The sequence below is a fragment of the Ancylobacter sp. GW821-FHT10E12 genome, assembly GCF_058809335.1.
Genome location: NZ_JBXASN010000023.1, coordinates 25,001 through 78,630, shown reverse-complemented (window position 1 = coordinate 78,630; position 53,630 = coordinate 25,001). Strand labels below are relative to the sequence as shown.

General features: G+C 69.5%; 60 protein-coding genes (2 of these 60 running past the window's edge). 38 read left to right on the top strand and 22 right to left on the bottom strand.

Translation table 11 applies throughout. The annotated features are described in order from the left end of the window. Both argJ and AC1RU4_RS24075 read left to right on the top strand, forming a co-directional pair. Positions 1-15, top strand: partial view of a bifunctional glutamate N-acetyltransferase/amino-acid acetyltransferase ArgJ gene (argJ, locus tag AC1RU4_RS24080; protein ID WP_492894004.1) — the 3' portion only. 1,233 nt of this gene lie to the left of the window's left edge; the window shows 15 of its 1,248 coding nt (coding positions 1,234-1,248); the start codon falls outside the window, past its left edge; its stop codon occupies positions 13-15. Positions 16-24: 9 nt separating this feature from the next. Further along, complete coding sequence (locus AC1RU4_RS24075; protein ID WP_492894002.1) at positions 25-438, top strand: (deoxy)nucleoside triphosphate pyrophosphohydrolase; 414 nt, start codon at positions 25-27, stop codon at positions 436-438. A 13-nt stretch (positions 439-451) separates the two neighbouring features. Here AC1RU4_RS24075 and AC1RU4_RS24070 read toward each other — a convergent pair whose 3' ends face one another. Beyond that, the gene (locus AC1RU4_RS24070) at positions 452-1,354 is read right to left on the bottom strand and encodes a methyltransferase domain-containing protein (RefSeq protein WP_492894000.1); all 903 of its coding nucleotides are present in this window, start codon (positions 1,352-1,354) and stop codon (positions 452-454) included. 222 nt (positions 1,355-1,576) lie between these two features. Between AC1RU4_RS24070 and AC1RU4_RS24065 the strand changes: the two genes are divergently transcribed. The 5 genes from AC1RU4_RS24065 to AC1RU4_RS24045 all read left to right on the top strand — a co-directional run bounded on the left by AC1RU4_RS24065 (position 1,577) and on the right by AC1RU4_RS24045 (position 4,645). After that, positions 1,577-2,398 (top strand): ComF family protein, encoded by an 822-nt coding sequence (locus tag AC1RU4_RS24065; protein ID WP_492893998.1) that lies wholly within the window; start codon positions 1,577-1,579, stop codon positions 2,396-2,398. Positions 2,399-2,478: 80 nt separating this feature from the next. After that, the gene (gene grxC, locus AC1RU4_RS24060) at positions 2,479-2,736 is read left to right on the top strand and encodes a glutaredoxin 3 (protein WP_492893996.1); all 258 of its coding nucleotides are present in this window, start codon (positions 2,479-2,481) and stop codon (positions 2,734-2,736) included. Positions 2,737-2,787: 51 nt separating this feature from the next. After that, the gene (locus AC1RU4_RS24055; protein ID WP_492893994.1) at positions 2,788-3,735 is read left to right on the top strand and encodes a carbon-nitrogen hydrolase family protein; all 948 of its coding nucleotides are present in this window, start codon (positions 2,788-2,790) and stop codon (positions 3,733-3,735) included. Beyond that, positions 3,732-4,193, top strand: a complete 462-nt coding sequence (locus AC1RU4_RS24050; protein WP_492893992.1) for a DUF1178 family protein — start codon at positions 3,732-3,734, stop codon at positions 4,191-4,193. Before AC1RU4_RS24055 ends, AC1RU4_RS24050 begins: the two co-directional genes overlap by 4 nt. Positions 4,194-4,222: 29 nt before the next feature. Next, entirely contained in the window at positions 4,223-4,645 is a 423-nt protein-coding gene (locus tag AC1RU4_RS24045; protein ID WP_492893990.1) for a hypothetical protein, read from the top strand. 19 nt (positions 4,646-4,664) lie between these two features. Here the strand turns inward: AC1RU4_RS24045 and AC1RU4_RS24040 are convergent, their stop codons facing one another. The 4 genes from AC1RU4_RS24040 to AC1RU4_RS24025 form a co-directional block, all read right to left on the bottom strand. Then, entirely contained in the window at positions 4,665-5,297 is a 633-nt protein-coding gene (locus AC1RU4_RS24040; protein WP_492893988.1) for a DsbE family thiol:disulfide interchange protein, read from the bottom strand. Continuing rightward, the gene (gene ccmD / locus AC1RU4_RS24035) at positions 5,294-5,467 is read right to left on the bottom strand and encodes a heme exporter protein CcmD (protein ID WP_492893986.1); all 174 of its coding nucleotides are present in this window, start codon (positions 5,465-5,467) and stop codon (positions 5,294-5,296) included. Before ccmD ends, AC1RU4_RS24040 begins: the two co-directional genes overlap by 4 nt. A 57-nt stretch (positions 5,468-5,524) precedes the next feature. Then, positions 5,525-6,259, bottom strand: coding sequence for a heme ABC transporter permease (locus tag AC1RU4_RS24030; protein WP_492893984.1), 735 nt, complete (start codon positions 6,257-6,259; stop codon positions 5,525-5,527). Positions 6,260-6,633: 374 nt separating this feature from the next. Beyond that, the gene (locus AC1RU4_RS24025) at positions 6,634-8,142 is read right to left on the bottom strand and encodes a pyruvate kinase (protein ID WP_492893982.1); all 1,509 of its coding nucleotides are present in this window, start codon (positions 8,140-8,142) and stop codon (positions 6,634-6,636) included. Between the two features lie 156 nt (positions 8,143-8,298). On the opposite strand from AC1RU4_RS24025, the gene AC1RU4_RS24020 reads away from it, so the two are divergent. The 6 genes from AC1RU4_RS24020 to rplS all read left to right on the top strand — a co-directional run bounded on the left by AC1RU4_RS24020 (position 8,299) and on the right by rplS (position 13,050). Further along, positions 8,299-8,700, top strand: a complete 402-nt coding sequence (locus AC1RU4_RS24020) for a DUF930 domain-containing protein (RefSeq protein WP_492893980.1) — start codon at positions 8,299-8,301, stop codon at positions 8,698-8,700. Between the two features lie 255 nt (positions 8,701-8,955). Then, positions 8,956-10,512, top strand: coding sequence for a signal recognition particle protein (gene ffh, locus AC1RU4_RS24015; protein ID WP_492893978.1), 1,557 nt, complete (start codon positions 8,956-8,958; stop codon positions 10,510-10,512). Positions 10,513-10,703: 191 nt separating this feature from the next. After that, positions 10,704-11,063 carry a 30S ribosomal protein S16 gene (gene rpsP / locus AC1RU4_RS24010; RefSeq protein ID WP_492893976.1) on the top strand — a complete coding sequence of 120 codons (360 nt, stop codon included), beginning with the start codon at positions 10,704-10,706 and terminating at the stop codon, positions 11,061-11,063. Between the two features lie 166 nt (positions 11,064-11,229). After that, positions 11,230-11,769 carry a ribosome maturation factor RimM gene (gene rimM, locus AC1RU4_RS24005; protein ID WP_492893974.1) on the top strand — a complete coding sequence of 180 codons (540 nt, stop codon included), beginning with the start codon at positions 11,230-11,232 and terminating at the stop codon, positions 11,767-11,769. A 77-nt stretch (positions 11,770-11,846) separates the two neighbouring features. Then, positions 11,847-12,539 carry a tRNA (guanosine(37)-N1)-methyltransferase TrmD gene (trmD, locus tag AC1RU4_RS24000; protein WP_492894024.1) on the top strand — a complete coding sequence of 231 codons (693 nt, stop codon included), beginning with the start codon at positions 11,847-11,849 and terminating at the stop codon, positions 12,537-12,539. A gap of 103 nt (positions 12,540-12,642) precedes the next feature. Beyond that, positions 12,643-13,050 (top strand): 50S ribosomal protein L19, encoded by a 408-nt coding sequence (gene rplS, locus AC1RU4_RS23995; protein ID WP_492893972.1) that lies wholly within the window; start codon positions 12,643-12,645, stop codon positions 13,048-13,050. Positions 13,051-13,192: 142 nt separating this feature from the next. Here the strand turns inward: rplS and AC1RU4_RS23990 are convergent, their stop codons facing one another. Together AC1RU4_RS23990 and AC1RU4_RS23985 are read right to left on the bottom strand one after the other, a co-directional pair. Continuing rightward, on the bottom strand, positions 13,193-13,441 hold the full coding sequence (locus AC1RU4_RS23990; protein WP_492893970.1) for a hypothetical protein: 249 nt from the start codon (positions 13,439-13,441) through the stop codon (positions 13,193-13,195). Between the two features lie 142 nt (positions 13,442-13,583). Then, positions 13,584-14,177 (bottom strand): hypothetical protein, encoded by a 594-nt coding sequence (locus AC1RU4_RS23985; RefSeq protein ID WP_492893968.1) that lies wholly within the window; start codon positions 14,175-14,177, stop codon positions 13,584-13,586. Between the two features lie 109 nt (positions 14,178-14,286). Between AC1RU4_RS23985 and AC1RU4_RS23980 the strand changes: the two genes are divergently transcribed. The 11 genes from AC1RU4_RS23980 (at position 14,287) to leuB (ending at position 22,208) form a co-directional block, all read left to right on the top strand. Beyond that, complete coding sequence (locus tag AC1RU4_RS23980; RefSeq protein WP_492893966.1) at positions 14,287-14,484, top strand: hypothetical protein; 198 nt, start codon at positions 14,287-14,289, stop codon at positions 14,482-14,484. A 98-nt stretch (positions 14,485-14,582) separates the two neighbouring features. Beyond that, complete coding sequence (gene leuC / locus AC1RU4_RS23975) at positions 14,583-15,998, top strand: 3-isopropylmalate dehydratase large subunit (protein ID WP_492893964.1); 1,416 nt, start codon at positions 14,583-14,585, stop codon at positions 15,996-15,998. Positions 15,999-16,009: 11 nt separating this feature from the next. Further along, positions 16,010-16,141 (top strand): hypothetical protein, encoded by a 132-nt coding sequence (locus tag AC1RU4_RS23970; RefSeq protein ID WP_492893962.1) that lies wholly within the window; start codon positions 16,010-16,012, stop codon positions 16,139-16,141. 30 nt (positions 16,142-16,171) lie between these two features. After that, positions 16,172-16,588 (top strand): metallopeptidase family protein, encoded by a 417-nt coding sequence (locus tag AC1RU4_RS23965; protein WP_492893960.1) that lies wholly within the window; start codon positions 16,172-16,174, stop codon positions 16,586-16,588. Between the two features lie 103 nt (positions 16,589-16,691). After that, positions 16,692-17,297, top strand: coding sequence for a 3-isopropylmalate dehydratase small subunit (gene leuD, locus AC1RU4_RS23960; RefSeq protein ID WP_492893958.1), 606 nt, complete (start codon positions 16,692-16,694; stop codon positions 17,295-17,297). Positions 17,298-17,307: 10 nt separating this feature from the next. Continuing rightward, positions 17,308-17,709, top strand: a complete 402-nt coding sequence (locus AC1RU4_RS23955; protein ID WP_492893956.1) for a RidA family protein — start codon at positions 17,308-17,310, stop codon at positions 17,707-17,709. 137 nt (positions 17,710-17,846) lie between these two features. Continuing rightward, the gene (locus AC1RU4_RS23950) at positions 17,847-18,176 is read left to right on the top strand and encodes a ribbon-helix-helix domain-containing protein (RefSeq protein ID WP_492893954.1); all 330 of its coding nucleotides are present in this window, start codon (positions 17,847-17,849) and stop codon (positions 18,174-18,176) included. 155 nt (positions 18,177-18,331) lie between these two features. Further along, a complete protein-coding gene (locus AC1RU4_RS23945) occupies positions 18,332-18,727 on the top strand; it encodes a VOC family protein (RefSeq protein WP_492893952.1) in 396 nt (131 codons plus the stop codon). A 57-nt stretch (positions 18,728-18,784) separates the two neighbouring features. Further along, positions 18,785-19,318, top strand: coding sequence for a Twin-arginine translocation pathway signal (locus AC1RU4_RS23940; RefSeq protein ID WP_492893950.1), 534 nt, complete (start codon positions 18,785-18,787; stop codon positions 19,316-19,318). Positions 19,319-19,333: 15 nt separating this feature from the next. Next, positions 19,334-20,905, top strand: coding sequence for a GMC family oxidoreductase (locus tag AC1RU4_RS23935; RefSeq protein WP_492893948.1), 1,572 nt, complete (start codon positions 19,334-19,336; stop codon positions 20,903-20,905). A gap of 193 nt (positions 20,906-21,098) precedes the next feature. After that, positions 21,099-22,208 carry a 3-isopropylmalate dehydrogenase gene (gene leuB / locus AC1RU4_RS23930; RefSeq protein ID WP_492893946.1) on the top strand — a complete coding sequence of 370 codons (1,110 nt, stop codon included), beginning with the start codon at positions 21,099-21,101 and terminating at the stop codon, positions 22,206-22,208. A gap of 129 nt (positions 22,209-22,337) precedes the next feature. Here the strand turns inward: leuB and AC1RU4_RS23925 are convergent, their stop codons facing one another. Together AC1RU4_RS23925 and AC1RU4_RS23920 are read right to left on the bottom strand one after the other, a co-directional pair. Beyond that, on the bottom strand, positions 22,338-22,622 hold the full coding sequence (locus AC1RU4_RS23925; protein ID WP_492893944.1) for a hypothetical protein: 285 nt from the start codon (positions 22,620-22,622) through the stop codon (positions 22,338-22,340). Positions 22,623-22,718: 96 nt separating this feature from the next. Then, complete coding sequence (locus AC1RU4_RS23920; protein ID WP_492894022.1) at positions 22,719-23,642, bottom strand: polyprenyl synthetase family protein; 924 nt, start codon at positions 23,640-23,642, stop codon at positions 22,719-22,721. Positions 23,643-23,870: 228 nt separating this feature from the next. On the opposite strand from AC1RU4_RS23920, the gene mtgA reads away from it, so the two are divergent. From mtgA to AC1RU4_RS23905, 3 genes are all read left to right on the top strand, one after another. Next, positions 23,871-24,545 (top strand): monofunctional biosynthetic peptidoglycan transglycosylase, encoded by a 675-nt coding sequence (gene mtgA, locus AC1RU4_RS23915; protein WP_492893942.1) that lies wholly within the window; start codon positions 23,871-23,873, stop codon positions 24,543-24,545. 143 nt (positions 24,546-24,688) lie between these two features. Next, positions 24,689-24,874, top strand: a complete 186-nt coding sequence (gene rpmF, locus AC1RU4_RS23910; protein WP_029353616.1) for a 50S ribosomal protein L32 — start codon at positions 24,689-24,691, stop codon at positions 24,872-24,874. A gap of 224 nt (positions 24,875-25,098) precedes the next feature. Further along, complete coding sequence (locus AC1RU4_RS23905; RefSeq protein ID WP_492893940.1) at positions 25,099-26,817, top strand: EAL domain-containing protein; 1,719 nt, start codon at positions 25,099-25,101, stop codon at positions 26,815-26,817. Positions 26,818-26,907: 90 nt separating this feature from the next. Here AC1RU4_RS23905 and phaR read toward each other — a convergent pair whose 3' ends face one another. Then, positions 26,908-27,528 (bottom strand): polyhydroxyalkanoate synthesis repressor PhaR, encoded by a 621-nt coding sequence (gene phaR, locus AC1RU4_RS23900; RefSeq protein WP_492893938.1) that lies wholly within the window; start codon positions 27,526-27,528, stop codon positions 26,908-26,910. 237 nt (positions 27,529-27,765) lie between these two features. Here phaR and AC1RU4_RS23895 point away from each other — a divergent pair, with 237 nt between their 5' ends. From AC1RU4_RS23895 to yddG, 3 genes are all read left to right on the top strand, one after another. Beyond that, the gene (locus AC1RU4_RS23895) at positions 27,766-28,944 is read left to right on the top strand and encodes an acetyl-CoA C-acetyltransferase (RefSeq protein ID WP_492893936.1); all 1,179 of its coding nucleotides are present in this window, start codon (positions 27,766-27,768) and stop codon (positions 28,942-28,944) included. A 183-nt stretch (positions 28,945-29,127) separates the two neighbouring features. Then, entirely contained in the window at positions 29,128-29,853 is a 726-nt protein-coding gene (gene phbB / locus AC1RU4_RS23890) for an acetoacetyl-CoA reductase (RefSeq protein ID WP_492893934.1), read from the top strand. Positions 29,854-30,102: 249 nt separating this feature from the next. Beyond that, positions 30,103-30,981 carry an aromatic amino acid exporter YddG gene (yddG, locus tag AC1RU4_RS23885; protein WP_492893932.1) on the top strand — a complete coding sequence of 293 codons (879 nt, stop codon included), beginning with the start codon at positions 30,103-30,105 and terminating at the stop codon, positions 30,979-30,981. Position 30,982: 1 nt separating this feature from the next. Here the strand turns inward: yddG and AC1RU4_RS23880 are convergent, their stop codons facing one another. From AC1RU4_RS23880 to thpR, 5 genes are all read right to left on the bottom strand, one after another. Continuing rightward, the gene (locus AC1RU4_RS23880) at positions 30,983-31,432 is read right to left on the bottom strand and encodes a cupin domain-containing protein (protein WP_492893930.1); all 450 of its coding nucleotides are present in this window, start codon (positions 31,430-31,432) and stop codon (positions 30,983-30,985) included. A 6-nt stretch (positions 31,433-31,438) separates the two neighbouring features. Continuing rightward, the gene (gene gloB, locus AC1RU4_RS23875; protein ID WP_492893928.1) at positions 31,439-32,212 is read right to left on the bottom strand and encodes a hydroxyacylglutathione hydrolase; all 774 of its coding nucleotides are present in this window, start codon (positions 32,210-32,212) and stop codon (positions 31,439-31,441) included. 93 nt (positions 32,213-32,305) lie between these two features. Beyond that, the gene (locus AC1RU4_RS23870) at positions 32,306-32,815 is read right to left on the bottom strand and encodes an invasion associated locus B family protein (protein ID WP_492893926.1); all 510 of its coding nucleotides are present in this window, start codon (positions 32,813-32,815) and stop codon (positions 32,306-32,308) included. A 213-nt stretch (positions 32,816-33,028) separates the two neighbouring features. Further along, complete coding sequence (locus AC1RU4_RS23865; RefSeq protein ID WP_492894020.1) at positions 33,029-33,415, bottom strand: YkvA family protein; 387 nt, start codon at positions 33,413-33,415, stop codon at positions 33,029-33,031. Positions 33,416-33,524: 109 nt separating this feature from the next. After that, positions 33,525-34,058: an RNA 2',3'-cyclic phosphodiesterase gene (gene thpR, locus AC1RU4_RS23860; protein ID WP_492893924.1), complete on the bottom strand. Its 534-nt coding sequence runs from the start codon at positions 34,056-34,058 to the stop codon at positions 33,525-33,527. 174 nt (positions 34,059-34,232) lie between these two features. Between thpR and AC1RU4_RS23855 the strand changes: the two genes are divergently transcribed. Next, positions 34,233-35,063 (top strand): MOSC domain-containing protein, encoded by an 831-nt coding sequence (locus AC1RU4_RS23855; protein ID WP_492893922.1) that lies wholly within the window; start codon positions 34,233-34,235, stop codon positions 35,061-35,063. A 453-nt stretch (positions 35,064-35,516) separates the two neighbouring features. On the opposite strand, the gene AC1RU4_RS23850 is transcribed toward AC1RU4_RS23855, so the two are convergent. From AC1RU4_RS23850 to AC1RU4_RS23830, 5 genes are all read right to left on the bottom strand, one after another. Continuing rightward, entirely contained in the window at positions 35,517-36,602 is a 1,086-nt protein-coding gene (locus tag AC1RU4_RS23850) for a DUF4167 domain-containing protein (RefSeq protein ID WP_492893920.1), read from the bottom strand. A 646-nt stretch (positions 36,603-37,248) separates the two neighbouring features. Further along, the gene (prmC, locus tag AC1RU4_RS23845) at positions 37,249-38,121 is read right to left on the bottom strand and encodes a peptide chain release factor N(5)-glutamine methyltransferase (protein ID WP_492893918.1); all 873 of its coding nucleotides are present in this window, start codon (positions 38,119-38,121) and stop codon (positions 37,249-37,251) included. Between the two features lie 4 nt (positions 38,122-38,125). Next, positions 38,126-39,226 carry a peptide chain release factor 1 gene (gene prfA, locus AC1RU4_RS23840; RefSeq protein WP_492893916.1) on the bottom strand — a complete coding sequence of 367 codons (1,101 nt, stop codon included), beginning with the start codon at positions 39,224-39,226 and terminating at the stop codon, positions 38,126-38,128. Then, a complete protein-coding gene (gene ptsP / locus AC1RU4_RS23835; protein WP_492893914.1) occupies positions 39,223-41,490 on the bottom strand; it encodes a phosphoenolpyruvate--protein phosphotransferase in 2,268 nt (755 codons plus the stop codon). Before ptsP ends, prfA begins: the two co-directional genes overlap by 4 nt. A 98-nt stretch (positions 41,491-41,588) precedes the next feature. Beyond that, positions 41,589-42,842: an aspartate kinase gene (locus AC1RU4_RS23830; protein ID WP_492893912.1), complete on the bottom strand. Its 1,254-nt coding sequence runs from the start codon at positions 42,840-42,842 to the stop codon at positions 41,589-41,591. 171 nt (positions 42,843-43,013) lie between these two features. Between AC1RU4_RS23830 and ubiG the strand changes: the two genes are divergently transcribed. From ubiG to AC1RU4_RS23805, 5 genes are all read left to right on the top strand, one after another. Continuing rightward, positions 43,014-43,757 carry a bifunctional 2-polyprenyl-6-hydroxyphenol methylase/3-demethylubiquinol 3-O-methyltransferase UbiG gene (ubiG, locus tag AC1RU4_RS23825; protein WP_492893910.1) on the top strand — a complete coding sequence of 248 codons (744 nt, stop codon included), beginning with the start codon at positions 43,014-43,016 and terminating at the stop codon, positions 43,755-43,757. Positions 43,758-43,960: 203 nt separating this feature from the next. Further along, positions 43,961-46,579: an ATP-dependent chaperone ClpB gene (gene clpB / locus AC1RU4_RS23820; protein WP_492893908.1), complete on the top strand. Its 2,619-nt coding sequence runs from the start codon at positions 43,961-43,963 to the stop codon at positions 46,577-46,579. Positions 46,580-46,787: 208 nt separating this feature from the next. Next, the gene (locus AC1RU4_RS23815; RefSeq protein ID WP_492893906.1) at positions 46,788-47,075 is read left to right on the top strand and encodes a hypothetical protein; all 288 of its coding nucleotides are present in this window, start codon (positions 46,788-46,790) and stop codon (positions 47,073-47,075) included. Positions 47,076-47,336: 261 nt separating this feature from the next. Next, positions 47,337-48,368 carry an SPFH domain-containing protein gene (locus AC1RU4_RS23810; protein WP_492894018.1) on the top strand — a complete coding sequence of 344 codons (1,032 nt, stop codon included), beginning with the start codon at positions 47,337-47,339 and terminating at the stop codon, positions 48,366-48,368. Between the two features lie 4 nt (positions 48,369-48,372). Further along, positions 48,373-48,819 carry an NfeD family protein gene (locus tag AC1RU4_RS23805; RefSeq protein WP_492893904.1) on the top strand — a complete coding sequence of 149 codons (447 nt, stop codon included), beginning with the start codon at positions 48,373-48,375 and terminating at the stop codon, positions 48,817-48,819. Between the two features lie 61 nt (positions 48,820-48,880). Here AC1RU4_RS23805 and galU read toward each other — a convergent pair whose 3' ends face one another. Next, the gene (gene galU, locus AC1RU4_RS23800) at positions 48,881-49,774 is read right to left on the bottom strand and encodes a UTP--glucose-1-phosphate uridylyltransferase GalU (protein ID WP_492893902.1); all 894 of its coding nucleotides are present in this window, start codon (positions 49,772-49,774) and stop codon (positions 48,881-48,883) included. A 271-nt stretch (positions 49,775-50,045) separates the two neighbouring features. Here galU and AC1RU4_RS23795 point away from each other — a divergent pair, with 271 nt between their 5' ends. Then, on the top strand, positions 50,046-51,401 hold the full coding sequence (locus AC1RU4_RS23795; RefSeq protein ID WP_492893900.1) for a lytic murein transglycosylase: 1,356 nt from the start codon (positions 50,046-50,048) through the stop codon (positions 51,399-51,401). 79 nt (positions 51,402-51,480) lie between these two features. Continuing rightward, entirely contained in the window at positions 51,481-52,899 is a 1,419-nt protein-coding gene (locus AC1RU4_RS23790) for an SGNH/GDSL hydrolase family protein (protein ID WP_492893898.1), read from the top strand. A gap of 66 nt (positions 52,900-52,965) precedes the next feature. On the opposite strand, the gene AC1RU4_RS23785 is transcribed toward AC1RU4_RS23790, so the two are convergent. After that, a protein-coding gene (locus AC1RU4_RS23785; protein ID WP_492893896.1) for a glutamate synthase subunit beta crosses the window boundary here: on the bottom strand, positions 52,966-53,630 show its end. Its footprint extends 760 nt past the window's final position; only the last 665 of its 1,425 coding nucleotides appear in the window; its start codon lies beyond the right edge, outside the window; it ends in the stop codon at positions 52,966-52,968.

Here is a 53,630-nt window from a genome sequence, read left to right as displayed (position 1 = left end):
GACTACCGCTCATAGGAGAGCCGCGTGAAGCTGGTCCTCGTCGCCGCCTGCGCGCTCGTCGACACCGACGGGCGGGTGCTGATCGCCGAGCGGCCGCAGGGCAAGCAGCTCGCCGGCCTGTGGGAATTTCCCGGCGGCAAGGTCGAGCCCGGCGAGCGGCCGGAGGAGACGCTGATCCGCGAATTGTCCGAGGAGCTCGGCATTGCGGTGAAGGAGCCGTGCCTGGCGCCGCTCTCCTTCGCCAGCCACACCTACGAGACCTTCCAGCTGCTGATGCCGCTGTGGATCTGCCGTCGCTGGGAAGGGCAGGTGCAGGGCCGCGAGGGCCAGCGCCTCGCCTGGGTGAAGCCGGGCCGGCTGCGCGACTACCCGATGCCGCCGGCCGACGAACCGCTGATCCCGCCGCTGATCGACCTGCTGGGAGCCGGGCGGGACTGACCGCCCAGGCGCGCTACCGCTCTTCCTCCGGCGGCACGTGGATCTCGCGGGCGCCGAGCGCATCCGCCAGCCGCAGCTTCGCCGAGCCGGGGCGCAGCGGCTTCTGCTGGCTCTCATGCGGCGCCCAGCCGGAAATCCAGGCGATCTCGAAGGTCGCGCGCAGCCGCCCGTCCGGGTCTGCGAAGCGTTCGGCATAGACATCGAACAGTCGCGCCAGCGTCGCGCGGCGCAGCGGCTCGCGGCGGCGGGCGCTGAGCGGATTGGCGGCGCCCATGCGGCGCAGGTCGGTCATCAGCGCGAGGGGATGGTCGTAGCGCACCACCACGCGGTCGATATCGGTGACCGGCAGGGCGAGGCCGGCACGCTGCATCAGGCTGCCGAGGTCGCGCAGGTCGGCGAAGGGGGCGACGCGCGGGGAAATGCCCCCCAGCGTGTCGCTCTCGGCCACCGCGAAGGATTCGCGCAGCTCCGCCAGCGTGCCGGCGCCGAACAGCGCGGCGAGCAGCAGCCCGTCCGGCCGCAGCGCGCGGCGGATCTGGGCCAGCGTGCCGGGCAGGTCGTTCACCGTCTGCAGCGCGAGGGCCGAGACCACGAGATCGAGCGAGGAAGCAGCGAAGGGCGGCAATTCGACATCGGCGGCGGCGTCGTTGTCGGCGCGCTCGGGCGGGCCGAAGGCGAACAGCCGGCCGATCGCCGGCGCGCCCGCCAGCGCCTGCCGCAGCGCCGGCGTCGGCGTGCCGAGATCGGCGGCGACCTCGAACCGGCGTTTCACCGCGCCGAGCCGGTCGGCGAGGTCCTCGGCGACGCGGTCGAGGAGGAAGGTTTCCGGGCCGAGATGCAGCGCCCGCCGCCGCCGGGCGGCCAGCGCCCGCGAATCGAAGATCTCGGCAGGACCGGAATCGGTGGGACCAGGCATCGCGGGTGCTCCTCGCCTTTGCCATAGGCCGATGCGTGCGGATGGTCAAAGCCCCTTCCGCGCGGCCGATGGCGGGGAATGCGTTCGGGAAAGAACGGGCGGCGGGCGAACGTACGGTCGAGCCGGCGGCCAGTCTCGCTCATGCGATGAGAACTCCCGCACGCGAAGAGAACTCCCGCACGCAATGAGTTGATCCGGCCGCGAAGGGTCCTAGGATGCGGCATGGACGATGCCGCGCCCCGTGAAACCGCGCCGGACACCCCGCCTGCCGCGCCCTTTCCGCGGGCGGGACGGCGCGCGCTGGCGGGGCTGGCGGCGTTCGGCCGCAGCGCCCTCGATTTCATGCTGCCGCCGACCTGCATGGCCTGCAAGCGGGCGGTGAGCGAGCCGGGCGCGCTGTGCGCTGCCTGCTGGACCCGGCTGGACTTCATCACCGAACCGCTCTGCGAGCGGCTCGGCGTGCCGCTGCGCGAGGGCGCGACCCGGCTGTCGGAGGCGGCGTTCGACCATCCGCCGGCCTATGGGCGGGCACGGGCGGCGGTCGCCTTCGGCGAGGTGGCGCGGGAGCTGGTGCACGGGCTGAAATATGCCGACCGGCTCGACCTCGCCGATCCGCTCGCCGGGCTGATGGCGCGGGCGGGAGCGGGCCTCCTGCAGGATGCCGACGCGCTGGTGCCGGTGCCGCTGCATCCGCGACGGCTGTTCAAGCGGCGCTTCAACCAGTCGGCGCTGCTGGCGCTGGGGATCGAGAAGCGGACCGGGGTGACCATGCGCGCGGACTGGCTGGAGCGCACGCGGGCGACGACGCCGCAGGTCGGGCTCGACCGGGCGGCACGGGCCGGCAATGTCGCCGGCGCCTTCGCGGTGCCGGAGCCGATGAAGCCGGAGCTGAGGGGCCGGCGCATCGTGCTCGTCGACGACGTGCTGACCACCGGCGCCACCATCGACGCCTGCGCCAAGGCGCTGACGCGGGCCGGCGCGGCGCGGGTCGACGTCGTGGTGTTCGCGCGGGTTGTTGACGGGGCGCCGGGGCCCATATCATAGAGCGACGGCGCGCGGGCAGGGACCGCACGGGCAGGGACCGCGCGAACAAGGATTTGGCCGGAGGGCGAGGAGAGGAACGCATGGCGCAGATCGAGATCTACACCACCTATACCTGCCCCTATTGCCACGCCGCCAAGGACCTGTTGAAGCGCAAGGGCGCGACCTATTCCGAGATCAACGTCGCCGGCGACCCCGTGACCCGCTCGGCCATGTCCGGCCGGGCCGGCGGGCGCACCAGCGTGCCGCAGATCTTCATCGACGGAAAGCATGTCGGCGGCTGCGACGACCTCTACGCGCTCGACGAGGCCGGCGAACTCGATACGCTGCTCGCCGGCTGAGGGCTGCCCGCCGCAGCTGCCGCATTCCACGGCGAAAAGAGAGTGACGATAATGACCGCTTCCTCCCCCGACGCGACCTCCCGTCCGCTCCGCCTCGGCGCGCCGTTCAAGGCGGCATTGGTGCAGATGCGCACCGCCCGGAGCGTCGCGGCCAATGTCGAGGCGGCGTCGGCGATGATCCGCGAGGCGGCGGCCGGCGGCGCCACCTACGTGCAGACGCCGGAAATGACCGGCACCATGGAGGAGAACCGCCAGGCGCTGTTCGCCGTGCTGCACGCGGAGGAGGGCGATCCGGCGCTGAGGGCGTTCCAGGCGCTGGCGCGCGAGCTCGCCATCCACCTGCATATCGGCTCGCTGGCGGTGAGGGCGAGCGAGCATCGCGCCGCCAACCGCTCGTTCCTGATCGGGCCGGACGGGGCGATCCTCGCCCGCTACGACAAGATCCACATGTTCGACGTCGACCTGCCCAATGGCGACGTCTACCGCGAATCCACCGCCTATCGTCCGGGCGACTTCGCCGTGCACGCCGACCTGCCGAACATCCGGCTCGGCTTCACCATCTGCTACGACCTGCGGTTCCCGGCGCTGTTCCGCGCGCTGGCCGAGGCCGGGGCGGGGATGATCGCCGCGCCGGCGGCCTTCACCCAGACCACCGGCGAGGCGCATTGGCACATCCTGCTGCGCGCCCGCGCCATCGAGACCGGCTCCTTCGTGCTCGCCGCCGCGCAGGGCGGCCGGCACGAGAACGGGCGCGAGACCTTCGGCCATTCGCTGATCATCGACCCGTGGGGCCGCATCCTCGCCGAGGGCGGGTCCGAGCCCGGCGTGGTCTCGGCGACGATCGATCCGGCCGAGGTGGAGGCGGTGCGCCGGCGCATTCCGGCGCTCGACCATGGGCGGCGCTTCGAGATGCTGCCCGAGCCGGGCAACGGCCGGCTGCATCTTGCCGCCTCCACGCCGGCGCCGGCGGGGAACGCACCAGCGGGGGACGCGGCATGATCCTCTATTCCCTGAGCTGTGCGCGGGAACATCGCTTCGACAGCTGGTTCCGCGATTCCGCCGCCTATGACGCGCAGAGGGCGGGCGGGCTGGTCGCCTGCCCGGTCTGCGGCTCGGTGAAGGTGGAGAAGGCGCTGATGGCCCCGGCGCTCGGCGCCGGCGCGCGCAAGCGCGAGCAGGAGCCGGCGGCGCCGGAGAAGGTTGCGCCGGAGACGGTCGCCATCCTCTCCGAGAAGGAACAGGCGCTGCGCGCCATGCTGCGGGCGGTGCGCGAGCAGGTGACGAAGAACGCCGATTATGTCGGCGAGGATTTCGCCGCGCTCGCCCGGCAGATGCACGAGGGTGAGGTCGAGCAGCGCTCGATCTATGGCGAGGCGAGCACGGAGGATGTGCGCGCGCTGCTCGATGACGAGATCGAGGTCCTGCCGCTGCCGGGCGTGCCGGACGACCGCAACTGAGGCGGCATCTCCGCCGCCCGGAGGGTTCCATGCCGATGTCCCGCGCGGGCGCCCTTGCGCTCGGATTGCTCCTCGCGGCGCCGGTCCTCCTGTCGCCGATCCTGGCGTCGCCGGCGCTGGCGCAGAGCCCGGCGCATCTGTTCGAGATCATCAGCCGGGAGCCGTATCGCGGCAGCTGGAACCGGCTCATCGCGCCGGTGCTGAAGAACGACCGCTGGCTGAAGGGCGCGCGCGGCGTGTGGTCGCCGGTGCAGCCGGCCACGGTCGACGGCGTCCACGTCAATGTCTATGTGCTGTGCCGGCCGAGTTCGTGCGCCGCCGGCAGGATCGCCGTGATCTTCATGAATGACGGGCACCGCGCCTATGGCGCGTTCCGCAATCATCTCGGCACGCAGATGCTGGGTTCGCCCAGCGAGGCGGGGCGGAAAGCGCTGCTCGCCGCGCTCCACTAGCGCCTTACGGGCGCAGGTTCTAGCCGCCGGTCGCCGATGCGGGTGGGGCGGTCGCGGGTGCCGCCATGGCCTTGCCGATCTCCGGCAGCAGGCGGGTGCGCAGGCCCTCCTCGTCGATCGGGCCGACATGTTTGTAGGCGATGCGCCCGTCGCGGCCGATGACGAAGGTTTCCGGCACGCCGTAGACGCCCCAGTCGATGGCGGCGCGGCCATTGGCGTCCACTCCCACCGCCGCGAAGGGATTGCCGAACGTGCCGAGGAAGCGACGGGCGTTCTGCGCGTCGTCCTTGTAGTTGAGACCGACGAGGCGGAAGCCGCTCATCTTCGAGAGCTCGACCAGCCGGGGATGCTCGTCGCGGCACGGCACGCACCAGGAGGCGAACACGTTCAGCACCGTGACGTCGCCGTGGCCGAACGTGCCCGCCGGCAGGCCGGGCAGCGGCGCGCCGTCGCGGGACAGGCCGTCGAGCGGCGGCAGGTCGAGCGCCGGGGCGGGGCGGCCGATCAGCGCCGAGGGCAGGCGCGAGGGATCGCCGGAGAACAGCCTTCCGTAGAACAGGCCGGCCAGCGCCAGGAACAGGACAAGCGGCAGCAATACCAGCGCCCGCCGGCGGAGCGGCGAGGCGGGGCCGGGAGAGGGGGCATCGCTCACGGCCGGTCCTCGCGCGAAGCCGAACGGCGGCGGATGCCGCGCGCTTCCATCGCCGCCAGCCGCCGGCGCACCGCCCGTCCGTCGAGCACGATCCACAGGGCGAGCACGGCGAGGGCGAGGGCGCTCGCGCCATAGGCGGCAAGGATGAAGGCGGCGTGGGTGTCGGCCATGTCGGTCACGCCTTGCGGATCGGGACGTTGAGCATCGGGACGTCACGCATCGGGATGTCATGCATGGGCGGCATCGGCGGCGGCGCGCGCTTCCAGCGCCTGGAGGCGGCGGCGCAGGATCTCGTTGCGCATGGCCGCGAGCTGCAGCGCCAGCATCAGCAGGGTGAAGCCGAGCGCGGTCACCATGAGCGGCCAGAGCAGGCTCGGATGGATGCTCGGCCCGCCCATGCGGAACACCGAGGCCGGCTGGTGCAGCGTGTTCCACCAGTCGACGGAGAACTTGACGATCGGCACGTTGACGAAGCCGACCAGCGTCAGCACGGCGGCGGCGCGGCCGGCCTGGTTCGGCTCGTCGATGGCCGAGCGCAGGGCGAGCAGGCCGAGATAGAGCAGCAGCAGCACCAGCATGGAGGTGAGCCGCGCGTCCCACACCCAGTAGGTGCCCCACATCGGCCGGCCCCACAGCGAGCCGGTGAGCAGGCACAGAAAGGCGAACAGCGCGCCGATCGGCGCCAGCGCCTTGTGCGCGACATCGGCCAGCGGATGGCGCCAGACCAGGATGCCGAGCGAGGAGAGCGCGAGCAGCGTGTAGCCCAGCATGGCGAGCCAGGCGAAGGGCACATGGATATACATGATGCGCACCGTCTCGCCCTGCTGGTAGTCGGCCGGCGCGCGGAAGGCGAGCACCAGCCCCACCGCGAGCGCCAGCGCGGCCGCCCCGGCGAGCCACGGCAGCACCCGCCCGGACAGGGCGAGGAAACGGGTGGGGTTCGCGAGATCCATCAGCGCCATGGCGCGGTTCTAATCCGCCCCGCGCGGGCGGGCAACAGAGCGCACCTGCGGCGGAACGCGTATGTGATGGAAGAGAAGGGGGCGGGCGGTGCGGGGGCTTCCAGCTCGCGGGTTATCGTCCCTCGTCATCCAGAGGTGCGAGCAGCAGGCGAGCCTCGGAGGACGCCGGACGTCGACGCGGGATACTCTTTGCCGAAGGGCCTCCGCCCTCGGTGCGCGCTTGCGTGCTTCGAGGCCGGCCGTGTCGGCCGGCACCTCAGCATGACGGGAGCGGAGGGTGGGGAGCGACCGGGTCGGGTGCTCCCGGTCGGGGGCGTGGATCCCGAGGATGACGTCGTCGCATAGGGCAACCGGCGCGCCGACCTCCCGCCTCCCTATTCCTGCCACGCCTTCAGGGCGCGCAGGCGCGGGGTCTTCTTGGCCACATGCGCCTCCATGCGGCCGAGCAGCCCGTCGAGCAGCGTCACCGCCTCGGCGAGCGCCGGGCCCTTGTTCAGCATGACGCATTCGGCGCGGGCCGACATGGCGGCGTCGGTCATCTCGCCGCGCGAGGGGATGCCATCGCGGATGAGGTCCTCCAGCACCTGCGTCGCCCAGATCGCCGGCACCGCCGCCGCCTCGCAGATCCACAGCAGTTCCTCCTGCATCTCGGCGAGGCGCTCGAAGCCGATCTCGGCGGCGAGGTCGCCGCGGGCGATCATCACCCCGAACGGACCGCGGCGCACCGCGCGGGCGATCAACTCCGGCAGGTTGCTCACCGCGTCGGGTCGCTCGATCTTGGCGATGAGGCCGAGCGGGCGGCCTTCGCGCCCGACGCGGGCAATGGCGGCGTCGAGCAGGTCGATGTCCTCCGCCCGGCTGACGAAGGAATAGCCGATCATGTCGGCGCATTCGATCACGGTGGCGAGGTCGTTATTGTCCTTGGCGGTGAGCGGGGAAAGGCCGAGCGCGGTGTCGGGCAGGTTGAGGCCCTTCTCGGGCTTCAGCTTCACGCCGTCGGCGCGGGTGTGGAGGATGCGCAGCAGCGCCTCGCCCTCGCCGACGCTCTCCACCACCGCTTCCACCTTGCCGTCATTGTAGCGCACGCGCTCGCCGACGCAGAGGCGGGTGACGATCTCGGGCAGCGAGACGGCGGCGGAGAAATCGGCACCGTCGCCGGGGCGGGGATCGCCCTGCGCCACCAGGCGCAGCGCGTCGCCGGTATGCAGCCGGCCCTTGGCCGGGGCGATGGCGCCGGTGCGGATCTTCGGGCCGGCAATGTCCATCAGCACCGCGATGTTGCGGCCGGTCTCGCGGCCGGCGGCGCGCACGTGCTCCGCCATGGAGCGCCACGCGGCCGGGTCGTCATGGGCGCAATTGATGCGGGCGACGTCCATGCCGCGCCGGGCGAGGTCGTGCACGAGGGCGGCGTCGCGCGCCGCCTCGGTCGGCAGCGTCACCATGATGCGGGCGCGGCGGCCGGTGGGGAGCGGGCCGAACAGCGTGTCGGTCGCGGCCTCCAGCCGGGCCTCGCCCCTGAAGAACGCCGCCTCGTCCGGCGCCTCGAACGGAGCGGGCCGGCCGGCGAGCGCCGCGAGGGCGGCCAGCACGGCGTCCAGCGTCGGCAGCACCCGGCTCTCCAGCCGCCCGAGCGAGGACAGGCCGAGGCTCATCAGCCGGCGCTGGACCGGGCGCAGGTCGCGCCGGCGCAGGGCGATATAGTCGGCGAGATTGGCGAGGGCGGCCGCGTCGAAGGCGATGTCTCCCGCCGGGCCCGGATCGCCGGCGGCGGCGCGCAAGCGTTCCGCAACGAGAACCGAATCTTGCGTAACGTCATGCCGAAGCTGGAGAATTTCGTCGAACAGCGCCGCGGGGGCGGTCTGCGCGGTCGGCAATGCGTCCATGGCTTGAGCTCCACGCCCCGCGGTGGCATCAGGGGGCGGCAGCGACGCTAGCGCTCGCCTGTAACGTCGCCGTGAACCCGTCGCGCGCGCCATGCCGGGGCCACATCCACCCGCTTCAACGACGCCCTGAATTCGAGGCCGGAGATACGAAAACCCGTGACACGCGCTCTCCTCATTCCGCTTGCCCTGGCCGCGCTGGCCTCCGCCGCGCCGCCCGGCCCCGCCCATGCCCGCTCGAAGACCGACGAGATGCTGATGCTTGATCCCGTCGCGCGGGTCGAGCAGCGCTGCAACGCGCGCGGCATGGGCGCGATCGGCCGGGAGAACAAGGGCATGCACCCGGACGAACTGGTCGCCTATGCCTATGCCAATACCAAGCTGGAGCAGCAGCACCTCGTCGCCCCCGGCGCGGCGGTGCGCAGCGGCAGCACCTGGTACCACCTCTCCTATGCCTGCGAGACCGCCAATGACGGGCTCGACATCAAGTCCTTCTCCTACAAGCTCGGCGCGGCGATCCCCCGCTCGGAATGGGATACGCATTATCTGGTGGCGCCGTAGCGGCGTGCGTCGTTCGCCGAACCCGGCCGGACGGCGTGTCGGGTGGAGCCGGATCGCCACCGATCGCGTTCGCTGCCGCGCTTTCCTTGACTTTGCCACGCTTGGCGGCTAACACCCCGCCATTCTCGCACGATCCGCGAGCCGTCCCGCCGCCCGGCCCCTGAGGCCGGAGGTTCACGCCCGACAGCGCGATGCGCCCTCGGGCGTTTTCGGCTTTGCGCGGATTTCCGGCGGGAGGGATGGAGCGGCGAACATATGTTCGATTCACTGAGCGACCGCCTTGGCGGCATACTCGACCGGCTGAAGAAGCGCGGCGCCCTCACCGAGGCCGACGTCGGCGAGGCCATGCGCGAGGTGCGCCGGGCGCTGATCGAGGCCGACGTGGCGCTCGACGTGGTGCGCTCCTTCACCGACCGGGTGCGCGCGCGCGCCGTCGGCGCCGAGGTGGTGAAGTCGGTCACCCCCGGCCAGATGGTGGTCAAGATCGTCCATGACGAGCTGATCGCCACGCTCGGCTCCGATGCCAAGCCGATCGATCTCGAAGCCGCCCCGCCGGTGCCGATCCTGATGGTCGGCCTGCAGGGCTCGGGCAAGACCACCTCCACCGCCAAGATCGCCAAGCGGCTTACCGAGCGGGGCAGCCGCAAGGTGCTGATGGCCTCGCTCGACACCCGCCGTCCGGCGGCGATGGAGCAACTCGCCACCCTCGGCAAGCAGGTGAATGTCGACACGCTGCCGATCGTCGCCGGCCAGAGCGCCGTGCAGATCGCCCGCCGCGCCATGGAGGCCGCCCGTCTCGGCGGCTTCGACGTGGTGATGCTCGACACCGCCGGCCGCGTCACCCTCGACGAGGCGCTGATGGCGGAAGTGGCCGAGGTGAAGGCCGCGACGAAGCCGCACGAGGTGCTGCTGGTCGCCGACAGCCTCACCGGCCAGGACGCGGTGAATACCGCCAAGGCCTTCGACGAGCGCGTCGGGCTGACCGGCATCGTGCTGACCCGCGCCGATGGCGACGGGCGCGGCGGTGCCGCCTTGTCCATGCGCGCGGTCACCGGCAAGCCGATCAAGCTGATCGGCACCGGCGAAAAGATGGATGCGCTGGAGGATTTCGATCCCCGCCGCGTCGCCGGGCGCATTCTCGGCATGGGCGACGTGGTGTCGCTGGTCGAGAAGGCGGTCGAGAACATCGACGCCCAGCAGGCGATGGCCGCCGCCGAGCGGATGCGCAAGGGCAATTTCGACCTCGAAGACCTGCGCATGCAGCTCGAGCAGATGGAAAAGCTCGGCGGCCTCGGCGGTCTGATGGGCATGCTGCCGGGCATCGGCAAGCTGAAGAACCAGATGGCCAGCGCCAATCTCGACGACAAGGTGATCCGCCGGCAGAAGGCGGTCATCGATTCGATGACCCGCAAGGAGCGGCGCAACCCGAAGCTGCTCGACGCCTCTCGGAGAAAGCGGATCGCCGCGGGCTCCGGCACCAAGGTCGAGGACGTCAACAAGCTGATGAAGATGCACCGCCAGATGGCGGACATGATGAAGGCGATGGGCGCCTCCGGCGGCAAGCGCGGCGGCCCGATGGCCGGGCTCGCCAACATGTTCGGCCTTGGCGGCGGCGGGATGGGCGGATTCGGCGGCGGCATGCCCAAGCCCGAGGACATCGCCAAGCTCGCCGAGAAGATGCCCGGCGGGATGGGCGGCCTGGGTGGTGGCCTCCCCGCGAAATTCCCCGGCAACCTTCCGGGATTGCCGGGGGTCGGCAGCAAGCCGGGCGGGCTTCCGGGCCTGCCGGGCTTCCCGCCGAAGAAGAAGTGACGAGAGAAATACGTGACGACCTGACCGAATATCCCTCGTCCCGGACGGCGCCGCAGGCGGCGATCCGGGATCGTTCCCCGCCTCGCGCGGCAAGCGATCCCGGATCTGCGTTCGCTGCGCTCTCTTCGCCCGGGATGACGGCCGCTACCAACCGATACGACGTAAAAGCCTGTACCTGAAAGGAAACCAACATGTCCCTCAAGATCCGTCTCGCCCGTGGCGGCGCCAAGAAGCGTCCCTATTACCGCATCGTCGTCGCTGACTCGCGCTCCCCGCGCGATGGCCGTTTCATCGAGAAGATCGGCACCTTCGATCCGCTGAAGCCCAAGGACGCCGCCGACCGCTTCGTCCTCGACGTCGAGAAGGCCAAGGCCTGGCTCGCCAAGGGCGCCCAGCCGACCGACCGCGTCGCCCGCTTCCTCGACAGCCTCGACGTTGCCAAGCGCGCCGCGCGCAGCAACCCCGAGAAGGCCGTCCCCGGCAAGAAGGCCCAGGAGCGCGCCGCCGCTGCCGCCAAGGCCGCCGAAGCCGCGGCTGCCGCTGCCGAGTGAGATGACGGGCGGCCCCGGCCGCCCTATCCCGTCCTGTGAATGGTCCGGGCGCTGCCCGGTGCCTCAGCATGCCGGCGCCGCGCACCGCCGTTCCCTCTGGGGGAGCGGCGGTGCGCGCTCGTCTCCCCCAGGGGAGGCGCCCTCCATCTGGCTTCGGGTTTCACGCATGCCGACCGACCGCGTCCTTCTCGCCCGCATCGGCGCCCCGCACGGGGTGCGCGGCGACGTGCGGCTGTTCATCTTCGCGCAGGACCCGTCCTCGCTGGTCGAGTACGGCCCGCTGACCGACGCGACCGGCACGCGCGTCTTCGAGCTGACCGCGCTGCGGCCGGCCAAGGATCATTTCGTTGCCCGCCTCAAGGGCGTCGACAGCCGCGAGGCCGCGGAAGCCCTCACCAATGAGGGGCTGCATGTCGACCGCGCGCTGCTGCCGCCGCCGGAGGACGAGGACGATTTCTACCATGCCGACCTGATCGGCCTGACCGCCATGACCGCCGAGGGCGAGATCTTCGGCAAGGTGGTGGCGGTGCATGATTTCGGCGCCGGCGACATTCTGGAGATCGCCCGCGAGGGCGCGGGCACGCTGATGCTGCCCTTCACCAAGGCGGCGGTGCCGGCGGTCGACATTGCCGGCGGCCGGCTCACCGTCGAGCCCGGCGAATGGGCCGAGCCGGCGACGAAGCCGGACGACGCCGACGGGGGATGATCGCGGTGACAATCCCGATCACGCCGCCGCCGACGGCGCCCGCCTGGCGCGCCTCAATCGTCACCATCTTCCCCGACATGTTTCCCGGCCCGCTCGGCCTGTCGCTGGCCGGCCGGGCGCTGGCGCAGGGCGGCTGGGCGCTCGACACGCTCGATCCGCGCGAGCAGGCGAGCGACCGTCATCGCTCGGTCGACGACACCCCGGCCGGCGGCGGGCCGGGCATGGTGATGCGCGTCGACGTGCTGGCGAAGGCGGTGGACGCCGCCTCGCCGCCGGGCGACACCCGCCCGCGCCTGCTGATGACCCCGCGCGGCCGTCCGCTCACCCAGGCCCGCGTGCGGGAACTGGCGGCGGGGGAGGGGGTGGTCATCGTCTGCGGGCGTTTCGAGGGAGTCGACGACAGGCTCGTCGCCGCGCGGAACCTCGAGGAGGTCAGCGTCGGCGACGTGGTGCTCTCCGGCGGCGAGATCGGCGCGCTGGTGCTCGTCGACGCCTGCGTGCGGCTGCTGCCGGGCGTCATGGGGCATCCCGAATCCGGCACCGAGGAGAGTTTCTCGGCCGGGCTGCTGGAATATCCGCAATATACCCGCCCGCAGAGCTTCGAGGGGCTGGAGATCCCGGCCATCCTCTCCAGCGGCGATCATGCCAGGGTGGCGCGCTGGCGCCGCGAGCAGGCGGAGGCCGCCACGCGCGAGCGCCGGCCGGATCTCTGGGCGGCCCATGCCGCCACGCGTGACGTGCGGATGACGAAGAAGACGAATAGGGAATGACAAGCAAGCCGACATGGCGTATAGGGCGCGCCATCACTGTTCCAACTGAAAACAGCAAGATGCGGACGGCCGGTAGCCGGACCAGTCCGTAAGAGGTGATATTATGGTCGACATTATCGGGCAGCTCGATGCCGAGCAGGTGGAGAAGCTCTCCGCCACCAAGACGATCCCGGACTTCCAGCCCGGCGATACCGTGATCGTGAACGTGAAGGTGAAGGAAGGCGAGCGCACCCGCGTTCAGGCCTATGAAGGCGTGGTGATCGCCCGCTCCGGCGGCGGCATCAACGAGAACTTCACCGTCCGAAAGATTTCCTACGGCGAAGGCGTGGAGCGCGTTTTCCCGCTCTATTCGCCGAACATCGACAGCCTGAAGGTTGTCCGCCGCGGCAAGGTGCGCCGCGCGAAGCTGTATTACCTGCGCGACCGTCGCGGCAAGTCGGCCCGTATCGCCGAGCGCCAGGACAAGAACGCCGGCAAGGGCAAGAAGGGTGCGCCGGTCGCCGCCGAGTGATCGGTCTCGCGTGATCCGCGCCTTTTTGAACGGAACAGACGGAAAGCCGGGGCTCGCCCCGGCTTTTTGTTTTGGCGTGGGGTGCCGGCGGCTCCTCGGGACGGAGCGGCGCTTGTGCGCCTGCCGCCGGTCGAGGGCGCCTTCAGCAATCCTTGATGTGGCGAACCTTGGTGCGGGTCTGCTGCTCGACCAGCAGGGTGCCGTCGCCGAGGAAGGCGGCCTGCATCACGGTGGCGAAGTCCGGCTTGCGCAGCGGGCAGGTGATGAGCGAGTTGTCCGCCGGCACGGCGATCGGCTGCGGCTGGGCGAGGTCGATACGGTTGCGCGACTCGAGCGCCATGATCAAGGCTCCGGCGGCGGCGGCGATCAGTACGATATCGCTCGGGCGCATGGCGGGGCTCTCCGGGACCTGTCCCGGTAAATCTAGCGCATGGACATCTGTTCGGCTATCTATTCATGACGTTGGGGCATGCCTTTTTCAACGAAGAGCATGCGCGTGAAATACTGTATAATACATTATTCTATGCCGCATTTCACGGTGCCACCTTCGTCTCGCCGACCTCAAAGAACGATTCCGTAATGCTCTTCAGGAAAGCGTCGGCATCCGCCACGGTGACGCCGGGATCGAACAGCACCGACTGCGCATAGAAATTCATCGGAATCCGCTGGCCCGGCACGATGTTCGGATGATCCTTCTTGGTGGGCTCATAGATGATGTTGCTGCTCATCCCCGCGCTTATCCGGCCCTTGGTCTGCTGGTCCTCCGCGAAGGTCCACAGCACGCGGACCGCCTTGTCGCGGTCGAGCCCGTCGATGCTGGCGAGCTTCTCCCGCGCGAAGTCCGCGGTGACCGGCATCTCGGCGAAGGGGAGCCTCGCCGCTGCGGCGCGCTGCCTGAAATCGGCGGCAAGCGTCCGGCAGGCCTGCCCGGTCCATTGCAGGCCGGGCGCCGGGCTGCAGGCCCAGACGATGCCGGAGACATAGTCGAAGCGGCGGGTTTTGGGCGCATCCGCTGCGCCGGTCTGGCAATAGGCCGCCTCGCCGCCCAGCATGAACCCGAGGGCCAGGAGAGCCGGCCGCGCCGCGCGCCGCAGGGCGGCGGTCGATGCTCGTTTCCGCGTGATCATCGACCGGCCCTCAAGGAATGACGTAGCGGAACGGTAGCATGGAAGACGAGCGGGGTCGTCTTGCGCGACATTCCTTGTTTGGCGGCCGCAGACTTGCTAGAAGTGTTCCATGATCGAGCGTATTCGGCACGGCGGGAGCACTGTTCCGGCGGCGGCAATGGCCGCGGGCCCGGACGATGTCGCGCGCCCGGAAGCGCGCCGCCGCCTGCCGACCACGATCGGCTTTGCCGCCGTGCCGGACCATGTGCGCCTGCCGGCGCGGTTCTTCGGCCGCTTCACCGCCTGCGCGGTCGCGGGCCTTAGCTGAGCGCCGCCCGGAACGCGCCCTGATGCGTTCCCGGCCGCGCAAAGGCCGCCATCCGGCCCGCCCTTTCCCGATCTCCTTTCAAGAAGCCGAGGATGAGCATGTCCGCTCCCCGCACCCTGTACGACAAGATTTTCGACGACCATATCGTGGACCGCCAGGAAGACGGCACCTGCCTCATCTATATCGACCGCCACCTCGTGCATGAGGTGACCAGCCCGCAGGCCTTCGAGGGGCTGCGCGTCGCCGGTCGCAAGGTGCATGCGCCGGCCAAGACGCTCGCCGTGGTCGACCACAACGTGCAGACCACCGACCGGCGCTTCGGCATCGAGGATCCCGAGAGCCGGATGCAGGTCGAGACGCTGGCCGAGAACGCGCGCGATTTCGGCATCGAGTATTTCAACGAACTCGACAAGCGCCAGGGCATCGTCCACGTCATCGGCCCGGAGCAGGGCTTCACCCTGCCGGGCACCACCATCGTGTGCGGCGACAGCCACACCTCGACGCATGGCGCCTTCGGCGCGCTCGCCCATGGCATCGGCACCTCGGAGGTGGAGCATGTGCTCGCCACCCAGACGCTGATCCAGAAGAAGAGCCGGAACATGCGCGTCAGCGTCGACGGCAAGCTGCCCGACGGCGTGACCGCCAAGGACGTGACCCTCGCCATCATCGGCGCCACCGGCACCGCCGGCGGCACCGGCTATGTCATCGAATATGCCGGCGAGGTGTTCCGCAACCTGTCGATGGAAGGCCGGATGACGGTCTGCAACATGTCGATCGAGGGCGGTGCCCGCGCCGGCATGGTGGCGCCCGACGAGACCACCTTCGCCTATGTGAAGGATCGCCCGCGCGCGCCGAAGGGTGCCGCGTGGGACGCCGCCTTGCGCTACTGGGACACGCTGCGCACCGACGAGGGCGCCTTCTTCGACAAGGAAGTGCGGCTCGACGGCGCGGCGCTGCCCCCCATCGTCTCCTGGGGCACCAGCCCGGAGGACGTGATCTCGGTGGAAGGCATGGTGCCGGATCCCGACTCGTTCGACGACGAGGGCAAGCGCGAGGCCAAGCGCCGGGCGCTCGCCTATATGGGCCTCAAGGCCGGGACCAAGATCACCGACATCGCCATCGACAAGGTGTTCATCGGCTCCTGCACCAATGCCCGCATCGAGGATCTTCGGGCGGCGGCGCAGATCGTCGCCGGCCACACGATCCGCGAGGGCGTGTCCGGCATGATCGTGCCGGGCTCGGGCCTCGTGAAGCTGCAGGCCGAGGCCGAGGGGCTGGACGCCATCTTCAAGGCGGCCGGCTTCGACTGGCGCGAGCCGGGCTGCTCGATGTGCCTCGCGATGAATGCCGACAAGCTCGGCCCGGAGGAGCGCTGCGCCTCCACCTCGAATCGCAATTTCGAGGGACGGCAGGGCCACAAGGGACGCACCCACCTGGTCTCGCCGGCGATGGCGGCGGCGGCGGCGATTGCCGGCCGCTTCGTCGACATCCGCCAGTGGCCGCGCATCGGCTGAGGGGTAGCGCCGTGTCCCACCCCTATGCCGATCCCCCGGAGAACGACCCGGTTGAGCTCTGGGGGCGGCGGATCGGGCGTGGGCTGGCGATCGTCTGCGGGCTCGGGCTCGGCGCCTGGCTCATCTTCACCTATCTGCGCTGAGGTTCCATGAGCGGGTTGGCCGAAGATCCCATGGCAGGCGATCCCATGGCCTGGGGGCCGGTCAAGGCGCCGACGCTGGCGCAGATGGAGGTGATCGCCGAGGCGGCTTTCGAGCGGCTGCCTCGGCGCTTCCGGGCGATGTGCGGCAATGTCGTGGTGCAGGTGACCGACTTCCCGACCGACGAGGTCATGGAGGAGATGGAGGCGGAAACGCCCTTCGATCTCCTCGGCTTGTTCCACGGCGTCGGGCTCGCGCAAGGCTATCAGAGCGCGCCCTTCGCCATGCCCAACATGATCTGGCTCTATCGCCGCCCGATCCTCGACTATTGGGCCGAGCACGACGAGACGCTGGGAAAGATCGTGACCCATGTGCTGATCCACGAGATCGGCCACCATTTCGGCCTCTCCGACGACGATATGGAGCGGCTGGAGGATGAAGCGGGGTGAGGGCGTGCGCCCTGCCTCTTCGAACCAAGGCTGGCGCCGCCCGGCGGGCGCGGCGACTTTTTGAATCGATCGCGTTGCGGGCGACGCGATCCGGGAGACGACGATGGACAAGTTCACCACGCTGACCGGGGTGGCGGCGCCGCTGCCACTGGTCAATGTCGACACCGACATGATCATCCCCAAGCAATACCTGAAGACGATCAAGCGCACCGGCCTCGGTCGCGGCCTGTTCTCGGACCTGCGCTACAACGACGACGGGTCGGACAACCCGGATTTCGTGCTCAACAAGCCGGCCTACCGGAATGCCAGCATCATCGTCGCCGGCGACAATTTCGGCTGCGGCTCCTCGCGCGAGCACGCGCCCTGGGCGCTGCTGGACCACGGCATTCGCTGCGTGATCTCCACGTCCTTCGCCGACATCTTCTACAATAACTGCTTCAAGAACGGCATCCTGCCGATCGTGGTGACGCCGGAGCAGCTGGAAGCGCTGTTCGACGACGCCTCGCGCGGCTCCAACGCGGTGATCACCGTCGACCTCGCCAGCCAGACCATTGCCGGCCCGGACGGCGGCCGGATCTCCTTCGAGATCGACCCGTTCCGCAAGCATTGCCTGCTGAACGGCCTCGACGATATCGGCCTCACCCAGGTGAAGGCGGACAAGATCCACGACTACGAATCGAAGCTCGCCGAAGCGCGGCCCTGGGCGTGAGGTACCGGCAATGAGCGAGACAGGCATGGCCGGGCGTCGCCTCATCTCCACCGGCTCGCCCTTCGAGATCGAGGCCGGCTATTCCAGGGCGGTGGTGGACGGGAACGACATCTTCGTCTCCGGTACTACCGGCTACGACTATGCCACCATGGTCCTGCCGGACAGCGTCGAGGCGCAGGCGCACGGCTGCTTCCGCAACATCGAGGCAACGCTCAAGCAGGCCGGCTCCTGCCTCGGCGACGTGGTGCGGGTGCGCTACATCGTGACCGAGGCCCGCTACGCCGCGCGGGTGCTGCCGATCTTCGGCCAGTATTTCGGCACCGTGCGCCCGGCCGCGACGCTGATCGTCGCCGGCCTGCTCAAGCCGGAGATGAAGATCGAGATCGAGGTCACGGCGCGCCGTCCGGGCTGAGCCGGGAGGAGCGGGCGCCGTCTTGCCCCGGGGCGGCGGTTGTCCGAGGGGAGGGGCTGCGCATTTTCGCCTTTACAGGCGGGCTCTGCGGGAGTGGAATCGTTCAAAATCAAAACGACGCCTCCGGGAGACGCCCCATGTGCCACATCTTCGCCGGCCAAGCGCCCGACACCTATGAGTTCCAGACGCGCTCGGTGCGGATAGGCGGCCATTCCACCTCGATTCGGCTCGAGGCGGCGTTCTGGGCGATTCTCGAACAGGTGGCCGCCCATCAGGGGATGAGCCTCGGCAAGTTCGTGACCCGGCTGCATGACGAGGTGCTGGAACTGCATGGCGAGGTGCGCAACTTCGCCTCGCTGCTGCGCTGTTCCTGCCTGATCTATCTCGACGAGGTGCGCACGGCCAAGCCGGCGTCGCGGCCGCGCTATGCCCGCGCGAGCGAGCTGCATCTGGAAGCCGCCGAGTAGCCGGCCCCGGCGCGGCATCGGCCGGCGTTCCCGCGCAAAAGCATGTCCACGCAAAAGCACATCCGCGCGATGTGCTAGCAGCCTACCACCACGCGGCCGGGCCGCGGCCTAGCATCCTCCCATCGGGCGCTATCGCTCAACCGGAGGTGCTGCAGGTGGCCAAGGCCATACATTCCATGATCCGCGTGCTCGACGAGGCGCGCTCCGTCGATTTTTACGCCAGGGCGTTCGGGCTCGGCATCGCCGACCGCTTCGCCTTCGACGGCTTCACCCTCGTCTATCTCCGCAACTCCGACGCCGATTTCGAAGTCGAGCTCACCATCAATCACGACCGGACCGAGCCCTACGCGCTCGGCGACGGCTATGGGCACATCGCCTTCGCGGTCGACGATCTCGATGCCGAGCACGCGCGTTTCGCCGACCTCGGGCTCAATCCCAATCCGGTGAAGGAATTCTTCCGCGAGGGCACGCTGCTGGCGAAGTTCTTCTTCGTCACCGATCCAGATGGCTACAAGATCGAGGTTCTGCAGAAGTACGGCCGCTACAAGTAGGACGCGCCAACGTCTCATCAACCTACAAAAACAAGACGAAATACTTAGGAGGAAGCCATGACGACATTGATCGACCGGCGCGGACCCTCGCGCCGGACCCTGCTGGGGATGATGGGCGCCACCGGCGCGCTCATGGTCTCCGGCCTCGCGGTCATCAATCCGCGCGAGGCCTGGGGTCTCGAGGTCACGAACCTGAAGCCCGAGACGATGCGCACGCTGATCGTGATGGCGCGCGACGTCTATCCCCATGACAGGCTCGCCGACCGCTTCTACGCCATCGCCATGAAGCCCTACGAGACCGCCGCCAAGGACCCGGCGGCCAAGGCCATGGTCGAGGAGGGGGTGATCACCCTCGATACGCTGGCCAGGGCCAGGCACGGCGTCGCCTATGCCGATATCGGCTGGGAGGAGCAGCGCACCGCGATCCTGCGCGAGATCGAGGACGGCGCCTTCTTCCAGAAGGTGCGCGGCGGCCTCGTCGTCAGCCTCTACAACCAGGAGGAAGTGTGGCCGATCTTCGGCTACGAGGGGTCCTCGGCCGACAAGGGCGGTTACATCGACCGCGGCTTCAACGATCTCGCCTGGCTCTGAGCGGAGGACAGTCCGATGGCAGCACCCTTCGATCTCAACGATGATTCCGTCGTCGTCATTGTCGGCTCCGGCGCCGGCGGCGGCACGCTCGGCACCGAGCTCGCCCTCAAGGGCGCCAAGGTGGTGATCCTGGAGGCCGGCAAGCGGCACAACATGGAGGATTTCGTCAATAACGAGTGGGACAGCTTCTCCCAGCTCGCCTGGACCGACATGCGCACCACCTCCGGCTCGTGGCGCGTGCACAAGAACTTCCCCAACCTGCCGGCCTGGATCGTGAAGTCGGTCGGCGGCTCGACGGTGCACTGGGCTGGCGCCTCGCTGCGGTTCCAGGAGCACGAGTTCAGAACCCGCACCACCTATGGCGATGTCGAGGGCGCCAACCTGCTCGACTGGCCGATCACCCTCAGCGAACTCGAGCCTTATTACGCCAAGGCCGAGGACAAGATGGGGGTGACGCGCACCAACGGCATTCCCGGCCTGCCCGGCAACAACAACTTCAAGGTGTTCGAGGCCGGCGCCAAGAAGGTCGGCTACAAGGAGGTCTCGACCGGCCGCATGGCGATCAACAGCCAGCCGCGCGCCGATCGCGGCTCCTGCCAGCAGATCGGCTTCTGCTTCCAGGGCTGCAAGTCGGGCGCCAAATGGTCGACGCTGATCGCCGAGATTCCGCGCGGCGAGGAAACCGGCAATCTCGAAGTGCGCCCGGAATCGATGGTGCTGAAGATCGAGCACGACAATGCCGGCAAGGCGACCGGCGTCGTCTATGTCGACAAGGACGGCAAGACGCAGCGCCAGAAGGCCCGCATCGTCGCGGTGGCCGGCAACTCGATCGAGAGCCCGCGCCTGCTGCTCAACTCGGCGAGCAGCATGTTCCCGGACGGGCTCGCCAACTCCTCCGGCCAGGTGGGACGCAACTACATGCGCCACATGACGGGGTCGGTCTACGGCATCTTCGAGAAGCCGGTGCACATGTATCGCGGCACCACCATGGCCGGCATCGTGCGCGACGAGGCGGCCTTCGACGACAAGCGCGGCTTCGTCGGCGGCTACGAGATGGAGACGCTGTCGCTCGGCCTGCCCTTCATGGCCGCCTTCCTCGATCCCGGCGGTTGGGGGCGCTCCTTCACCTCCGCCATGGATGGATATGTGAACATGGCCGGCCTGTGGATCGTCGGCGAGGACATGCCGCAGGAGACCAATCGCGTCACCCTCAATACCGAGGTGAAGGACAAGAACGGCCTGCCGGTCGCCGACGTGCATTTCGACGACCACCCGAACGACATCGCCATGCGCACCCACGCCTACAGGCAGGGCTCGGCGATGTACGAATCGGTGGGCGCGGTGCGCACCCTGCCGACGCCGCCCTATCCCTCGACGCATAATCTCGGCACCAACCGGATGAGCGAAAAGCCGCGCGACGGCGTCGTCAACAAGCACGGCCAGACCCATGACGTGCCGAACCTGTTCATCTCGGACGGCAGCCAGTTCACCACCGGCGGCGCGGAGAACCCGACGCTGACCATCGTGGCGCTGGCGATCCGGCAGGCGGATTTCATCGCCGGCGAGATGTCGAAGAACTCGATCTGACCGGCAGGTCGGCCATCTTGCTCCCTCTCCCCGCCGGGGAGAGGGAGGAATGCGCATGCCGCTTCTTCTCGCGTCTCTCCCCATCCGCTGCGTTTGCGCCGGGACCCGGTCCGTCCCGCTTGCCAGCGGCGGCGCCAGCCATTAGCACTCCGCTCGCCCAACAAGTCAGACCCAGCACAGGCGAGGGACCCCCATGGCCACCCACAAGCTCCTCCTCCTTCCCGGCGACGGCATCGGCACCGAAGTCATGGCGCAGGTGAAGCGGGTGATCTCCTGGCTGGAGGCGAGCGGCCTCGCGTCCTTCGCGGTCGAGGAGGACCTCGTCGGCGGCGCCGCCTACGACCAGTGCGGCGCGCCGATCTCCGAGGACGCGATGAAGCGCGCCTTCGCCGCCGACGCCATCCTGCTCGGCGCGGTCGGTGGTCCGAAATGGGACCATGTCGCCTATGAGGCGCGCCCGGAAGCCGGCCTGCTGCGCCTGCGCAAGGACCTGCAGCTCTTCGCCAATCTGCGCCCGGCGCTGTGCTATCCGGCGCTCGCCGACGCCTCCAGCCTCAAGCGCGAGCTGGTCGAGGGCCTCGACATCCTCATCGTGCGCGAATTGACCGGCGGCGTCTATTTCGGCGAGCCCAAGACCATCACCGACCTCAGCGACGGCCAGAAGCGCGCCATCGATACCCAGGTCTACGAATCCTACGAGATCGAGCGCATCGCCCGCGTCGCCTTCGAGCTCGCCCGCACCCGCCGCAACAAGGTGGTCTCGGCGGAGAAGCACAACGTGATGAAGTCCGGCGTGCTGTGGAAGCAGGTGGTGAGCGAGGTGCACGGCGCCGAGTACGGCGACGTGGCGCTGGAGCACCAGCTTGCCGATTCCTGCGCCATGCAGCTGGTGCGGGCGCCGAAGCAGTTCGACGTGCTGGTGACCGACAACCTGTTCGGCGACATCCTCTCCGACGTGGCGGCGATGCTGACCGGCTCGCTCGGCATGCTGCCCTCCGCCTCGCTCGGCGTGGTGGAGGAACTGACCGGCAAGCGCCGCGCGCTCTACGAGCCGGTGCACGGCGCCGCGCCGGACATTGCCGGCAAGGGCCTCGCCAACCCGATCGCCATGATCGGCTCGCTGGCCATGGCGCTGCGCTATTCCTTCGGCCAGGGCGAGGCGGCCGACCGCATCGAGAAGGCGATCGCCGGGGTGCTGGACAAGGGCTACCGCACCAACGACATCAAGGCGGAAGGCGCGACCGTGGTCGGCACCGAGGGCATGGGCGACGCGCTGCTGGTCGAGCTCGCCGCCGCGGCCTGAGCGAATCGGCCGCGCCGCGAGAGCCCACCAGACGACCCCTGCCAAGCAAAAGCCCGGCGCGCCAGAAATGGCGGCCGGGCTTTTCGATGTCAGTCAGCGGAGGTTCGGTGCCGCAGGGCGCCGATCGGATCAGCGCGGCAGGTCGTACGGGCCGGGAAGCGGCCAGCGGGTGCCGGTGATGGTGCTGTCGGTGCCGTATTCCGGGAAATAGAAGCTCTTCAGCCCGACATAATTGAGGTCGCGGCTGGTGCCCGGCCGCACATTGGGGCCGGGATCCAGAAAGGACCGCGGCGGCGGCTTGCGGATGATGATGCGGGTGGGCTGATCCTGCGCGGCGGCGGGCAAGGCGGCGAGGGCGGAGCCGGCCACGAGGAGAGCAACGGCGGCAAGCTGGGCGGGCGGGGCGAAACGCATGTGAACCTCCGGGCGACGCAACCAGCATCGCGAAGCGACGCTTACGTCACCTTAAACATGGAGACAAGCAGGCGTTCCGTCGAGATGGGAGGATGACTAATTCCGCCGATCGGCGATGAAACGCGCCGCTTCCTTGAGAAGTGTGGCGCGCGGGCCGAAGCCGGCGAGCGCGCAATGGGCCTCGTCCACCAGCCGCGCCAGCTCGGCCCGCGCGCCGTCGATGCCGAGCAGCTCGACGAACGTGGCCTTGCCGGCCTGCATGTCCTTGCCGACCGCCTTGCCGACGGTGGCAGCGTCGCCCTCGACGTCGAGCAGGTCGTCGGCGATCTGGAAGGCGCGGCCGACAGCGCGGGCATAGGTTTCGAGATTCGCCGCCTCAGTGGGCGAGGCGCGGCCGAGCAGTGCGCCGGCCTCGCAGGCCTGGCGCAGCAGCGCGCCGGTCTTCAGCTGCTGCAGGCGGGCGACGCCGGCAAGGTCCGGGGCCGGGCGGCCGGCATCGGCGAACCGGCCCTCGGCGGCGAGGTCGAGCATCTGGCCGCCGACCATGCCTTCGCCGCCGGCGGCGCGGGCGAGCGCGGCGACGAGGGCGATGCGCACCGCCGGGTCGGCATCGGCTTCGGGACTCGCCAACAGCTCGAAGGCGAGGGTGAGAAGCGCGTCGCCGGCGAGGATGGCGGTGGCCTCGTCATAGGCGCGGTGGACGGTGGGCTGGCCGCGGCGCAGGTCGTCGTCGTCCATGGCCGGCAGGTCGTCATGCACCAGCGAATAGCAATGCACGCATTCGAGCGCGGTCGCCGCCGGCAGCGCGGAAGCCATCGGCACGCCGAACAGCGCGGCGCTCTCGATGACGAGGAACGGGCGCAACCGCTTGCCGCCGGCCAGCGCGGCATGGCGCATCGCCGCGGCCAGCCGCTCGCTCACCGGGCTCATGCGCGCGATCTCCCGTTCGAGCGCGGCGGCGACGGCATCGGCGCAGCGGGCGAGGGCGGCGGCGAGCAGATCGGGGTCGGTCGGGGTCATGGGGTGCAATTCGGTGGGGTGCATGTCGGTGGGGCGCATCCGGTCATCCGGGCTGCGTGCCCGAGCCGGCGGCGGCGGTCAAGCGGCGCGTCGCCCGCAGGGCCGGTGCGACCTGGCGGAGCCGTCCCGAGCGGCCGCAGGCTTTTACCCTATCGCGCTTTCTTTACGCGAACCGGAATCCACTTCCCCCGAAAACACTCTAGGTTTGTCGGTTCAAGGGGAGGCGGGATGCGCAGGCTGCTACCATGGATCTGGAAGACGGCGTTCGTGATGGTGATGGCGCCGCTGGTGCTGGCGCTGTTCTACAGCTTCATCAATCCGGTCTCGACGCTGATGCTCGCCCGCTGGGCGACCCTGCAGCGGGTGGAGCGGATCTGGGTGCCGCTCGACCGGATCTCGCCGGTGCTGGTGCGCTCCGTGCTCGCCTCCGAGGACGCGCGATTCTGCCTGCATAACGGCATCGACCTCGTCGAGCTGCAGAATGTCATCGACGATGCGGATGACGGGGAACCGTCCCGCGGGGCGTCCACCATCACCATGCAGCTCGCCAAGAACCTGTTCCTGTGGAACGGCCGCAGCGTCATCCGCAAGGGGCTGGAAATGCCGCTGGCGCTGTATCTCAACCTCGTGCTCAGCAAGCGGCGGCAGATCGAGATCTATCTCAACATCGCCGAATGGGGGCCGGATGGCGAATTCGGCGCCGAGGCGGCGGCGCAGCGGGCCTTCAAGGTGCCGGCGGCGCAGCTCGGCCCGCGGCAGGCGGCGCTGCTCGCCGTGATGCTGCCGAACCCGCACCGGCGCGACGCGGCCCGGCCCGGCCCCGGCCTGTCGCGCCTCGCCGCCCGCCTGCAGGCGCGGTTGCCGCGCGAGGGAGCGGAGCTGACGGCGTGCCTGTCATCATGACGGCACAGTTTGCCTCGGCCCCCCTTTCGTTCGCGCGCATGAGTCTGTATAAGCCGCCACTCGAAATACGAGCTACCCGGCGCCGGCCCACTCGGTGATCCGAGATAAGCCACCACAGGACCGCCGGCACAGGAGTTGAGACCATGGCCGTTCCGAAGAAGAAGACCAGCCCGTCGCGTCGCGGCATGCGCCGCTCGGCCGATGCGCTGAAGCAGCCCACCTATATCGAGGACAAGGATTCCGGCGAGCTTCGCCGTCCGCACCACCTCGACCTGAAGACCGGAATGTATCGCGGTCGGCAGGTGCTGAAGGTCAAGGCCGAGGCCTGATCGCGGCGGCGGCGGGCGCAGCCCGTCGCAACCGGCGGCATCGTCAGGATGATGAAGGCGCGGTCGTCCCACGGCCGCGCTTTTTGTCGTCGGCAGGCCGGTTTGGCCCCCGGCGGACACACCGTCATCCGCGCCGGGACCGGGAGATCGGCAGGACACGAAAAGTCTTCGCGAAAAGTGTTATGGTAGCCGATGGGGCGGAATGCCGGATTCGGCGGATTTTCATGGCTGAGGCGACGAGCGCAACGGTGCCGGATCTCGGCAGAATGGCGACGCTGGGCGATCTCGCTCGCGCGCAGGACGCGGCCGGTGCGGTCGCCTATGAGTGGCGCCTGTCCGACGACAGCCTCCAGTGGAGCGCCTCGGCGTCCTCCTTCCTCGGCAGCGATGCCGGCCGCGCCTTCGCCACCGGGCGGGCCTATGCGTCGATCATCGTGCCGGGCAGCGGGCGCGGGCGCCCCGAGGCGGTGGAGGCCTGCGTGTCGGCGGGGCTCGTCGGCGAACCGCAGCAATTCGACATTCGCTACAGCGTGCGGCTCGCGGGGGCCGACGGCTTGCGGGAACTGCACCTCGTCGACCGCGGGGTCTGCCATTTCGACGCACGCGGCCGGGTGGAGCGGGTGCTCGGCCTGATTCGGCCAGACGAGACCGGCGGCGAGCACGCCCCGGCCGGCGAGGCCCGTCCTCTCGCCCGCGGCGTCGCCCGCATCCTGCCCAATGCCGGCTCGGGCCGCCGGCCGCTCGCCATGCTGGTGGAGGACTGGCTGGCGCGGGCCGAGCAGACCGGCACGGATTTCGGCTTCGCGATGGTCGGCATCGACGATATCGCCCGGCTCAATGACGCCTATGGCTTCGCGATCGTCGACCAAGCCATCGAGATATTCCGCCGCCGGCTGCGCGCCGAGCTCGACGAGGGCGAGGCGATGGGACGATTCGCGGTCGGCACCTTCGGTTTGCTGCTGCGGTTGCAGGAAGGCGGGGACCTCGCCGGCCGGGTCCGCGACATCGTGCGCGCGATCAACGCGACGCCGCCGCACACGGAGGAGGGGGCGATCGCCGCCTCCGTCACCGCCGGCGCGTTGACGGCGCCGCAGCAGGCGGGAACGCTGACGGAGGTCTTCAACCGCGCCCAGGACACGCTGCACCGTGCCCGCCAGGCCAGTCGCGGCGCCTTTGCGCTGTTCACGCCGGCGCTCGACCGCGGCGAGGAGCGCCGCGCCAATCTGCGCTTTGCCGACGATATCGTGCGTGCGCTGGACGAGCGCCGCGTCGGCCTCGCCTATCAGCCCGTCGCCGAGACGGTCGGCCGGTCGATCGCCTTCCACGAGGCGCTGGTGCGGGTGCATGGCCATGATGGCTGCGTGTTCGACGGCGCCGCCGTCATTCCGGCCGCCGAACGTTTCGGCCTGATCGGGCTGATCGACCGGCGCACGCTGGAGCTCGCCTTCGCCGCGCTCGCCGCCGATCCGCTCCTGCATCTCTCGGTCAACGTCTCGCCGGCCAGCCTGGACGATGGCGGCTGGATCGGACTGATGGCCTCGCACGCCTATGACGGGCTGTGCCGGCGGCTGATCGTCGAGATCACCGAGAGCGCCCGGCTGGTGGATATCGAGCGCGTCCGCCGGAGCATAGACTGGCTGCACGGGCTCGGCTGCCGGGTGGCGATCGACGATTTCGGGGTGGGCTACACCTCGTTCCGCAGCCTGCGCCAACTCGGCGTCGACATGCTGAAGATCGATGGCAGCTTCGTCGCCGGGCTGATGCAATCCGAGCCCGACCGGCAGTTCGTGCGGGCGCTGATCGAGCTTGCCGCCAATCTCGGCATGAGCACGGTGGCCGAATGGGTGCTCGACGAGCCGACCGCCGGCCAGCTCGCCGCCTGGGGCTGCACCTATCTCCAGGGCCAGCTGATCGGCCTCGGCCGTCCAGAGCCGCTGCGCTGAGGCGGCGGCCCGGCCGCCCGGCGGGCGCTTCCGCTTCGCCGGGTCATGTCCTGGCGGCACTATTTCCCGGCCGCGCTACGTCTCGGCCGGTTATTTCTTGGCCTCGTCGTCGCCCAGCTTGTCGAGACGCTTCTGCATCTCGGCGACCTGCCGCTTGAGCTCGTCGAGATCGTCCGGCTTGACCGCCGGTACGGCGGCCGGGGCGGCCTCGTCTCGGGTGGCGTTGGGCAGGAACATCTTGAAGGTGCGGTCGAAGATGTCGATGTTCCGGCGCACCTGCTCTTCCATCGCGCCGAAGCCGGCAGTGGGAAAGCCACCGGTGGGAAAGCCGCCGGTGGGAAATCCGCCGACACCGAAGGTCTTGGTGAACTGGTCGCGGAACTTCTCCTGGTCGCGGGTGAAGTTCTCGATAGACATGTCGAGATAACGCGGAACCAGCATCTGCATGCTGTCGCCGTAAAAGCGGATGATCTGGCGCAGGAAGTTGATAGGCAGGAGATTCTGACCCTTGCCTTCCTGCTCGAAAATGATCTGGGTCAGGACGGAGTGGGTGATGTCCTCGCCGGACTTGGCGTCGTAGACGACGAAATCTTCGCCGTTCTTCACCATCAAGGCGAGGTCCTCGAGCGTGACATAGGTACTGGTGCCGGTGTTGTAGAGCCGGCGGTTCGCATATTTCTTGATGGTCACGGGTTCGTTGGATTTGGCCATAGGATCCGCATGCCTTGCTTGTTTCCCCTTGAAAACTCTAGGGCGTTTCCGATCTGAGGGCTACAGGATTATCGGATGGCGGCGCCATGGGGCCGCACTGGTATAATATCGGCGCCCGCCGGCCGGCCATTGACATGCGTCACACGACATCACCACGATAACGGTACAATTGTTCCATCCCCGTGCGGGACGTTCAGGTCCTGCGCCAATGCTTATCCCATCGGAGGACGTTCAAACATGAAAGACGGCATCGTCATCGTCGGCGCCGCGCGCACGCCCGTGGGAGCGTTCAACGGCGCGCTCTCCTCCCTGCCGGCCCATGAGCTCGGCAAGATCGCCATCACCGCGGCGCTGGAGCGGGCCGGTGTCGCCCCCGGCGAGGTGAGCGAAACCATCATGGGCCAGATCCTCACCGCCGGTGCCGGCCAGAATCCGGCGCGCCAGGCCTCGGTCGCTGCCGGCATTCCGGTGGAAAGCCCGGCCTGGGGCGTGAACCAGCTCTGCGGTTCCGGCCTGCGCGCGGTGGCGCTCGGCTTCCAGGCGATCGCCAATGGCGACAGCGACATCGTGGTCGCCGGCGGCCAGGAATCGATGAGCCAGGCGACCCACTGCGCGAACCTGCGCAACGGCACCAAGATGGGCAATCTCGAACTGGTCGACACCATGATCAAGGACGGCCTGTGGGACGCCTTCAACGGCTACCACATGGGCACGACCGCCGAGAACGTGGCGCGCCAGTGGCAGATCACCCGCGAGCAGCAGGACCAGCACGCGGTCGGCTCGCAGAACAAGGCGGAAGCGGCACAGAAGGCCGGCCGCTTCAAGGATGAGATCGCCCCCGTCACCATCTCTACCCGCAAGGGCGACGTGGTGGTGGCCGATGACGAATATCCGCGCCACGGCGCCACCATCGACAGCATGGCCAAGCTGCGCCCGGCCTTCTCCAAGGACGGCACCGTGACCGCCGGCAACGCGTCCGGCATCAATGACGGCGCCGCCGCCATCGTGCTGATGAGCGCCGAAACCGCCGCCGCGCGCGGCGCCAAGCCGCTGGCGCGCATCGTGTCCTGGGCGCAGGCCGGCGTCGATCCGGCGATCATGGGCTCCGGCCCGATCCCGGCCTCGCGCAAGGCGCTGGAAAAGGCCGGCTGGACCGCTGCCGACCTCGATCTTGTCGAGGCCAACGAGGCCTTCTCCGCCCAGGCCTGCGCGGTGAACAAGGATCTCGGCTGGGACACCTCGAAGGTCAACGTCAATGGCGGCGCCATCGCCATCGGCCACCCGATCGGGGCCTCCGGCGCGCGCATCCTGACCACGCTGCTCTACGAGATGCAGAAGCGCGACGCCAAGAAGGGCCTCGCCACGCTGTGCATCGGCGGCGGCATGGGCATCGCCATGTGCATCGAGCGCGACTGACGCACCCGGCGGCGCGCACGCCGCGCCGCCGGCCGTCATTTGCCGGGCATCATCTGCCGGGCACTACCTGCCGGGCATGCGGGAATGAAGCGAGGCGAGGCGCTTTGTCCGCCTTGCCGCCAAATAAAAACGACGTACAAGCCGTCGTAGGTTCCGGGACGGAAGCCAGAAGGGGATTTTCAGATGAGTCGCGTCGCGTTGGTAACGGGTGGCACCCGCGGGATCGGGGCTGCCGTGAGCAAGGCTCTTAAATCGGCCGGCTACAAGGTCGCCGCCAACTACGCCGGCAACGACGAGGCCGCCGCGGCGTTCACCGCCGAGACCGGCATCCCGACCTTCAAATGGGACGTGTCGGATTTCGAGGCCTGCAAGGCGGGGGTCGCCAAGGTCGTGGCCGAGCTCGGTCCGGTGGACGTGCTGGTCAACAATGCCGGCATCACCCGCGACGTCATGCTGCACAGGATGAGCCTCGATCACTGGCAGGCGGTGATCAACGTCAACCTCAATTCGCTGTTCAACATGTGCCGGCAGGTGATCGAGGGCATGCGCGAGCGCAGTTTCGGGCGCATCGTCTGCATTTCCTCCATCAACGGCCAGAAGGGCCAGATGGGGCAGTGCAACTACTCGGCGTCGAAGGCCGGCGAGATCGGCTTCGTCAAGTCGCTGGCGCAGGAGGGGGCCGCCAAGGGCGTCACCGTCAACGCCATCTGCCCGGGCTATATCGGCACCGAGATGGTGAAGGCGGTGCCGCAGGAGGTGCTGGAGAAGAAGGTGCTGCCGCAGATTCCGGTCGGCCGGCTCGGCGAGCCGGAGGAGATCGCCCGCTGCGTGGTGTTCCTGGCGGCGGACGACGCGGCCTTCATCACCGGCTCGACGCTGAGCGCCAATGGCGGGCAGTTCATGGCCTGACAGGCCTTGCCGGCACCGTGCCGACCTCGGTATTGAACGATCCGCACCGGTCGCCTCGGCGGCCGGTGTTGCTTTGGGAGGCCTGCCGCCCCTGGCGGCCGGAATTGTTCTGGAGGATCCGCCGCCCCCGGCAGATGCCATTCTTGGCAAGTTCCGTCCTGGCGAGCCTCGCCTTGGCGAGTCCGTGTCGTTTTGAAATGCCGGCCGCCTTGGGCGACCGTCCTTGCCCCTGAGAGACGTGCCCGCCCGATGTCCCGCCCGATCTCCCGCAATGCCGCCACGCTCACCGGCTTCTCCGCCATCCTGCTCTGGGCGACGCTGGCGCTCGCCACCTCGGCGACCGGGGCGGTGCCGCCCTTCCTGCTCACCGCGCTCACCTTCGCCATCGGCGGCGCGGTGGGGCTCGGCGCGGCGCTGGCGCGCGGCGTCGGCCTCTCGGTGCTGCGCCAGCCCTGGCGGGTGTGGCTGCATGGCGTCGGTGGGCTGTTCGGCTATCACTTCTTCTATTTCTCGGCGCTGAAGCTGGCGCCGCCGGCGGAGGCGGGCCTCATCGCCTATCTGTGGCCGCTGCTCATCGTGCTGATGTCGGCGGCGCTGCCGGGGGAAAAGCTGCGGCCGGCGCATATCGTCGGCGCGCTGATGGGGCTCGCCGGCACGGTGCTGCTGCTGGGCGCGCGGGCCGGCGGCTTCGGCTTCTCACCGGATTATCTGCCCGGCTATGCGGCGGCGGCGATGTGCGCGGTGATCTGGTCGAGCTATTCGGTGCTGGCCCGCCGTTTCGCCCGCGTGCCGACCGAGGCGGTGGCCGGCTTCTGCCTCGCCACCGCGGCGCTGTCGGTGCCGTGCCATCTCGTCTTCGAGCCGGCGATCTGGCCGTCGGGGGCCGGGGAATGGCTGGCGGTGGCGGCGCTCGGCATCGGGCCGGTCGGCATCGCCTTCTATACCTGGGACATCGGCATGAAGCGCGGCGACATCCGCCTGCTCGGCGTCGCCTCCTATGCGGCGCCGGTGCTGTCGACGCTGCTGCTGGTCGCCGCCGGCTTCGCCAGCGCCAGCTGGGCGCTCGCCGGGGCCTGCGCGCTCATCGTCGGTGGCGCCTGCGTGGCGACATTGCTGGCCAGAAGGTAGTTCAGCCCGGCTCCCAGCCGGGCGGGGCGAGCTCGAAGCCGGCGAATTCGAAGCCCGGCGCCACGGTGCAGCCGACCAGCGTCCAGTCGCCGAGGCTGCGCGCCGCCTGCCAGGCGCCGCGCGGCACCACGCGCTGCGGCTCCTCGCCGGCGAGGATGTCGGGGCCGAGGGCCAGGTGCTGCACCGGCCCGGCATCGCTCGATGCCAGCGAGAGCCGCAGCGGCGCGCCGGCGTGCCAGTGCCAGATCTCCACCGCGTCGACGCGGTGCCAGTGCGACGTTTCGCCGGCCGCCAGCAGGAAATAGATCGCGGTCGAGGCGGAACGTCCGTCCTCGAGCCGGTGCGGATCGCGGAAGGTCTCGCGGAAATGCCCGCCTTCCGGGTGCGGCGCCAGACCGAGCCGGGCGATGACGCCGGCGGCGGAGAGGGACGAAAGCGTGGGAGCGGCCATGGCGCCTCAGCCCCTGAAGCGGCTCTTCAGCTCGCGCAGCTCGGTGAACACCGCCGCCGGCTCGGCGCCCGGCAGGCCGAGCTTCGCGGCCAGTTCGGGATCGTCGGCGCGCAGGAAGGGATTGCTCGCCTTCTCCGCGCCGATGGTGGTCGGGATGGTCGGCTTGCCGTCGGCACGCAGGGCCTCGGCCTCGGCGAGCCGGGCGCGCGAGGCCTGGTTTTCCGGGTCGACATGCACGGCGAAGCGGCCGTTCGACACGGTATATTCATGCCCGCAATAGACCGAAATGTCGTCCGGCAGCACCCGGAGGCGCAGCAGCGATTCCCACAGCACCGGCGGGTCGCACTCGAAGGGGCGCCCGCATCCCATGGCGAACAGCGTGTCGCCGCTGAACAGCAGGTGCTCGCCCTCGAACAGGAAGACGATATGTCCCTTGGTATGGCCGGGCGTTTCCAGCACCCGCCCGACCAGGCTGCCGACCGCCACCGGGTCGCCGTCCACCACCGCGAAGTCGAGGCCGGGAATGGTGTCCCGCTCGGCCTTCGGGCCGATCACCGTCGCCCCGTAGCGCGCCTTCAGCGCCTCCACCCCGGCAATATGGTCGGTGTGGTGATGGGTGACGAGGATATGGGTGAGCGTCCAGTCCTCGCGCTCCAGCGCGGCCAGGATCGGCGCCACCTCCGGCGCGTCGACGACCGCGGTCGCCTCGGTTACCGGATCGCGCAGCAGCACGGCATAATTGTCGGCGAGGCAGGGGATCAGGCGAAGCTCGACCGGCATTGGCGTCCTCGGAATCGGCGTCCTCGGATGAGGGGGGCGAAGGCTAGGCCGACGGCACCGCGGGGCGATGCGCGCCGGCCCGGCGGCATTGGCTCAACGGCATTCCTGCGCGGCGCGATCCACCGCCGCCGAGATGCCGCTCAGCGAATAGGTGTCGGTGGTGACGTTGCCGCGCAGCGACGAGCTCTTCACGACGACGTCCTTGCCGCGGCGCATCGCGTCGAGCAGGCGGGTCTCCTCGGCGACGTTGCGCACCCAGGCGCCGGAACCGCGCGTGTAGAGATCGAAGGAGGTCGGGCCGATGGTGAGGGTGGCGTCCGAGCCCTCCTTGAGCGGGAAGCCCATCACGACGCTGATCTCGTTCTTCACGTTTTCCGCATTGCGGGTGCTGATGAAGAAATAGGCGGGATCGCGGTTCAGCCCGGCCGGCATGCGGGTCTTCGGCTGGGCGAGCGCGTAGCAGATCTTGCCGCCGCTGTCGTCCATGTAGACGCCCCAGTCGCCGAACTGGCCGACGAGCTTGGGTGCCGCCTGCGCGCCCGCCGCTCCGAGAAGTGCCAGTGCCAGGCCGGCGAGTGCCGCGCGCGCCATGCGTCGTGCCATCGTCGATAGCTCCAGTGTTATGCTTCCGCCGCTTTCGCGGCTTCGCTCAATGCTGCGTTCAGACCGCTAAAGGGATATCTGCCCCTCGGACGGCTGTGAACCCTTCGGCCCCTCATGTGGCCGCTTTGCCGGACAATTGGGTTCATCTTCCGGTGATTTTGTGGAGAAGGTGAACGAAGCGTTACCGCGGAAAGCGAAAGCCGTGGAAAGCGTTCAAACACCGGTGAGTCGCTCGAGCGCCCGCCGGGCGGCGTCGCGGTGGATCGGGGTGATGTGGGCGGCGAGCAGGTTGAGCGCGGTTGCGAGCACGGCGGCGTCGTCGGTGAAGCCGAGCGCCGGCAGAATGTCCGGCACCGCGTCGGAGGGCAGCAGGAAATAGGCCAGCGAGCCGAACAGCAGCGCCCGCACCTTCATCGGCGTGCTGCGGTCGAGCGCGCAATAATAGGCGGCGGCGGCATCGGTGGCGAAGGGAACGCGGGTGGCGACGCCGGCGAGCTTGCGCCAGAAGCCGGCGCGAACCTTCGCTTCGTCGCGCGCCGGCTGTCCGTCATCGCCGTGCTCGCGGGCATCCTCGCGGTCGTTTTCGTCGTGCCCGAACATGTCATGGGAAAAGCGGTCGGCGGTGTCAGCGGCCATCGCAACCTCGTTGGTCATGCGCATCAGATGGCCCCGTCCCTGCGCTTTCGCAAGAACCGGCCGGTCGCACCGGCTACATCAAGGGATAGGCCGCCTCCACCCGATAGGGGCCGCCGCCGACCGAATCGCGCGAGGAATACAGCACGAAGCGCGACACCTCGAAGGTGGGGCTGCGGAAATAGCCGCGCAAGGCGAGATAGTCGGCCACCTGCCGCGGCGCGGCGTCGCGCAGCCGGGCGAGGGTGACGTGCGGGCGGAAATTGCGCCCCTCCGGCGGCAGGCCGATGCGCTTCATCAGCCGCTCGTGCTCGGCCTGCAGCTCGGTGAGCGCGTTGTTGGCCTTCACCGCGGCGAAGATGGCGCGCGGCTTGTTGTTGCCGAATTGGTCGACGCCGTCGAGCGTGAGATCGAAGCCGAAGCGGTCCACCTCGTCGAGCGCGGCGGCGGCGTCGCGGGCCATGGCGTGGTCGACATCGCCGATGAAGCGCAGCGTCACATGGTAGAATTCGGGATCGATCCAGCGCGCGCCGGGCAGTCCTCCGCGCAGCATGGACAGCGAGCCGGCGACATCGGCCGGGATTTCGAGGGCGGTGAAGAGCCGCGGCATGGCCGGCCTCCCTGATAGCCTCGTGATCGATGTCCCGATTTGATACGGATTCGGCGCGCGAGGAAAAGCCGAAATTTGCGGCAGCCGCGGCGGCGTGCGCGGCAGCCGGCATCGCACCGGACGGAGCGTTGCCGAAGCTGACGGGATTTTGCGAAGCCTGTATGGTGAGGGACCATGACCGAATCGCCCGAAGACGCCGAAATCATCGTGCCCGCCGACCTGCCGGCGGGGCCGATCGCCTTCGCCTCCGTCGCCTCGCTGTACCGCTATCCGGTCAAGGGTCTGACGCCCGAGCGGATGGAGGTGGTGGATCTCGTCGCCGGCAGCTATTTCCCCGGCGACCGGCTCTACGCGATCGAGAACGGCCCGTCCGGCTTCGTGCCCGAGGAGCCGGCCTTCCAGCCGAAGATCAAGTTCCTGATGCTGATGCGCAACGAGCGGCTCGCCGCTCTCGATGCGCGCTATGAAGACGCCGCCACCACGCTGGTGATCCGCCACGAGGGCGAGGAGGTGGCGCGCGGCGACCTGTCGACCGAGGCCGGGCGGGCGGCGATCGAGCTGTTCTTCCTGCGCTATGCCCGCTACGAGCTGCGCGGCGCGCCGAGGCTGCTGGCGGCGCCGGCGGGCTTCCGCTTCGTCGATACCACCGAAGGCTATGTGTCGCTGATCAACCTCGCCAGCTGCCGGGCGCTGGAGGAGATGACCGGCAAGCCGGTCGACCCGCTGCGCTTCCGCGCCAATCTCTATCTCGAAGGCATGGAGCCGTGGGAGGAGTTCGATCTCGTCGGCCACACGATCGAGATCGGCAACCATGTACGGCTGAAGGTCACCGAGAGCATCGTGCGCTGTGCCGCCACCAATGTCGATCCGGCCACCGCTGCGCGCGACCTCGACATTCCCGGCACGCTGATGCGCCGGCTCGGCCACAGCCATTGCGGCATCTTCGCCGAGGTGGTGGAAGGCGGCCTGATCGCCGAGGGCGACGCGGTATGCCTGCAGCTCTAGGCCTCGCTGGTGCGCGGGCAACGGGCGCCTGGCAGTGATGTGGCTCTGACGCGGCCGGGCTGACGGCGCGGGGAGCTGACGGCGCGCCTTGCCGCCACCGGGGCGGCAGGCGCGCGTTTCAAACCGTCCCATTCCCCGATATCCCGGTCCAGCGCCCGCCGGGCGCGACCCTTCCGGCCCATCCGAATTTTGCCGGCAACGCTCTCCGGCCGGGCACTGGAGCGGCGCCTTGCACGCGGCGCATCGTGACCCCGCATGGCCGGGCCGGGCGGTGACCGCTCTTTGGGCGAGGCACGGGCTTCGCGGATGCAAGCTTCGCCGGTGCGGGCCTGGGCGCCTGGCGCCGCTTTCGGTATTTTCCTGGCGATCGCTTGCTGAAACGCGACAGCCCGGCACAGGGCCGGGCTGCAACGAATGGTCAGTTACGATCGATTGACGGCCAGGGCGGCCGGCTCACTCGCCGGCTTCGGCCGGTTCGGCCGGGGTCTCGCCGCCTTCGGCATCGGCGGCGCGGCGGTAGCGCCGGCGACGGGTGCGCGGCTTGGGCTCCTCCGCCGCCGCATCCGCGGCAGGCGCCGGCTCCGCGGCGGCTGGCTCGGCCGGCGCAGCGGCGGCGGCGACGACGGGTTCCGGCTGCGGCTCGGGCTGCACCGCGACGGGCGCCGGCGGGGCAGCCGGCACAGGAGCCGCCGGCACAGAAGCCGCCGGAACGGGAGCCACCGGAGCGGGAGTTGCCGCCACCGGCTCGGGCGCCGGCTGCGCGGGAGCCGGCTGCACCTGCGTCACCGCAACCGGCGGGCTGGTGCTCTGGGTGATGAAGGCCGGCAGGCCGATCTCGGCCTCGACATCCGGGCCGAGGGTCGGCTGCGGCTGCTGGGCCGGGTCGCGATAATTATTGTCGCGCTCGCGATAGGGGCGCTCGCCGCGCTGCCAGCGGTTCTCGCGCGGCTGGTCGGAACGATTGTCGGAGCGATTGTCGGAGCCCTGGACACGGTCCTCGCGCGGGCCACGCTCGTTGCGTGGGGTCTGGCGATCCTGGTTCCGGTCCTGATTGCGATCCTGGCTGCGATCGCGATCCTGGTTCCGATCCTGGTTGCGGTCGCGGTTGTCGCGGCGATTGTAGTTGTCGCGGTCGCGATAATTGTCCCGGTTGCCGTCGCGGGGAGCTTCGTCGCGCTGCTGCGGCGCCTCGCGCGGCGGCTGCATCTGGAAGTTCGGCTGCGCGTCGCCGCCGGTATCCTCGAAGTCGAACTCTTCCTCGTCCTCGTCCGGGCGCTGGAAGGGCGCGCCCTGCACGCCGAACTGCGCCTGCACGGCGGCGATGATGCGGTAATAATGCTCGGCGTGCTGGAGATAGTTCTCCGCTGCGACCGGATCGCTGGACGCCTGCGCATCGCGCGCCAGCTGCATGTATTTTTCGGCGATGGTCTGCGCGGTGCCGCGCACCTTCACGTCGGGTCCGTTGGACTCGTAGACGCGGGTCAGCGGGTTCTGGCCGCGCCGGTTGTTGTTGTTGTTATTATTGTTGCGGCCACGCATACGCTTCTGCTGGTTATTAGTTCGCATTGAGTCTGGTCTCTGAGGCCGGCACGCCACCCGTGCGGGGCCGAAGCGCCGTTTGCGGGAGAGTGCGGGCGGGTCAAATCGCCTTCTGGGTCCGTATGGTCTTCGTTCGCGTCAATCGTCGGTATCGGGCGCAGTCTTCGGAAAAACAGTCTCGACCGGGCAAATTCCGGTACGCTCGGCGCCGGGCCGGTCGCCGCTCCGCCGCATGGTCCGCTGGCGACACGTCCTTGCGGAACGCTCACCTGGCGGAACATGCCGCCGCAGATCATGTCCGATGAAGCGTACAGCATGCGCATTCGCCCACGCTGCCCGTCGGTCTTCGGCCAAAGATCGGCCGATGCCATGACGATCCCACCCTGCCGGCACGCACGAAGCGCCACCGCCAGCTTCATGTTTCGTCGCCTACGGATAAGCGACCAAACCGTTGAAGCAATCCTATCCTAGATGACACCGGCCTCCCTTGCGGGAGGGCTTCCGATCAGGGGGTCGATACAGCCGCGCGAACCGTTTCGAATCCACTTGCCTGACGGTCAATGATGTCTCAGGTCGATTCCTACGTCGGACACTAATCGGTTCGATAATCGGTTCCAAGCCCTTTTTTGCTGCAAATCCCGCAATATCATGCCGGTGTGGTCACAAGGGCGCGGGCGATGCCGGCGAGGTCGGTCCGTGCCGGCCCGTCGACGGAAAGCCCCGCCGATTCGATCAGCTGCGCCACGCCCGCTTCCTGTCCCGCTCCCAATTCGAGAATGCCACGGCCGCCGGGCAACAATAGGGCAGGCAGCGCGCAGGCGATGGCGCGATAGGCATCGAGCCCGTCGGCGCCGCCGTCGAGAGCGAGGCGGGGGTCGTGGGCGCGCACCTCGACATCCAGCGCGGCGATGGCGGCGCTCTCGATATAGGGCGGGTTGGAGACCACGAGGTCGAAGCGCCCGGCGAGCGCCTGCGCCCAGTCGCCCACCACCAGGGCCGCGCGTCCGCCGAGGCCGAGCGCATCGAGATTGGCCCGCGCCTGCCGCGCCGCGCCCTCCGAGCGGTCGACGCCGATGCCGAAGGCGTTGGGCCGCTCGGTGAGCAGGGCGGCGAGGAGGGCGCCGCTGCCGGTGCCGAGGTCGAGCATGCGCAGCGGCGCCGCGCGGTCGGGGAAGGCTGCGAGCGCGGCGTCCACCAGCGTCTCGGTTTCCGGGCGCGGCACCAGCGTTTCCGGGGCGAGCGCGAGGTCGAGGCTCCAGAATTCCCGCCGTCCGGTGAGGCGGGCCAGCGGCTCGCCGGCGGCGCGGCGGCGGGCGAGGCCGCGCAGATGACCGGCCGCCTGCGGCTCGACCGCGGCATCGGCGCGGGCGATCAGGTCGATATCGGCGAGGCCGAGCGCCTGGCGCAGCAGGAGCCGCGCCTCGCGTGCCGGCGCGTCGATGCCGGCGGCGGCCAGCACGGCGGCGATCTCGCCGATCAGCGCGGCGCGGGTGGGGGAATCGGCGCGGGTTTCCGCCACGGCCTCAGTTCGGGCCCCAGCCGGCCGATTCGGCCTCGGCCAGCAGCGCCGCCTGGTGTTCGGTGACCAGCGCCTCGACCAGCTCGCCGAGGCCGTCGCCGGCAAGGATTTCCGGCAGCTTGTGCAGGGTGAGGCCGATCCGGTGGTCGGTCACCCGCGCCTGCGGGAAGTTGTAGGTGCGGATGCGCTCGGAGCGGTCGCCCGAGCCGACCTGCAGCTTGCGGTCGGCGGCGCGGGCGCTGTCGCGCTTCTCGCGCTCGGCCTCGTAGAGCCGGGCGCGCAGCATGGCCATGGCGCGGGCCTTGTTCTTGTGCTGCGAGCGCTCGTCCTGCACCGCCACCACCACGCCGGTCGGCATATGGGTGATTCGCACCGCGCTTTCGGTCTTGTTGACGTGCTGGCCGCCGGCGCCGGAGGCGCGGAACACGTCGATGCGCAGGTCGCCCTCGTCGATGGCGATGTCGACCTCCTCGACCTCCGGCAGCACCGCCACGGTGGCCGCCGAGGTGTGGATGCGGCCCGAGCCCTCGGTTTCCGGCACCCGCTGCACGCGATGCACGCCGGATTCGAATTTCAGCTTGGCATAGGCGCCGCGCCCGTGCAGGGCGGCGACGATTTCCTTGTAGCCGCCGGCGGCGCCCTCGTTCAGCGATAGCACCTCCACCGACCAGCCGTTGAGGCCGGCGAAGCGCTCATACATGCGGAACAGGTCGCCGGCGAACAGCGCCGCCTCGTCGCCGCCGGTGCCGGCGCGCACTTCGAGGATGACGCCGCGCTCGTCCATCGCGTCCTTGGGCAGCAGGGCGAGCCGCACCTCGCGGGCGAGCCCCTCGATCTGCTCCTCCAGCGCAGTGGCCTCCTCCTCGGCCAGCGCCGCCATCTCGCGGTCGGTCGCCGGGTCGGCGAGCAGGGCGCGGGTCTGCGCCAGTTCGCGCTCGACGGCGCGCAGCGCCTTCACCCGATCGATCAGCGGCGAGAGATCGGAGAATTCGCGCGACAGCCGCACATAGGCCTCGGCGTCCGGGGTGCCGGAGAGCGCATGTTCGATCTCGGCATGACGGGCCAGCAGCTGGTCGAGGCGGGCATCGGGGAGGGCGGTGGTCACAGCGGCAGGCCGGTCTTTTCGGCGAACGCCTTCAGGTGCGGCCGCAGGGTGGGAATATAGGTCTCGCTGGTCAGCAGCGGCTCGACCATGGCGGCGGCGGCGGCGAGGTCGAGGTCGAGCAGCATCGCCTTTACCGGGCCGTAGGCGGCCGGGGAGAGCGAGAGCTTGCGATAGCCGATGGCGGCGAGCGCCAGCGCCTCCAGCGGCCGCGAGGCGAGCTCGCCGCACAGCGTCACCGACTTGCCGTGCCGGGCGGCGGCATCGGCGACGGTCTTCAGCGCGATGAGCGCCGCCGGCGAGAGCGGGTCGAAGCGGTCGGCGACGCGCGGATTGCCGCGGTCGGCGGCGAACAGGAACTGCACGAGGTCGTTGGAGCCCACCGAGGCGAAATCGATGCGGGAGAACAGCGCGTCGAGCTGGAACAGCAGCGCCGGCACTTCCAGCATCACCCCCACCAGCACCCGCTCCGGCAGGCCGTGGCCGTGGCGGCGCAGATGGGTGAGCTCGCGCTCGACGATATGGCGGGCCTTGTCGAACTCCTCCACCGCCGAGACCATCGGGAAGATGAGCCTGAGCTCACGCCCGTTGGCGGCCTTCAGCAGCGCGCGGATCTGGCTGCGCAAGAGGCCCGGCCGGTCGAGGCCGAGGCGGATGGCGCGCCAGCCGAGCGCCGGGTTCTCCTCCTCGATCGCCCGCATGTAGGGCAGCACCTTGTCGCCGCCGATATCGAGGGTGCGGAACACCACCGGGCGGTCGCCGGCGGCATCCAGCACCGAGCGATACAGCTTCAGCTGCTCGTTGGTGCGCGGGAAGGCGGAGGCGATCATGAACTGCAGTTCGGTGCGGAACAGGCCGATGCCGGACGCGCCGGTCTCGTCGATATGCGGCAGGTCGACCAGCAGGCCGGCATTCAGGTGCAGGTCGATGGGCGTGCCGTCGCGGGTGACGGTCGGGATGTCGCGCAGCGCCGCATATTGTTCCAGCCGCTTGGCGCGGAAACGTACCTTCTCGACATAGACGCCCTCGACATCGGCGGGCGGGCGCACATGCACCTCGCCGCTCACCCCGTCGACGATGATCGCGTCGCCGGAATCCACCAACCCGACGATGTTCTCGATATGGCCGACGGCGGCGATGTTCAGCGCGCGGGCGACGATGGTGAGGTGGCTGGTCGCCGCGCCTTCCTCCAGCACCAGGCCGCGGATGCGGGTGCGGTCATAGTCGAGCAGCGCCGCCGGGCTCATGTTGCGGGCGACGATGATCGCGTTGTCCGGCAGCACCATCTTCTCCGGCCCGCCGGAGCGGCCGGTGAGCTGGCGCAGCAGCCGGTTGGCGAGATCGTCGAGATCGTGCATCCGCTCGCGCAGATAGGGGTCGGTCATGCGCAGCATGCGGGCGCGGGTGTCCGACTGCACGCGCTCGACCGCGCCCTCGGCGGTGAGGCCGGTCATCACCGCCTCGCGCATGCGGTTGATCCAGCCGCGGTCGTGGGCGAACATCCGGTAGGCTTCGAGGATGTCGCGGTGCTCGCCGACGCGGGCGACGCCCTCGTCCTCCAGCATGATGTCGATCGAGGCGCGCAGCGTCTCGACGGCATGGTCGAGGCGGTCGAGCTCGCTCTGCACGTCGTCGGCGATGACCTTGGTCACCTCGATGCGCGGCTCGTGCAGCACCACATGGCCGAGGCCGATGCCGTCGGACAGCGCCATGCCGGTGAGGTGCAGCGGGCGGCGGGCGGCGGGCTCGGCGCCGGGCTGCGCCATGGCGGTGAGCTCGCCGGAGGCGATGATCTCGGCCAGCACCATGGCGGTGGTCTGCAGCGCCTCGATCTCCTCCTCGGTATAGGAGCGGTGGGCGCGGTTCTGCACCACCAGCACGCCGAGCGTGTTGCCGGCCCGCAGGATCGGCACGCCGAGGAAGGAATGGTAGATCTCCTCGCCCGTCTCCGGCCGGTAGGAGAAGGCGGGGTGCGCCTGCGCATTGGACAGGCTGATCGGCTCGGCCTCGCGCGCCACCGTGCCGACGAGGCCCTCGTCGATGCGCATCACCGTCAGGTGGACGGCGCTGCGGTTGAGGCCCTCGGTGGCATAGAGTTCCAGCGTGCCGTCGACGCGCAGCACATAGACCGAGCAGACCTCGGCCACCATGTTGGCCGCGATCAGCACGACGATCTTGTCGAGGCGGTCCTGCGCGCTGACCGGCTCCGCCATGACTTCGCGAAGACGACGAAGCAGCACGCGCGGACCGCCGAGTGCGCTACGCATCGGCCGTCCCTGACTTCCGGGCCACGTCTCGGAGCTACCCGAGTCCCGGATATGTCGATGATTCGGCGCGGCACCGGCCGCGCCGCCGTATGACGCCGTCAGGCGTCCAGCCCGTATACCGAATGCAGCGTCCGCACGGCAAGTTCGGTATAGGCCGCATCGATCAGCACCGAGATCTTGATCTCGGAGGTCGAGATGGCGCGGATGTTGATGCCGCGTTCGGACAGCGCCTTGAAGGCGCGGGCCGCGACGCCGGCATGCGAGCGCATGCCGATGCCGATGATGGAGATCTTCACCACGTCGGTGGCGCCCTCGATGGTCTCGAAGCCGATAGCGGACTTGACGACGGCCAGCGCCGCCTGGGCGCGCTCGAAATCGGCGGTCGGCACCGTGAAGGTGATGTCGGTGTGACCTTCCGCCGAGATGTTCTGCACGATCATGTCGACATTGATGTTGGCTTCGGCCAGCGGCACGAAGACGTTGGCGGCGATGCCCGGCTTGTCCGGCACGCGGCGGATGCTCACCTGGGCCTCGTCGCGCGCGAAGGCGATGCCGGTAACGACTTCACTCTCCACGATTTCCTCCTCGTCGCAGATCAGGGTGCCCGGCGGATCGCCGGCGGTCTTGAGTTCCGGTGCGTCCGGGTCGGTGAAGCTGGAGCGCACGAAGGTGCGCACCTTGTGTACCATGGCGAGCTCCACCGAGCGCACCTGCAGCACCTTGGCGCCCAAGGACGCCATTTCCAGCATCTCCTCGAACGCCACCTTGTCGAGGCGCTTGGCCTTGGGGACGATTCGCGGGTCGGTTGTATAGACGCCGTCGACATCGGTATAGATGTCGCAGCGGTCGGCCTTGATGGCGGCGGCGACCGCCACCGCGCTGGTGTCCGAACCGCCGCGCCCGAGCGTGGTGAGGCGTCCCGACGGCTCGTGCATGCCCTGGAAGCCGGCGATGACAGCCACTTCGCGATTCTCGCCGAAGCGGCGGACGATCTCGTCGCCGTTCACCGAGAGGATGCGCGCCGAGCCGTGGGCGTCGTCGGTGGAGATCGGCAGCTGCCAGCCCTGCCAGGAGCGGGCCGGCATGCCCATTTCCTGCAGGGCGATGGCGAGCAGGCCCGACGTCACCTGCTCGCCGGAGGCGACGATGGCGTCATATTCGCGCGAATCGTACAGCACGGCGGTCTCGCGGCACCAGCCGACCAGTTCGTTGGTCTTGCCGGACATGGCGGACACCACGACGGCGACCTCGTGGCCGGCGTCGATCTCGCGTTTGACGTGGCGCGCGACGTTCCTGATGCGCTCCACGTTCGCGACGGACGTGCCGCCGAACTTCATCACCAGACGTGCCATGGAGGAAACCGTACCGCTTTGTTCTTGTGTTCGGATCGGGGGAAGGGCATCCCCCGGTCGAAAAGGCGCGTATACATATCCACGTCGCGCCTTGCCCGCAACGGGAGTGGGCGAGCGTGGCGCGAGCTTGGAATCCTTCCCGGAAATGCCGGAATTCTTGCGAGACCGCCGATGACCGAGACCGCCACCACCGTCGATCCCCGCGAAGTGGAGCGCTTTGCCGCGCTGGCCGCCGAATGGTGGAATCCGCGCGGCAAGATGCGGGTTCTCCACAAGTTCAATCCGGTGCGGCTCGCCTGGCTGCGCGAGAAGATCGTCGCGCATTTCGGCCGCGACCCGCGCGCCATCCGGCCGCTGGAGGGGCTTCGTCTTCTCGACATCGGCTGCGGCGGCGGGCTCCTGTGCGAGCCGCTGGCGCGGATGGGCGCGACCGTGGTCGGCATCGATCCGGCCGAGAGGAATGTCCGCATCGCCTCGCTGCATGCGCAGGAGAGCGGCGCGCCGGTCGAGTACCGCGCCACCACCGCCGAGGCGATGGCGGCGGCGGGCGAGCGATTCGACGTCGTGCTGGCGATGGAGGTGGTCGAGCATGTCGCCGATGTCGGCCTGTTCGTGAACAGCGCGGCGGCGATGGTGAAGCCGGGCGGGCTGATGTGCGCCGCGACCCTGAACCGCACCGGCCGCAGCTTCGCCCTCGCCATCGTCGGCGCCGAATACGTGCTCGGCTGGCTGCCCAGGGGCACGCATGACTGGAAGCGCTTCGTCACCCCCGAGGAGCTGGAGGCGGCGATGTCGACCGGCGGCCTCGCGGTGGTGGACCGCGAGGGCGTGACCTTCAACCCCTTCGCCGACGAGTGGCGCCGCTCGCCCGATCTCGGCGTCAACTACATGATGCTCGCCGAGCGGCCGGCCTGAACCGCGCCGTCATCGTCGGCTGAAAATTCGCTGCCGGGTGCGGCGCAATGCCCCTTTCGTTGCCGATATGCCACACTACATGAGGACGGACGGATCGCCTTGACGGGGTCCGTCGCGGCGGCCGGGATACGGGCGCCGCCGTCCCGCATGAACCGTCCGAGCTCCCTGGGGGAGGCGACGGGGGGCCAGGAGGCATTTCGACGATGAATTTCGAGATCTATACCGAGCGCGCGCGCGGCTTCATCCAGTCCGCCCAGTCGCTTGCCCTGCGAGAGGGGCACCAGCAGTTCACGCCCGAGCACCTGCTCAAGGTGCTGCTCGACGACCCGGAAGGGCTGTGCGCCGGGCTGATCCAGCGCGCCGGCGGCGACGCGCGCACGGTGCTCGCCGATACCGAGGCGGCGCTGGGCAAATTACCCAAGGTGCAGGGCTCCGGCGCCGGCCAGGTCTATCTCGCGCCGACCACCGCAAGGGTGTTCGATGCCGCCGAGAAGGCCGCCAAGAAGGCCGGCGACGGCTATGTCACCGTCGAGCGGCTGCTGCTCGCGCTGGCGCTGGAGAAGGACAGCGAGGCCGGCAGGATCCTCAACAAGTCCGGGGCCAGCCCGCAGAAGATCAACGCCGCCATCGAGGCGCTGCGCAAGGGCCGCACGGCCGACAGCGCCACCGCCGAGAACGCCTATGACGCGCTGAAGAAATATGCCCGCGACCTCACCCAGGCGGCGCGGGACGGCAAGCTCGACCCGGTGATCGGCCGCGACGAGGAGATCCGCCGCACCATCCAGGTGCTGGCGCGCCGCACCAAGAACAATCCCGTCCTCATCGGCGAGCCCGGCGTCGGCAAGACCGCCATCGTCGAGGGACTCGCTTTGCGCATCGTCGACGGCGACGTGCCGGAGAGCCTGAAGGACAAGAGCCTGCTGGCGCTCGACATGGGCTCGCTGATCGCGGGGGCGAAATATCGCGGCGAGTTCGAGGAGCGGCTGAAGGCGGTGCTCTCCGAGGTGACCTCGGCCGATGGCGGCATCATCCTGTTCATCGACGAGATGCACACGCTGGTCGGCGCCGGCAAGGCGGACGGGGCGATGGACGCCTCGAACCTGCTCAAGCCTGCGCTCGCCCGCGGCGAGCTGCATTGTGTCGGCGCCACCACGCTCGACGAGTACCGCAAGCATGTCGAGAAGGACGCCGCGCTCGCCCGCCGCTTCCAGCCGGTCTTCGTCTCCGAGCCGACGGTGGAGGACACGGTCTCCATCCTGCGCGGCATCAAGGAGAAGTACGAGCTGCACCACGGCGTGCGCATCACCGATTCGGCGCTGGTGGCGGCGGCGACGCTGTCCAACCGCTACATCACCGACCGTTTCCTGCCCGACAAGGCGATCGACCTCGTCGACGAGGCGGCCTCGCGCCTGCGCATGCAGGTCGACAGCAAGCCCGAGGAGCTCGACAGCATCGATCGCGAGATCGTGCGGCTGCGCATCGAGCAGGAGGCGCTGAAGAAGGAGACCGACGCCGGCTCCAAGGACCGGCTGAAGAAGCTGGAGAAGGAGCTCGCCAATCTGGAGGAGCAGTCCTCCTCGCTCACCTCGCGCTGGCGGGCGGAGAAGGAGAAGCTCGGCGACGCCCAGAAGATCAAGAGCGACCTTGAGAAGGCCAGGGCCGACCTCGCCATCGCCCAGCGCAACGGCGAGTACCAGAAGGCCGGCGAGATCGCCTACGGCACCATTCCGGCGCTGGAGAAGAAGCTTGCCGTCCTCGAGGCCAAGGACCTCGCCGGCGAGGTCGAGGCCGGCGCCATGATGGAGGAGGCGGTGACGCCCGATCACATTGCCGGCGTGGTGTCGCGCTGGACCGGCGTGCCGGTCGACAAGATGCTGGAAGGCGAGAAGGACAAGCTCCTGCGCATGGAGGAGGAGCTGGCCCGGCGCGTCATCGGCCAGAAGGAGGCGGTGGAAGCCGTCTCGACCGCGGTGCGCCGCGCCCGTGCCGGGCTTCAGGACCCGAACCGGCCGATCGGCTCGTTCATGTTCCTCGGCCCGACCGGCGTCGGCAAGACCGAGCTGACCAAGGCGCTGGCCTCGTTCCTGTTCGACGACGACGGCGCGCTCGTGCGCATCGACATGTCGGAATACATGGAGAAGCACGCGGTCGCCCGGCTCATCGGCGCGCCTCCCGGCTATGTCGGCTACGAGGAGGGCGGTGCGCTCACCGAGGCGGTGCGGCGCCGGCCCTATCAGGTGGTGCTGTTCGACGAGATCGAGAAGGCGCATCCCGACGTGTTCAACATCCTGCTGCAGGTGCTGGACGACGGTCGCCTGACCGACGGGCAGGGCCGCACGGTCGACTTCCGCAACACGCTGATCATCATGACCTCGAATCTCGGTTCCGAGTATCTGGTGAACCAGAAGGACGGCGAGGACACGGAAGGCGTGCGCGACGAGGTGATGGACGTGGTGCGCTCGCACTTCCGGCCGGAATTCCTCAACCGCGTCGACGAGATCGTGCTGTTCCACCGGCTGCGGCGCGAGCAGATGGGTGCCATCGTCGACATCCAGGCCAAGCGCATCTCGAAGCTGCTGGAGGATCGCAAGATCGTCCTGGAGATCGCTCCCGAGGCGCGGGACTTCCTCGCCGAGAAGGGCTACGACCCGGCCTACGGTGCCCGGCCGCTGAAGCGCGTCATGCAGAAGCTGCTGCAGGACCCGCTTGCCGGCCGCATCCTCGCCGGCACGGTGAAGGATGGCGACGTGGTGCGGGTCGAGCGCGGGGCGGGCGAACTGCTGTTCGACACCCGTCCGGCGCCGGCGGAAGAGGCGGCCTGAGCATGGGGCACTGAAGCTCCCTCTCCCCGTCGAGCTCGGCTGTTGCCGAGTTCGAATTCCAGAGCCATCACGATCGGATGTTTCCGATCGTGATGGGGAGGGGTGTGGCGAGGGGGCTTCCGGCTTCGCGGCCGTGTAGCCCCTCGCCGACCATGTCGCGGACCGCCTCTCCGCGAGCGTGCAGGACGCGAAAGCAGGAGCCGCCTTCATGGGAAAGTCCGTCCTCATCATCGGCGAAGACCCGGCCGAGATCGACTTCGATGCGCCGGATGCGCCGAAGGGCCTGTCGGCCGCCACGATCATGGGCGGGCTGAACGCCTCCATGGCGCGTCTCGAGGCCGCCGGCCATTCGGCGGGGCTTCTCCTGACGCGGGACGCCGAGACCGTCGAGCGGCAGGTGACGGAAGCGCTTGCCGGCGCGCATTACGCGTCATCGTCGTCGGGGCCGGCTTGCGCACCCTTCCGTCCCTGGCCCGCAAGTTCGAGCGGCTCATGAACGTGCTTCACGAGCGGGCGCCGGGCTCAAGGCTGGCCTTCAACAGCCAGCCCGACGATTCCGATGCCGCGGCGCTGCGCTGGCTCTAGCAGTTCACGCCAGGCGGCAGGCACCGAGCGCCCCGGCGAGGGGAGGCGCTGCGCGCCGCCGTGCCGCCCGGGGGATACCCAGCGCATCCGCGGACGTCCCGCCTTGTCGCCGCTGCGCCCCCGCGCCACACTCCGCCCGCGCCGATCTCCGGCGCCGGTGGAGTGCCCCATGCTGATCGGCTTCAACCTGTTCGTCGTCGTGCTGGTCGTGCTGGTGATCGCCACCATCTTCTCCGGCGTGAAGACGGTCCCCCAGGGTTACCAGTTCACCGTCGAGCGCTTCAGGCGCTACACCCGCACGCTGTCGCCGGGGCTCAACATCATCGTCCCGTTCATCGACCGCATCGGCCACAAGGTGAACGTCATGGAGCAGGTGCTCGACGTTCCGACCCAGGAGGTCATCACCCGCGACAACGCCACGGTGGCGGTGGACGGGGTGGCGTTCTTCCAGGTGTTCGACGCGCCGCGCGCCAGCTACGAGGTGACCCGGCTCGACACCGCCATCCTGGCCCTCACCACCACCAATATCCGCACGGTGATGGGGTCCATGGACCTCGACCAGCTGCTGTCGCATCGCGACGAGATCAACGAGCGGCTGCTGAAGGTGGTGGACGCCGCCGCCTCGCCCTGGGGCGTGAAGATCACCCGCATCGAGATCAAGGACATCGTGCCGCCGGCCGATCTGGTGACGGCGATGGCGCGCCAGATGAAGGCCGAGCGCGAGAAGCGCGCCATGGTGCTGGAAGCCGAAGGCCATCGCCAGTCGGAGATCCTGCGCGCCGAAGGCGAGAAGCAGGGCCAGATCCTGCAGGCCGAGGGTCGCCGCGAAGCCGCGTTCCGCGATGCCGAAGCCCGCGAGCGCCTTGCCGAGGCCGACGCGAAGGCGACGCAGATGCTGTCCGCCGCCGTCGCCTCCGGCGATCCGAGCGCGCTCAACTATTATGTCGCCGAGAAATACGTGAAGGCGCTGGAGGCCATGGCGAGCGCGCCGAACCAGAAGATGATGATCCTGCCCTATGAGGCCACCGCCATCCTCGGCTCGCTGGCCGGCATCGCCGAAATCGCCAAGGGGGCTTTCGGGCATCAAGGAGTTTCCGGGCATCAGGTCGTTTCCGGTCCCGATGCCGCGGCGCGTTCGGCGGTGTGGGCGCGTCCGACCGGGCCGGCGGCGGGCGGCGGCGAGCCTGCCGGGCCGGTGGAGTGAGGCGATGAACCTTCTCGCCATACTGGGCGACTGGGGCTGGTTCATCCTCGCCGGCCTGCTGCTGCTCGGCGAACTGGCCGCGCCGGGCAGCTATCTGATCTGGCTGGGCCTCGCCGCGCTGGCGACCGGCCTCGTCATTCCCCTGGTGGAGATCGGCTGGCAGCTGCAATGCGTGCTGTTCGCCGTGCTGGCGCTCGGGGCGGTGGTGCTGGGTCGCCTGCTGGCGCCGGCGGCGGCCAAGGCCAGCGACCGGCCATTCCTCAACCGCCGCGCCGAGGCGCTGATCGGGCGCGGCTTCGTGCTGGCCGAGCCGATCGTCGGCGGTGTTGGCAGGGTGCGTGTCGACGACACCGTGTGGCGCATCGTCGGCGAGGACTGCCCGGCCGGCGCGCAGGTGGCGGTCACCGGCGTCGAGGGATCGACGCTGCGGGTGCGCCGCGAGCCCGCGTGAGGCGAGGAGCGGCCCGGGCCGTCGGCGAGCGCCGAGGGTCCGGGCCGCTCGGGCTTGGCGCTCAGCCGTTGCTGGCGAGCAGGGCGTCGAGCTCGGGGCGGAAGGTCTCGGCGATGTCCGGCCGCGCCAGCGCATAGGCGACGTTGGCCATCAGGAAGCCGAGCTTCGAGCCGCAGTCATAGATCGAGCCGTCGAAGGTGACGCTGTAGAAGTCCTGCTTCTTGGCCAGCTTCAGCATGGAATCGGTCAGCTGGATCTCGCCGCCGGCGCCTTGCTCCTGGGTGGCGAGCAGGTCGAAGATCTCCGGCTGCAGGATATAGCGCCCGGAAATGGCGAGGTTGGACGGCGCCACTTCCTTCTTCGGCTTCTCGACCATCTTGGCGATCTTGTGCACGCGCTCGGCGATGCTCTCGCCGAGGCCGACGATGCCGTACTGGTCGGTCTGGTCCATCGGCACTTCGTAGACCGCGATGTGGTTGCCGCCGCCGGCCGTCTGATAGGCGTCCACCATCTGGGCGAGGCAGCTCTTGCCGTTGCGCGGCTTGTGCAGCATGTCCGGCAGCAGCAGCGCGAAGGGCTCGTTGCCGATGATGTCGCGGGCGCACCACACCGCATGGCCGAGGCCGAGGGGGAGCTGCTGGCGGGTGAAGCTGGTCTTGCCCGGACCCAGGGTCTCGGCGCGCAGCGTGTCGAGCAGCTGGTGCTTGCCGCGCTCGGACAGCGTGGCCTCCAGCTCGTACTGGCGGTCGAAATGGTCCTCGATCACCCCTTTGTTGCGGCCGGTGACGAAGACGATGTGCTCGATGCCGGCGGCGCGTGCCTCGTCCACCACATGCTGCACGACCGGGCGGTCGACGACGGTGAGCATTTCCTTAGGCACCGCCTTGGTGGCGGGCAGAAAGCGGGTGCCGAGGCCGGCAACGGGAAGGATCGCCTTACGAATATGGGGTGCCATCTGCAACTGGGTCCGTTCTTGAAAAGGGCCGGTCGATGGGAGTCGATCTACGGAGTGGATGTGAAACTCAACTTAACTTGTGAAGCGCGCCAATGACAAAATTCATGTGACACTCGCGCTTCTTCGCACAGCATCGCCGGGTCGGGCGGCGATATGGAGGTATCCATAAACCATTCTTGGCCTCGGAGCGGGAAAAACCTCCCTGACGTTAAGTCGACGTAAAACATGAGAGTCCCCTAATTCGTCCGAAGTACGGATCAGGGTTCTGTTCATGCGTATCGGGTCGGTATCGGGCGGCAATCATTCGTCGGGCACGTTGGCCGCTTTCGTCCTCGCGCTCGGCCTCGGCGGCTGCGTGCTCTCCGACGACGTGACGGGCACCGTCGCGCCGGGAGCACCCCCGCCGGCCGCGGCGCGCGCCGCCCCGCCTCCGGTCGCCAGCGCGGCGCCGGCGCCGACCGGCTCCTCCCATCCCGACATGCAGCCGGCCGCGCTGCGGACGGCCGAGGCCAATTTCGGCCGCTGCATCGCCGCGCTGGAGCCGCAGGCGCGCAAGGCCGGCGTGTCGGCCGCCGGGTTCCGCCGCCTGACCGCCGGGCTGACGCCCGACATGTCGATCATGAAGAAGCTGGAGACCCAGCCGGAATTCTCCCGCACGCCCGGCGACTATGTCGAGATGCTGGTCTCCGAGACCCGCATCCAGAAGGGCCGGCAGGCCATGGCCGAGAACGCCGCGGTGTTCGCGGCGGTGGAGCGGGCCTATGGCGTCGATCCCTATGTGGTGGCGGCGATCTGGGGCATCGAGACCAATTACGGCGGCGCCCGCGGTTCCTATCCGGTGATCCAGGCGACCGGCACGCTGGCCTGCATCGGCCGTCGCCAGCCCTATTTCCGCGACGAGTTCGTCGCCGCGCTGCGCATCGTCGACCGTGGCGACATTCCCGAGGCGCATCTGAAGGGCTCCTGGGCCGGCGCCTTCGGCCTCACCCAGTTCATGCCCACCGCCTTCCAGCGCGACGCGGTGGATTTCGACGGCGACGGCCATCGCAACGTCGTCGATTCGGTCGCCGACGCCATGAGCTCGACCGCCAACAAGCTGAGGCGCGGCGGCTGGAAGCCGGGCATGAGCTGGGGCTACGAGGTCGTCGCGCCGCGCGGCTTCGACTATCTGCTCGCCGACAGGAGCATCCGCAAGCCGCTGCGCGAATGGGCGGCGATGGGCGTCGCCCGCGTCGGCAGGAACGCCTATCCGAATGGCGAGGCCATGGCCTATCTGCTGCTGCCGGCCGGCGCCAACGGCCCGGCCTTCCTGATGACCGACAATTTCAAGGCCATCCTCTCCTACAACCCGGCCGACGCCTATGCGCTCGCCATCGGCCATCTGGCCGACCGCATCCGCGGCGGCGGCCCCTTCGTCACGCCGTGGCCGGAGGACATGCGGGCGCTGTCGCGCGCCGAGCGCTCGGAACTGCAGCATCGCCTTGCCCGGCGCGGCTACGATCCGGGCCCGCCGGACGGCGCGATGGGGCACAAGACCCGCGTCGCGGTGCGCGAGTTCCAGGTCAGCGTCGGCATGCTGCCGGACGGGCTCGCCACCGGCGAGGTGCTCGACAAGCTGCGTGACTAGGGGGTCGGGGTCCGGCCGGATCCGGCGCGGGACTTGAAACCGCCGTCATAATCGTTCACCGCTTGCTGCCATGGATCGGATGGAACGCACCGGGCGCCGCCGGCGGGTGAGATCGGGCGTCAGCGACGCGCGGGCGCCGCTGCTGGCGCTCGCCGCGCTGCTGGCGCTGGCGCTGCTCGCGATTCCCGACGCACCGGCGCTGGCGCAGGCCGACTGGTTCCGCCCGCCGGGCAATGTCGGCCAGCCGACGCGCCAGGCGCCGCCGCAACAGCGCTCCTCGCAGCCGCGCCGCCAGCAGCCGGGGCCGTCGCGCCAGGCCGCTCCGCCGCCCGAGCCGCGCAGCTGGAGCCCGTTCCAGCCGCTCATCGACCTGTTCAGGGGGCCGGACGAGCCGCCGCCGCGCTATGCTCCCGCCCGTCCACGCGACGTCGCCCCGCCGCCGCCGGCGGTGGCCCGCACCCCGGCGATCGAGGCCCCGGCGGAGCCGCGCGGCACGGTGCACGCGACCGCCGCCGCCGCCCGCGCCGACGAGGGCAGCGACCTCAAGGGCATCGTCCTGGTGCTTGGCGACGAATATGCCGATTCGCTCGCGCAGGGCCTCGCTGACGCCTTCGCCGCCGACCGCAAGGACATCGCGGTGGTCGGCCATGCCGAGGCGGGCTCCGGCTTCGCGCCGGGCGGCGCCTATGACTGGGTGAATGGCGGGCGCACGCTGGTCGCCTCCGAGGCACCGAGCGCGGTGGTGGTGTTCGCCGGCAGCGCCGACCTCGCCCCGATCCAGGAGCCGGGTGGGCCGGTGGAACTGTTCGACGAGCGCTGGCGATCGATCTACGGCCGGCGCGTCGACGATTTCCTGCTCGGCCTGAAGCTTCAGGGCCGCCCGGTGATCCTGGTCGGCCTGCCGCCGGTGGACGATGGCGATGCCAGCGAGCGCAATGCCCGCCTCAACGAATTGCTGAGCGAGCGGGCCGAGCGGGCAGGGGTGATCTTCGTCGATGTCTGGGACGGCTTCGTCGACGAGAACGGCCAGTTCATGATGTCCGGCCCGGCGGTGGACGGCCAGCGCCGGCGGCTGCGCACCGCCAACGGCATCGGCTTCACCCGCGCCGGCGGGCGCAAGCTGGCCTTCTTCGTCGACCGCGAACTCGGCCCGCTGCTGGAGCGCCTGGAGCTGCCGACGGCCGGCGATCCGGCGGCGGCGCGGCCCTCGATCATCATGCTCACCGGGGCGGGCGCCGCGGCCGGCACCGGGGCGCGGACGCTGGCGGGCGCCGCCGGCCCCGTCCCGGCGCAAGCGCCGGTGCCGGCCGAGGGCGAAGCCCCGGCCGATGACGCCGCCAGGCTGCTGGTGCGCGGCGAACCGCTGCCGACGGTGAGCGGACGCACCGACGATTTCAGCTGGACGCCGCCGAAGCGTTCCGCCGGCAGCGGCACCGGCGCCGATCCGGCTGCCGGCAGCGCCACCAAGGCCACGGCGCCGCCGCCGGCCACGCCCTGAAGCAGGGGAGGTCCGGCCGTCGGCCGTGCGGCGCTCCGCCGCATCGGGAGGCGGGCGCGCGGAACGTCAGCGGGGAAGGACCGAGGCGCCCATCAGGAAGGTGTCGATGGACTGCGCCGCCTGCCGGCCCTCGCGGATCGCCCACACGACGAGCGACTGGCCGCGCCGCATGTCGCCGGCGGCGAACAGCTTCGGCACCGAGGTCGCGTAGCCCTGGTCGTCGGCGGCGACATTGCCGCGCTTGTCGAGCGAGAGGCCGTCCAGGCTCAGCATGCCCTCGTGCACCGGGTGGACGAAGCCGAGAGCGATGAAGACGAGGTCGGCCTTGATCAGGAATTCGGTGCCGGGGATCGGCTGGCGCCGGGCGTCGACGCGCGCGCACTTCACCGATGTGACGTGGCCCTTCTTGCCTTCCATGCCGAGGGTGGCGGCGGCGAATTCGCGCTCGGCGCCCTCGGCCTGGCTGGAGGAGGTGCGGAACTTGGTCGGCCAATAGGGCCAGATCGCCAGCTTGTCTTCCTTCAGCGGCGGCACCGGGCGGATGTCGAGCTGGTGGACGGAGAGCGCACCCTGGCGGAAGGCGGTGCCGACGCAGTCGGAGGCGGTGTCGCCGCCGCCGATGACGACGACATGCTTGCCGGCGGCGAGGATCGGCTTCTCGGCGCTCACGTCCTCGCGGCCGAGGCGGCGGTTCTGCTGCACCAGATAGGGCATGGCGTAATGCACGCCCT

Bases quoted from the DNA above. Each gene is read 5' to 3' on its own strand.
- AC1RU4_RS24070 (WP_492894000.1), bottom strand. From the start codon at position 1,354: ATGCCTGGTCCCACCGATTCCGGTCCTGCCGAGATCTTCGATTCGCGG.
- AC1RU4_RS24065 (WP_492893998.1), top strand. From the start codon at position 1,577: ATGGACGATGCCGCGCCCCGTGAAACCGCGCCGGACACCCCGCCTGCC.
- grxC (WP_492893996.1), top strand. From the start codon at position 2,479: ATGGCGCAGATCGAGATCTACACCACCTATACCTGCCCCTATTGCCAC.
- AC1RU4_RS24055 (WP_492893994.1), top strand. From the start codon at position 2,788: ATGACCGCTTCCTCCCCCGACGCGACCTCCCGTCCGCTCCGCCTCGGC.
- AC1RU4_RS24050 (WP_492893992.1), top strand. From the start codon at position 3,732: ATGATCCTCTATTCCCTGAGCTGTGCGCGGGAACATCGCTTCGACAGC.
- AC1RU4_RS24045 (WP_492893990.1), top strand. From the start codon at position 4,223: ATGCCGATGTCCCGCGCGGGCGCCCTTGCGCTCGGATTGCTCCTCGCG.
- ccmD (WP_492893986.1), bottom strand. From the start codon at position 5,467: ATGGCCGACACCCACGCCGCCTTCATCCTTGCCGCCTATGGCGCGAGC.
- AC1RU4_RS24030 (WP_492893984.1), bottom strand. From the start codon at position 6,259: ATGGCGCTGATGGATCTCGCGAACCCCACCCGTTTCCTCGCCCTGTCC.
- AC1RU4_RS24025 (WP_492893982.1), bottom strand. From the start codon at position 8,142: ATGGACGCATTGCCGACCGCGCAGACCGCCCCCGCGGCGCTGTTCGAC.
- ffh (WP_492893978.1), top strand. From the start codon at position 8,956: ATGTTCGATTCACTGAGCGACCGCCTTGGCGGCATACTCGACCGGCTG.
- rpsP (WP_492893976.1), top strand. From the start codon at position 10,704: ATGTCCCTCAAGATCCGTCTCGCCCGTGGCGGCGCCAAGAAGCGTCCC.
- rimM (WP_492893974.1), top strand. From the start codon at position 11,230: ATGCCGACCGACCGCGTCCTTCTCGCCCGCATCGGCGCCCCGCACGGG.
- trmD (WP_492894024.1), top strand. From the start codon at position 11,847: ATGTTTCCCGGCCCGCTCGGCCTGTCGCTGGCCGGCCGGGCGCTGGCG.
- rplS (WP_492893972.1), top strand. From the start codon at position 12,643: ATGGTCGACATTATCGGGCAGCTCGATGCCGAGCAGGTGGAGAAGCTC.
- AC1RU4_RS23990 (WP_492893970.1), bottom strand. From the start codon at position 13,441: ATGCGCCCGAGCGATATCGTACTGATCGCCGCCGCCGCCGGAGCCTTG.
- AC1RU4_RS23985 (WP_492893968.1), bottom strand. From the start codon at position 14,177: ATGATCACGCGGAAACGAGCATCGACCGCCGCCCTGCGGCGCGCGGCG.
- AC1RU4_RS23980 (WP_492893966.1), top strand. From the start codon at position 14,287: ATGATCGAGCGTATTCGGCACGGCGGGAGCACTGTTCCGGCGGCGGCA.
- leuC (WP_492893964.1), top strand. From the start codon at position 14,583: ATGTCCGCTCCCCGCACCCTGTACGACAAGATTTTCGACGACCATATC.
- AC1RU4_RS23965 (WP_492893960.1), top strand. From the start codon at position 16,172: ATGGCAGGCGATCCCATGGCCTGGGGGCCGGTCAAGGCGCCGACGCTG.
- leuD (WP_492893958.1), top strand. From the start codon at position 16,692: ATGGACAAGTTCACCACGCTGACCGGGGTGGCGGCGCCGCTGCCACTG.
- AC1RU4_RS23955 (WP_492893956.1), top strand. From the start codon at position 17,308: ATGAGCGAGACAGGCATGGCCGGGCGTCGCCTCATCTCCACCGGCTCG.
- AC1RU4_RS23950 (WP_492893954.1), top strand. From the start codon at position 17,847: ATGTGCCACATCTTCGCCGGCCAAGCGCCCGACACCTATGAGTTCCAG.
- AC1RU4_RS23940 (WP_492893950.1), top strand. From the start codon at position 18,785: ATGACGACATTGATCGACCGGCGCGGACCCTCGCGCCGGACCCTGCTG.
- AC1RU4_RS23935 (WP_492893948.1), top strand. From the start codon at position 19,334: ATGGCAGCACCCTTCGATCTCAACGATGATTCCGTCGTCGTCATTGTC.
- leuB (WP_492893946.1), top strand. From the start codon at position 21,099: ATGGCCACCCACAAGCTCCTCCTCCTTCCCGGCGACGGCATCGGCACC.
- AC1RU4_RS23925 (WP_492893944.1), bottom strand. From the start codon at position 22,622: ATGCGTTTCGCCCCGCCCGCCCAGCTTGCCGCCGTTGCTCTCCTCGTG.
- AC1RU4_RS23920 (WP_492894022.1), bottom strand. From the start codon at position 23,642: ATGACCCCGACCGACCCCGATCTGCTCGCCGCCGCCCTCGCCCGCTGC.
- mtgA (WP_492893942.1), top strand. From the start codon at position 23,871: ATGCGCAGGCTGCTACCATGGATCTGGAAGACGGCGTTCGTGATGGTG.
- rpmF (WP_029353616.1), top strand. From the start codon at position 24,689: ATGGCCGTTCCGAAGAAGAAGACCAGCCCGTCGCGTCGCGGCATGCGC.
- AC1RU4_RS23905 (WP_492893940.1), top strand. From the start codon at position 25,099: ATGGCTGAGGCGACGAGCGCAACGGTGCCGGATCTCGGCAGAATGGCG.
- phaR (WP_492893938.1), bottom strand. From the start codon at position 27,528: ATGGCCAAATCCAACGAACCCGTGACCATCAAGAAATATGCGAACCGC.
- AC1RU4_RS23895 (WP_492893936.1), top strand. From the start codon at position 27,766: ATGAAAGACGGCATCGTCATCGTCGGCGCCGCGCGCACGCCCGTGGGA.
- phbB (WP_492893934.1), top strand. From the start codon at position 29,128: ATGAGTCGCGTCGCGTTGGTAACGGGTGGCACCCGCGGGATCGGGGCT.
- yddG (WP_492893932.1), top strand. From the start codon at position 30,103: ATGTCCCGCCCGATCTCCCGCAATGCCGCCACGCTCACCGGCTTCTCC.
- AC1RU4_RS23880 (WP_492893930.1), bottom strand. From the start codon at position 31,432: ATGGCCGCTCCCACGCTTTCGTCCCTCTCCGCCGCCGGCGTCATCGCC.
- gloB (WP_492893928.1), bottom strand. From the start codon at position 32,212: ATGCCGGTCGAGCTTCGCCTGATCCCCTGCCTCGCCGACAATTATGCC.
- AC1RU4_RS23870 (WP_492893926.1), bottom strand. From the start codon at position 32,815: ATGGCACGACGCATGGCGCGCGCGGCACTCGCCGGCCTGGCACTGGCA.
- AC1RU4_RS23865 (WP_492894020.1), bottom strand. From the start codon at position 33,415: ATGTTCGGGCACGACGAAAACGACCGCGAGGATGCCCGCGAGCACGGC.
- thpR (WP_492893924.1), bottom strand. From the start codon at position 34,058: ATGCCGCGGCTCTTCACCGCCCTCGAAATCCCGGCCGATGTCGCCGGC.
- AC1RU4_RS23855 (WP_492893922.1), top strand. From the start codon at position 34,233: ATGACCGAATCGCCCGAAGACGCCGAAATCATCGTGCCCGCCGACCTG.
- AC1RU4_RS23850 (WP_492893920.1), bottom strand. From the start codon at position 36,602: ATGCGTGGCCGCAACAATAATAACAACAACAACAACCGGCGCGGCCAG.
- ptsP (WP_492893914.1), bottom strand. From the start codon at position 41,490: ATGCGTAGCGCACTCGGCGGTCCGCGCGTGCTGCTTCGTCGTCTTCGC.
- AC1RU4_RS23830 (WP_492893912.1), bottom strand. From the start codon at position 42,842: ATGGCACGTCTGGTGATGAAGTTCGGCGGCACGTCCGTCGCGAACGTG.
- ubiG (WP_492893910.1), top strand. From the start codon at position 43,014: ATGACCGAGACCGCCACCACCGTCGATCCCCGCGAAGTGGAGCGCTTT.
- clpB (WP_492893908.1), top strand. From the start codon at position 43,961: ATGAATTTCGAGATCTATACCGAGCGCGCGCGCGGCTTCATCCAGTCC.
- AC1RU4_RS23815 (WP_492893906.1), top strand. From the start codon at position 46,788: ATGGGAAAGTCCGTCCTCATCATCGGCGAAGACCCGGCCGAGATCGAC.
- AC1RU4_RS23805 (WP_492893904.1), top strand. From the start codon at position 48,373: ATGAACCTTCTCGCCATACTGGGCGACTGGGGCTGGTTCATCCTCGCC.
- galU (WP_492893902.1), bottom strand. From the start codon at position 49,774: ATGGCACCCCATATTCGTAAGGCGATCCTTCCCGTTGCCGGCCTCGGC.
- AC1RU4_RS23795 (WP_492893900.1), top strand. From the start codon at position 50,046: ATGCGTATCGGGTCGGTATCGGGCGGCAATCATTCGTCGGGCACGTTG.
- AC1RU4_RS23790 (WP_492893898.1), top strand. From the start codon at position 51,481: ATGGAACGCACCGGGCGCCGCCGGCGGGTGAGATCGGGCGTCAGCGAC.